At 38.1% G+C, this 50,483-nt stretch carries 38 protein-coding genes (1 of these 38 only partly in view); 6 read left to right on the top strand and 32 right to left on the bottom strand.

Annotation, left to right across the window (positions count from 1 at the left end):
* Positions 1-927 precede the first annotated feature (927 nt).
* On the top strand, positions 928-4,185 hold the full coding sequence (locus tag EO244_RS14005; RefSeq protein ID WP_129255316.1) for a S41 family peptidase: 3,258 nt from the start codon (positions 928-930) through the stop codon (positions 4,183-4,185).
* A gap of 138 nt (positions 4,186-4,323) precedes the next feature.
* Here EO244_RS14005 and EO244_RS14000 read toward each other — a convergent pair whose 3' ends face one another.
* From EO244_RS14000 to fbp, 9 genes are all read right to left on the bottom strand, one after another.
* Positions 4,324-4,902, bottom strand: a complete 579-nt coding sequence (locus tag EO244_RS14000; RefSeq protein ID WP_129255315.1) for a PhnA domain-containing protein — start codon at positions 4,900-4,902, stop codon at positions 4,324-4,326.
* A gap of 255 nt (positions 4,903-5,157) precedes the next feature.
* On the bottom strand, positions 5,158-7,281 hold the full coding sequence (locus EO244_RS13995) for a peptidylprolyl isomerase (protein WP_129255314.1): 2,124 nt from the start codon (positions 7,279-7,281) through the stop codon (positions 5,158-5,160).
* 274 nt (positions 7,282-7,555) lie between these two features.
* On the bottom strand, positions 7,556-8,815 hold the full coding sequence (locus EO244_RS13990; RefSeq protein WP_129255313.1) for a hemolysin family protein: 1,260 nt from the start codon (positions 8,813-8,815) through the stop codon (positions 7,556-7,558).
* Positions 8,815-9,021, bottom strand: coding sequence for a hypothetical protein (locus EO244_RS13985; RefSeq protein ID WP_129255312.1), 207 nt, complete (start codon positions 9,019-9,021; stop codon positions 8,815-8,817). The genes EO244_RS13990 and EO244_RS13985 overlap by 1 nt, the downstream gene beginning before the upstream one ends.
* A 149-nt stretch (positions 9,022-9,170) precedes the next feature.
* Positions 9,171-9,752 (bottom strand): LPS export ABC transporter periplasmic protein LptC, encoded by a 582-nt coding sequence (gene lptC / locus EO244_RS13980; protein ID WP_129255311.1) that lies wholly within the window; start codon positions 9,750-9,752, stop codon positions 9,171-9,173.
* Between the two features lie 4 nt (positions 9,753-9,756).
* Positions 9,757-11,088: a tetratricopeptide repeat protein gene (locus tag EO244_RS13975; protein ID WP_129255310.1), complete on the bottom strand. Its 1,332-nt coding sequence runs from the start codon at positions 11,086-11,088 to the stop codon at positions 9,757-9,759.
* A 227-nt stretch (positions 11,089-11,315) separates the two neighbouring features.
* Complete coding sequence (locus tag EO244_RS13970; RefSeq protein ID WP_129255309.1) at positions 11,316-12,044, bottom strand: type III pantothenate kinase; 729 nt, start codon at positions 12,042-12,044, stop codon at positions 11,316-11,318.
* A gap of 8 nt (positions 12,045-12,052) precedes the next feature.
* Entirely contained in the window at positions 12,053-15,412 is a 3,360-nt protein-coding gene (gene mfd / locus EO244_RS13965) for a transcription-repair coupling factor (RefSeq protein ID WP_129255308.1), read from the bottom strand.
* A gap of 150 nt (positions 15,413-15,562) precedes the next feature.
* Complete coding sequence (fbp, locus tag EO244_RS13960; RefSeq protein WP_129255307.1) at positions 15,563-16,585, bottom strand: class 1 fructose-bisphosphatase; 1,023 nt, start codon at positions 16,583-16,585, stop codon at positions 15,563-15,565.
* A 282-nt stretch (positions 16,586-16,867) separates the two neighbouring features.
* Between fbp and EO244_RS13955 the strand changes: the two genes are divergently transcribed.
* A complete protein-coding gene (locus EO244_RS13955; protein WP_129255306.1) occupies positions 16,868-18,133 on the top strand; it encodes an aspartate kinase in 1,266 nt (421 codons plus the stop codon).
* 44 nt (positions 18,134-18,177) lie between these two features.
* On the opposite strand, the gene EO244_RS13950 is transcribed toward EO244_RS13955, so the two are convergent.
* The 23 genes from EO244_RS13950 to EO244_RS13840 all read right to left on the bottom strand — a co-directional run bounded on the left by EO244_RS13950 (position 18,178) and on the right by EO244_RS13840 (position 46,939).
* Positions 18,178-18,798: a YceI family protein gene (locus EO244_RS13950; RefSeq protein ID WP_129255305.1), complete on the bottom strand. Its 621-nt coding sequence runs from the start codon at positions 18,796-18,798 to the stop codon at positions 18,178-18,180.
* Between the two features lie 86 nt (positions 18,799-18,884).
* Positions 18,885-19,451 carry a Crp/Fnr family transcriptional regulator gene (locus EO244_RS13945; RefSeq protein WP_129255304.1) on the bottom strand — a complete coding sequence of 189 codons (567 nt, stop codon included), beginning with the start codon at positions 19,449-19,451 and terminating at the stop codon, positions 18,885-18,887.
* 29 nt (positions 19,452-19,480) lie between these two features.
* A complete protein-coding gene (locus EO244_RS13940; RefSeq protein ID WP_129255303.1) occupies positions 19,481-21,235 on the bottom strand; it encodes a prenyltransferase/squalene oxidase repeat-containing protein in 1,755 nt (584 codons plus the stop codon).
* Between the two features lie 13 nt (positions 21,236-21,248).
* Positions 21,249-22,220, bottom strand: coding sequence for a prenyltransferase/squalene oxidase repeat-containing protein (locus EO244_RS13935; protein WP_129255302.1), 972 nt, complete (start codon positions 22,218-22,220; stop codon positions 21,249-21,251).
* Positions 22,220-23,821 carry a polyprenyl synthetase family protein gene (locus tag EO244_RS13930; RefSeq protein WP_129255301.1) on the bottom strand — a complete coding sequence of 534 codons (1,602 nt, stop codon included), beginning with the start codon at positions 23,819-23,821 and terminating at the stop codon, positions 22,220-22,222. Before EO244_RS13930 ends, EO244_RS13935 begins: the two co-directional genes overlap by 1 nt.
* An 81-nt stretch (positions 23,822-23,902) precedes the next feature.
* On the bottom strand, positions 23,903-25,096 hold the full coding sequence (locus EO244_RS13925; RefSeq protein WP_129255300.1) for a radical SAM protein: 1,194 nt from the start codon (positions 25,094-25,096) through the stop codon (positions 23,903-23,905).
* Positions 25,097-25,111: 15 nt separating this feature from the next.
* The gene (locus EO244_RS13920; protein WP_129255299.1) at positions 25,112-25,954 is read right to left on the bottom strand and encodes an ATP-binding protein; all 843 of its coding nucleotides are present in this window, start codon (positions 25,952-25,954) and stop codon (positions 25,112-25,114) included.
* 66 nt (positions 25,955-26,020) lie between these two features.
* Positions 26,021-27,235, bottom strand: a complete 1,215-nt coding sequence (locus tag EO244_RS13915) for an outer membrane protein assembly factor BamB family protein (protein ID WP_129255298.1) — start codon at positions 27,233-27,235, stop codon at positions 26,021-26,023.
* Positions 27,236-27,297: 62 nt separating this feature from the next.
* A complete protein-coding gene (locus tag EO244_RS13910; protein WP_129255297.1) occupies positions 27,298-30,582 on the bottom strand; it encodes an ABC transporter permease in 3,285 nt (1,094 codons plus the stop codon).
* A 12-nt stretch (positions 30,583-30,594) separates the two neighbouring features.
* Positions 30,595-31,272 carry an ABC transporter ATP-binding protein gene (locus tag EO244_RS13905; protein WP_164977504.1) on the bottom strand — a complete coding sequence of 226 codons (678 nt, stop codon included), beginning with the start codon at positions 31,270-31,272 and terminating at the stop codon, positions 30,595-30,597.
* Positions 31,273-31,288: 16 nt separating this feature from the next.
* Positions 31,289-32,395 carry a beta-alanine-activating enzyme beta-propeller domain-containing protein gene (locus EO244_RS13900; RefSeq protein ID WP_129255295.1) on the bottom strand — a complete coding sequence of 369 codons (1,107 nt, stop codon included), beginning with the start codon at positions 32,393-32,395 and terminating at the stop codon, positions 31,289-31,291.
* Between the two features lie 92 nt (positions 32,396-32,487).
* Positions 32,488-33,999 (bottom strand): 2Fe-2S iron-sulfur cluster-binding protein, encoded by a 1,512-nt coding sequence (locus EO244_RS13895; protein ID WP_129255294.1) that lies wholly within the window; start codon positions 33,997-33,999, stop codon positions 32,488-32,490.
* Between the two features lie 42 nt (positions 34,000-34,041).
* The gene (locus EO244_RS13890) at positions 34,042-36,387 is read right to left on the bottom strand and encodes an NAD(P)H-dependent oxidoreductase subunit E (RefSeq protein ID WP_129255293.1); all 2,346 of its coding nucleotides are present in this window, start codon (positions 36,385-36,387) and stop codon (positions 34,042-34,044) included.
* A gap of 28 nt (positions 36,388-36,415) precedes the next feature.
* Positions 36,416-38,293, bottom strand: a complete 1,878-nt coding sequence (locus EO244_RS13885; protein WP_129255292.1) for a PQQ-binding-like beta-propeller repeat protein — start codon at positions 38,291-38,293, stop codon at positions 36,416-36,418.
* 32 nt (positions 38,294-38,325) lie between these two features.
* Positions 38,326-39,627 (bottom strand): 4Fe-4S binding protein, encoded by a 1,302-nt coding sequence (locus tag EO244_RS13880; RefSeq protein WP_129255291.1) that lies wholly within the window; start codon positions 39,625-39,627, stop codon positions 38,326-38,328.
* A gap of 30 nt (positions 39,628-39,657) precedes the next feature.
* Positions 39,658-40,230 carry a 4Fe-4S dicluster domain-containing protein gene (locus tag EO244_RS13875; protein WP_129255290.1) on the bottom strand — a complete coding sequence of 191 codons (573 nt, stop codon included), beginning with the start codon at positions 40,228-40,230 and terminating at the stop codon, positions 39,658-39,660.
* Positions 40,231-40,241: 11 nt separating this feature from the next.
* Positions 40,242-40,448 (bottom strand): hypothetical protein, encoded by a 207-nt coding sequence (locus EO244_RS13870; RefSeq protein WP_129255289.1) that lies wholly within the window; start codon positions 40,446-40,448, stop codon positions 40,242-40,244.
* A gap of 53 nt (positions 40,449-40,501) precedes the next feature.
* Positions 40,502-41,467: an NHL repeat-containing protein gene (locus EO244_RS13865; protein ID WP_129255288.1), complete on the bottom strand. Its 966-nt coding sequence runs from the start codon at positions 41,465-41,467 to the stop codon at positions 40,502-40,504.
* Between the two features lie 25 nt (positions 41,468-41,492).
* Positions 41,493-42,920 (bottom strand): outer membrane protein assembly factor BamB family protein, encoded by a 1,428-nt coding sequence (locus EO244_RS13860; RefSeq protein WP_129255287.1) that lies wholly within the window; start codon positions 42,918-42,920, stop codon positions 41,493-41,495.
* 11 nt (positions 42,921-42,931) lie between these two features.
* The gene (locus tag EO244_RS13855; protein WP_129255286.1) at positions 42,932-44,179 is read right to left on the bottom strand and encodes an outer membrane protein assembly factor BamB family protein; all 1,248 of its coding nucleotides are present in this window, start codon (positions 44,177-44,179) and stop codon (positions 42,932-42,934) included.
* Between the two features lie 205 nt (positions 44,180-44,384).
* Positions 44,385-45,590 (bottom strand): outer membrane protein assembly factor BamB family protein, encoded by a 1,206-nt coding sequence (locus EO244_RS13850; protein ID WP_129255285.1) that lies wholly within the window; start codon positions 45,588-45,590, stop codon positions 44,385-44,387.
* Positions 45,591-45,819: 229 nt separating this feature from the next.
* Entirely contained in the window at positions 45,820-46,461 is a 642-nt protein-coding gene (locus EO244_RS13845; RefSeq protein ID WP_129255284.1) for a class I SAM-dependent methyltransferase, read from the bottom strand.
* 40 nt (positions 46,462-46,501) lie between these two features.
* Positions 46,502-46,939 carry a hypothetical protein gene (locus EO244_RS13840; protein WP_129255283.1) on the bottom strand — a complete coding sequence of 146 codons (438 nt, stop codon included), beginning with the start codon at positions 46,937-46,939 and terminating at the stop codon, positions 46,502-46,504.
* 325 nt (positions 46,940-47,264) lie between these two features.
* On the opposite strand from EO244_RS13840, the gene EO244_RS13835 reads away from it, so the two are divergent.
* The 4 genes in view from EO244_RS13835 to EO244_RS13820 are tightly spaced (at most 49 nt apart) and all read left to right on the top strand, a layout consistent with a single transcriptional unit that may run on beyond the window.
* On the top strand, positions 47,265-47,723 hold the full coding sequence (locus EO244_RS13835) for a division/cell wall cluster transcriptional repressor MraZ (RefSeq protein ID WP_129255282.1): 459 nt from the start codon (positions 47,265-47,267) through the stop codon (positions 47,721-47,723).
* Positions 47,724-47,772: 49 nt separating this feature from the next.
* A complete protein-coding gene (gene rsmH, locus EO244_RS13830; RefSeq protein WP_129255281.1) occupies positions 47,773-48,678 on the top strand; it encodes a 16S rRNA (cytosine(1402)-N(4))-methyltransferase RsmH in 906 nt (301 codons plus the stop codon).
* A 21-nt stretch (positions 48,679-48,699) separates the two neighbouring features.
* Positions 48,700-49,080 (top strand): FtsL-like putative cell division protein, encoded by a 381-nt coding sequence (locus EO244_RS13825; RefSeq protein WP_129255280.1) that lies wholly within the window; start codon positions 48,700-48,702, stop codon positions 49,078-49,080.
* Between the two features lie 3 nt (positions 49,081-49,083).
* A protein-coding gene (locus tag EO244_RS13820; protein ID WP_129255279.1) for a penicillin-binding protein crosses the window boundary here: on the top strand, positions 49,084-50,483 show its 5' portion. Its footprint extends 718 nt past the window's final position; 1,400 of the gene's 2,118 nt are visible here — the first part of the coding sequence; the start codon lies at positions 49,084-49,086; the stop codon falls past the right edge of the window.

The following is a 50,483-nucleotide window of genomic DNA, read 5'->3' as shown; positions in this document are numbered from 1 at the left end:
GCCAGGATCAAACTCTTCGTTGTATAAAAAACTTATAGTTAATCTGCTCGTGGATAATATCTAAGTTATTTCGTAAATCTAATTGACAAGGTTATTATTCTTGTATTTACCTAACTTTATTCTACTTCCAATATTTTCAAAGAACTTGCGTTCAAAATTTCTTCTCTGTTTTGATGCCGATTACAGCGTCAAAGCGGGTGCAAAGATAACAACTTTTAGTTTTTAAAACCAAATAAAAATTGAAGTTTTTTTTTAGAAAATTTATTTCCGTTTTTACCTCAGATTTTCATCGTCACCCTGCCAAATTTTTTAAGAACTCTTTCGCTATGAAAGCGGCTGCAAATATAAGAAACTTAATTCTAATTCTGCAAATCTTTTTTCGTTTATTTTTTAACTTATTTTATCGGGACAACCCAATGTTTACAAGCTCTACAAACGTTTCAATGACCTGCGCCTCTCTCTTAAAGCGAGTGCAAATATAGACCTTTTTATTTCAACTTTCCTAATCCAAATTAACTGTTTTTTCTATTTAACTACTAAAACACTGATAATGTGATATAAAAATTTTAATAAAATTAAGAATTCAAATTTAAAATGATGATTTACCCTATTCACTTACTCAAATAAGGCTAAACTCTTTTTAAAACAAACATCCAAATCGAATTACAATACGTACTACATCTTAATATATAACTCGTTTATCGAAAAACTATAGACACAGGTATAAAAAATAATATATTAGCCGACAAGACACCTGAACTACAACTATATAAAATCACCTCTTCAGAATATGGCAAAATCTATCGACAAAATAATGACTACTCTATTTGATAATTTTTCTTTTGTCGATAGCTTTGCCAAACGAGGAATACATCAACCATTCCAGACACCAGAAAACCAACAAAACCTTTAACACTCAAAAAGACCATGATTTTAAAAAAATTAATGATTGGAGCCGGCTTATTACTACTAAGCGCTAGTAGTTGGGCTCAAACAAATCCATTATGGATGCGATACCCGAGCATCTCTCCTGATGGAAAAACTATTGCATTCAATTATATGGGCGACATATATAAGGTAGATGCAAAAGGTGGTGAAGCAACACGTTTAACTTCAAATCCTGCCTACGATTACAATGCAATTTGGTCACCTGATGGGAAACAGCTTGCATTTGCTTCAGAAAGAAATGGGAATTTCGACATCTTCCTAATGCCGATTGATGGTGGAACTCCCAAACGTTTGACTACAAATTCGGCAAAAGAAGTTCCAACATCGTTTACTCCTGATGGCAAATCGGTGCTATTTACTGCAGCAATTGCTGACAACTATAAAAACGCCATGTTTCCCAAGGGATATCTGACTGAGTTATATGCTGTATCAATAGAGGGAGGACGTCCTCAACAAATATTAACGACTCCGGCCGAAGATGCTCGTTACAATAAGGACATGACACAACTGATATACACGGATAAAAAAGCGGGAGAGAATACCTGGAGAAAACATCACACATCATCAGTAGCCCGCGACATACGTAAATTCGACACCAAAACAGGAAAACACAGTTTCCTTAGTACATTCGAAGGAGAAGATCGTCAACCTGTCTACAACAATGATGAATCTGCAATTTATTACTTAAGTGAAAAATCGGGTTCTTTTAATATCTGGAAAATGGATGCCAATAGTGGAGCCAACAAAACCCAAATCACAACATACAGCAAAAATCCTGTTCGCTTTTTATCAGTAAGTTCAAACAACACATTGTGTTTTGGTTTCCGAGGTGAAATTTACACTCAAACAGGCAAAAACGAAGCTAAGAAACTAGATATAAACATTAGAACAGACCACACTGCCTACGAAGATGAGTTCCTAAAAAAATCATCAGGAGCAACCGAAATGTCTGTTTCTCCTGACGGGAAAGAAGTTGCTTTTATTGTTCGCGGAGAAGTTTTTGTAACATCAGTTGAGTATGCAACAACAAAACGTATCACCAACACGCCTGAACAAGAGCGCAGTGTGAGTTTTAGTCCTGATGGTAAAAGTTTGATTTACGCCAGTGAACGTAACGGAAGCTGGAACCTGTATCGTACTAAAATCAAAAATGAAACTGAAATTGACTTCACCCATTCTACACTTTTAGAAGAAGATGAAATTCTTGCGAATAAAGATGAAACTTTTCGTCCTGTTTTTTCTCCTGATGGAAAAGAAGTTGCCTATTTGGCAAACAGAACGGAACTACAGGTTATCAACTTAAAAAGCAAAAAAATCAGAACCATATTGGAAGGAAAATGGAACTATTCTTATACCGACGAAGACTTGTATTTTGAATGGTCACCGGATGGCAAATGGTTTTTGATGGACTACAATGCTAAAACACGTTGGCCAAATTCTGATATCGGCTTGATAGATGCACAAGGCAATAAAACCATAACTGATTTAACCAACTCGGGATATATTGACGGCAATGCCAAATGGGTTATGGGTGGTAAAGCTATGATTTGGTTTTCTGATCGGTTTGGCATGCGCAACCACGCAAGCTGGGGCTCTCAAAACGATGTATTTGCCATGTTCTTTACTCAGGAAGCTTTCGACAAATTCAACATGAGCAAAGAAGAAGCTGAGCTACAAGAGGCGCTTGACAAAGAGAAAGAAGAAGCTAAAGCCGACAAAAAGGACAATAAGAAAGATAAAAAGAAGAATACGGATGAAAAAAAGCTTAAAGATATTGAGATTGATCTAAACAATTACGAAGATCGTATCGCTCGTTTAACGATTAACTCATCGAATCTTTCTGAAGCCGTAATGACGCCTAAAGGCGATAAACTCTATTATTTAAGTAAGTTCGAAGATGGTTACGACCTTTGGGTACATGATTTTAAAGAAGATGAAACCAAGAAAGTTTTAAAGCTCTCCGGTTCAAGTTCTGATATGAGTATTACTAAGGACGGAAAATATATCTTTTTACGTTCCGGAAGTCGATTAATGCGTATTGAGACAGCTGGAAACAAGCGTAAAAACATCAACTACCAAGCCGAAATGAACCTGAATGAGGATGCCGAAAGAGACTATCTGTTCGAGCATGCCTGGAGACAAACCAAAGAAAAGTTTTACCGTATAGATATGCATGGTGTAGATTGGGATGCCTACAAGTTGGAATACAAGCGATTCCTTCCATACATCAACAATTCATACGATTTTGCCGAATTACTGAGTGAACTTTTAGGTGAGTTAAATGCCTCTCACACCGGAGCTGGTGCATGGACAAGCTATCCCAACGGCGACAAAACTGCGAATCTTGGTGTTTTCTTCGACGACAACTACAAGGGCAAAGGTTTAAGAATAGCTGAGATTGTTGACAAATCGCCTCTTAAAAAAGCAAAATCAAAAGCGAGTACTACTTGTATTATAGAAAAGATTGATGGGGTTGAAATTACCGAAGGAATGGATTACTACCCTCTTTTAAATCACAAAAGCGGCAAAAACACCTTGTTAAGTTTCTATAATCCTGCAACAAAAAAACGTTGGGACGAAGTGATTAAGCCAATCTCAAAAAGAAAATTCGATGATCTGCTATACGAGCGCTGGATTAAGCAGCGCAGAGCTGAAACTGAGATGGTATCAAACGGGCGCATAGGCTATGTTCACATAAAAGGCATGAATGATGATAGCTTCAGAACACTTTACTCAGAGGTAATGGGGCGCTATAACAATATGGAAGCTATTGTAATTGACACACGCTATAATGGTGGCGGACATATGCACGAAGATATCGAAGTCCTGTTCAGCGGAAAGAAGTACTTAACCCAATTACCACGTGGACAAAAAATTGGCGAACAGCCTCGTAAAAGATGGAAAAAACCATCTATCATGTTAGTGAGTGAAGGCAACTACTCGAATGCACACGGTACGCCATGGGTTTACAAAACAATGGGACTAGGCAAACTCGTTGGAACTGCAGTAGCCGGAACCATGACTTCGGTTTGGTGGGAAAGCCTTATGAATGGTAATATGTATTTTGGTATCCCCCAAATTGGTTACGTTGACTCAGAAGGCGATTTCCTTGAAAACAAACAATTGGAACCAGACTACAAAGTGCTTTACGATTACGATGTGGTTAGCCAGGGAAAAGATCAACAACTAAGAAAAGCCGTTGAAATTCTACTTGATGAACTCGACCAGAAGAAATAAAAATATGAGATAACCCTCATGACAATAGAATGCCGTAAATATTTTTTATTTGCGGCATTTTTTATCTGCTCCTAAAATAAGGAATAAAAAAGCGAGACAGTTCCCCATCTCGCTTTCATTATATCAAATCTGATCAGCTTAAGCTTTCTTCACATACTGTGTCAGAATTACAATCAGCTGACCATTTACACGTCCTTCGATTTGTTCAGCATTATCATGTACCAATGAAATATTACGAACATGAGTACCTCGTTTAGCAGTAAAACCGCCACCTTTCACATTTAAATCTTTAATCAGCACAACTGAATCTCCCGATTCCAAAAGCGCACCATTACTATCAAGGTGTTTAACTTTATCTTCTTCATTTTCGCCTTCACCTGTAGCCTGAGCCCATGCCATTGTATCTTCATCCAAATAAAGCATATCAAGCAAATCCTGAGGCCAGCCTTCAGAACGTAAACGATTCAACATACGCCATGCCATCACCTGCACTGCAGGCACCTCACTCCACATACTATCGTTTAAACATCTCCAATGATTCACATCTACCTTTTCAGGATTATCCAATTGCTCTGAACAAGTTGAACAAAGTAACAAACACTTATCACTTCCCTCCTTCGTTGCAGGTGGCACCTCGTAAACATTCAAATCATTAATAGCTCCACACAGTTCACAAACCGAACCACTTCTTGCTTGCAATTCTTTAATAACACTCATATTTATATTCTGAATTAAATTTCAATTATAATTTTACAACACTGTCAATACGACCTTACTTTCAATCAACCAGCCAAACATTCAGCTTAATACGACAAAAATAAGCATTCTTATCGACTTATTGTATCCTTCAATCTTTACCTATTCCCAATCGATTCGTATTCTTTAGGATAAAAAAAGCGAGAAGGTTTCCCAACTCGCTTTTATATAGTATCTGAAAGAGATGAACAAAATCATCACTTTACAATTTATCTACTAATAGAATTTGTAACGCTTATCAACAATATCTGCATTTTCTCTAAGAACTTGCATTGACTGATAATTTGTACGGTATTGGTAATTTTGATTCATACGAGATTTAAAGACATCGATCGCATCTTGCGTAAGTGCATCTTCTTTAACATCGTTTACAAGAATCATATAAACACCTTGATTTCCTTTTATAGGAGCAGAAAGCATACCTTTTTCAATGTTACTTGCATTAGCAATCACATTAGGCTCAATACCTGCACCAGGAATCTGGAAAGATTGGAAAGTCACATCAGCAGCATTCTTTACTTCTAAGTTTTCTTTCTGAGCAACAGATAATAAAGACTGTGCCCCTTTAGCATTCTTAGACATAGAAGCAATTATCATTTCTGCTTTTTTGTTCTTTCTAACTTCTCTTTCAACAGTAGCCTGTACATCAGTTACAGAAGCATAACCTTCTTCTTTAATATTTGAAAGAATAGCAACTACGAATTTGTCACCAAACTCAAACACTGCTGAATTATCATTATTTAAAAGAATCGTTTCCATATTGTCCGTATTGTATGCAACACGAATCAATTCTCTTGAACTTTCAAGACCAGGAATCAATTTGGTATCCTTCTTAAGATTTGCAACACGATGAGTTAAGTTCTGCTCAGAAATTGCCTTGAAGAAAGAAGCTCTATCCTGGTTTTCACCAGCAAATTTACGAGCTGCTGAATAAGCTGCCTGGAAAGTTTTCTGACTCGCTTCAACCTTACGATCTAAAATAGCAACCTGTACTTTTTTAACAGCCTTACTTAATCCAACAACTTGAATCAGGTGAGCACCAAACTGAGTTTTCACAATCTTCACTTCATTTTTCTTAGAAGAGAATGCAGCGTCGTTAAATGCAGGAACCATACGACCTTGAGTAAACCAACCCAAATCGCCACCGTTAACAGCAGATCCCTGATCATCAGAATTTGTTTTAGCCAATTCAGCAAAATCAGCACCTTTATCCAATAATAGCTTCAAACTGTCAGCTTTAGCTTCAGCAGCTTTGAAATCACCTTGTACAGGACGAATTAAAATATGACGAGCTTTTACAGAATCAGCCATCATTTTAATATCTGATATTTTTGCTAATTTGTATGCGTCTTTTTCATCATAAGGTCCAAAAACATCACCTTTTTTACCAGAAAACATAAACGCATCAAGGGCTTTGTTTGAGTTTTCACCCTCAGCAAAATAATACGAATTGAATTTTGTATCTGAATTTAACTCCAAAAATTGAGCAACATTTTCTTCAGCTGTAAAATCAGCTTTCATATCAGCGATCCACTTCTCTGTGTATTTGAAGTCATCAGTTGAAGGCTCAATATTGAAAAGCACGTAATCAATCTTTCTTGACTCACTTTGCTTAAACAGCTCTTTGTGATCGTTGTAATATGCTTTAATCTCTTCAGCAGTTACATTAACAGTGGAGTCCGAAATTGAGTTATAGCTTTTAACAACATAATCAAAGTTCACTTTTTTAGAGCCATTCGCAGCCATATTCTTAGCGTAAGCAGTCGGAATATAAAGACCTTTAGCAATCAAAGCATTATACTTAGTCAATGTTCGTTGAGCAATCAAAGACTCCTCAATATTCAACCAATAAGCTTTTTGAGGTGTTCCATCAGGAGCAGCAATTAGTTGCTTAAGTGTTTTTACAACATTGTCTTTATCGAACTGACCATTCTCCCCTGTAAATAGTTGACGAATAGTTGGATCAATATTTTTACCTTGAACCATATCGAACAACTCCTGAGAAGTTAAGCTAATTCCTAACTCATCGTACTCACGATTCATTACGATCTCTTGAACCATTTGTTGCCAAACCTGTTCTCTGATCTTATCCATTTGGTCAGCAGGAATTGAATTCTGCCCACTCATTAATTTAGTCACTTCAAGATTATGGTTGAATCTGTTTTGGAAATCACGAATATTTACAGATTCCCCTGCAATTTCAGCCATCTCATTTCGTGAGTTTGTCAAAAGAGAACCACCTGATTTTAAGGCATCACCGGCTATAAATGCCAACAAGGCTCCACCAATGATAATTCCTATAAAAACTCCGCGGTTTCTTATTTTCTGTAATGTTGCCATCTAAAAAGATTTAATTATTCTTAAAATAGGCTACGAATATACAAAAAAATGAACAAGAACAAGGCTTTTATCTAAAGAGCTTTTCGGCTTTTTATCGATAAATATCGAACCAATTAACAATTGACAAAGAAGATGAAAAAACACTCGGGATAACCTTTTGAAAATGAAAAGATTTAAACCAACATCAAGTGTAAAGCACAGCCAAAGCTATTGCCTGAAATCCACCTTAACATCAGTCAAAATTATAGTTAGGATTAAGAAAAGGATGACAAAATTAAGACAGAACAGTCAATTTCACCTTTTTGATACGTGTCTTGGAAACTTCAACAATTTGAATTCTGAATTCTTTAATTCGAATAATTTCATTGTTATTTGGAATACTACCATGATTGAAAATGATGAATCCATTTAGTGTTTCAAAATCATCCGAGACAGGGAGTCCTATTTTGTATTTATCATTCAAATAATCAATTTCAATTCTTCCGGAAAAAATAAATTCGGTTTCACTCAACTGTTCTTCAACCAAATCAACACTATCATGCTCGTCCTCTATCTCACCAAATATCTCCTCCATAATATCCTCTATGGTTACCATACCTGAGGTCCCTCCAAATTCGTCAACAACAACTGCCACACTTTTTTGTTCACGGGTAAAAAGATTCAAAAGCTTATGAGCAGCCATTGTTTCGGGCACAATTATAACACGGCTCAAGGCAGCTTTTATACTTTGGGGTTTTCTAAATAGTACGGACGAATGCACATAGCCAATAATATTATCAATTGAATCTTTATAGATCATGATACGGGAATAACCTGTTTCGATAAAACGCTGGGTCAGGGCTTCAATATCGCCCCCAATATCCATAGCCTCAATTTCAGTTCGGGGCACAAAGCATTCACGCAACTTCACATTCGAAAAGTCCAAAGCATTTCTAAAAAGTTTCATATTGTGTTCATCTTCTTCCAAAACCGATTGTGCATCCTGCCCCTCTTGCACCAGATGATCCAAATCGACTTTTCCAAATGCGTGAGATGCAACTTCATCCGAAATATCTGTTTTTAAAACCCGGCTAATGATATTCTTCGAAAACACCATCGTTACAACTGTTATAGGATAAAAGATGACATAAAAAAACATCACAGGAACAGCAAACAGGTTCAGAGATAAATTGGGATTTAATCTAAAAAGTGTTTTAGGTAAAAACTCTGCTGTAAAAAGAATCAAAAGCGTTGAGAAGATTGTTTGAATCGCCATAATCAACAATTCAGAATCAAGCCAAAGAGCAATGGTAGGCTCAAGAATCTTTGCCATCATGATACCATAAATAACCAAAGCAATATTGTTTCCAACCAACATTGTTGAAATATAATGTCCCGGATGATTTGTAAAAATATTGATGATGCGTGAAGGCAGCGTATTTTTACTTTTATCAAGTTCCATTCTCAACTTATTGGCTGCAACAAAGGCAATTTCCATACCCGAGAAAAATGCAGAAAGAGCCAACATGGCTAGAATTATAAAAAGCTCATTCATTAGTCTCTATCTTGATTTATACCTTCTCTTGTTTTTCGTAGATAGCGGCGAGAACCATACATTAAAGAGGCAAGCATGGCGATAACATACAACATGATGTTCTCTTTGAAACCCAAATTATAAGTTCTAACAATAGCAAACAGGATGCTAATAATGGCAACAAGCAACCAAATTATTTCTAAAACGAACGGTAATTTTTGCTTCATCTTCTTTTTTTAACTTTTAGATATTCCTTTATCTGTCGTGCATTAGGACATTTAAAGATGGAGATTTTGATCAAGAATAAAAACCTATAAACAAAAAAAAATTACCTGTATTTCAACACAAGTAATTTTCACAAGCTACAAATGAGCCTTTATTGCTTCATATTTTTGTCTTCGAGAAATACTTCACCGCTAACCCGGCTCAATGAAATGTGATTTAACTTATCATCAGCCGTGAAACTATTGCCTTCCAACATTTGTCCATCTTTTTTAGTGATTCGAACGTACTGATCAGAATAGATCTTTTGATTCTTCTGATCCCAATACATAAGTTCGGTGTTTATGGTTTTACCATCATCACTAACGGCAACAACATCGTTTCGAAGTTCCCAAATCATATCTTTAACGATATTTTTGGCATAATTGGATTTAATTGTCCATGCCTGAGAACCATCTTTATTATAGGAAATAACATTCCCTCCTTTTGGAAACTCATTATACTCTTCTTCCTCGTTTTTGATTTGCAAAAATTCAATTGCAAACGCTTTATATTGAATTCGAGTTGAATCTGTAAAAATGAATTCTACATTTTCACCATAAATTTCCGGACGGGTTTCTTCAGCAGTTATACTCTTAACTTCTTTAATACTGTTTTCACAAGACAAAAGCATTGTCACCCCAAATAGGGCAACAATGCTTTTATATATGAATTCTATTTGAATTGTCTTTTTCAACTGATTATTCGTTTAGTCTAATCTTAGTTGTTTCATTAATCCAATCACCTACTGTATAAGTTTCACCTTCTTTAAGACCTTGCATAAATGCTTCTTCCTTAGCTGGGAAATACTTTGAATAAGTCTGGATTAATTTATTAGCTTCTTCAGCACATTCAGAATCTACGCTTTTCGCTTTCATGAACTTGTCAACAGCAACCCAATATACTGCTTGCTTCTCGTGCATTTTACCAGGAAATTCTTTACTTCCTGCTGCATAACACTTACCAATTAGCAAGTAAGGCTGTCCCCAATTTGGCTTATTTTTAATAGCCGCTAGTGCATTCTTTTTAGACTCAACAAGATTGTGCTCCATAAGCAGAATACTTGCCAATTTGAAATGAAGATCAGCTTTAACTTCTGCGTCTTCCTCTAAAGCAATTGACTTAGTAAGATATTCCTTACTCTTAGAAAATTGTTTTTTCTTAATGAACATTTTAGCCAGGTTGTGAGCTGCATCAGCACTAGGCTCAAGCTTATATTTTTGCTCAGCTACCTTAGCATATAAAGCACCATCTTCACATTCCTGACGGTTCAACATTCTCATAATCTTGTTGATCAAAACCATATCATCAGGATTTGCCTCGAATTTTGGTGTGAAAATATTGCTTAAAGTTTCACAATCAGCTACACCTGCAGCAAAGAAATCATTTTCAACATTTGCAATCGCTGCCTTAATATTTGTCGCTTTAGTAGGATACTTATCCATTTGGCTTTTCAAAAGATCCATAAATGACAAGTAATCATCGATTACTAATTCAGGAGACAATTCACCAGCTTTAACCAAAAGCTTTCCAGCTTCCATAGTCTTATTAACAACTGCAGCCTCAGATTCAACACCCTGAATCTCAATAGACTTCTTCATGATGTCGTAAGCTTCTCTGATCTTGCCCTTTTCTTTCTGACCGTAAGTGAACAAGTCACCACCTTTACGTCCCAAAATCCATCCTGTAGGGTATTTTTTGTTCGTTCCGTAATACTTAATTCTTTGATCGTAAACCATCATCAAAGTATCAATATATTTAGGGTTTTTAGTCGCAACAAACATACCACGCATGATATCCACACCCTTCGAATAAGTTGATCGTTGAAATTTAGGTGCATTATTAAAGACATATCTCCAACCTGGAAGAGCGTCTTTATAATTCTTTTGCTTCACCATTTCACTATATAGTGAGGCATTTAAAACTGTTTTTGCACTATCTAAGCCATACTTCGACTCTTTGGTCTGAGCATTCACTCCGAACATTGTCGATAGCATAAGGACAGCTGTAAGGATTGTAAGTCTAGTTTTCATGATACTCTATTTTATAATCTAGTTAGTTATTTGTGTCAACAGAAGACCTTAAATTTTTTAAATATAATTAATCTCAGGGCAAACCATATACCATTCTCCGCAACTATTAGTTAAAAAAGCTTAACGAAAAAAAGATGAAAGTCAGCCTTGTGGATCTCAAAATTCTGACAAGTGCAAAACTATAAATAAATTAACAAGCAACAAAGCGATCCAGAATAATCTCGATATTAGGATTTATTATAATTAAGGATAGCATTTAAACCATACAACAAAAGTGACCTGTCACAGAAAGTTACATGCTTTAATTTTGAATGAATAAATTCAGAATCACCTCCTGTTAAAAAGATTTTTGCTTCCGAGTGTTTTTGCTTTAACTGATTTATATAACTGTCAATCTCAAACAGAAGACTATTTTGAACTCCCGAGATAATAGCCTGTGATGTATTCTTACCTAATAATGCATAGGTCTCCGATTTTTCCAACAAGGGCAATTTCTTCGTAAATGTATGTAATGCTTTAAATCTCATAGCCAAACCGGGTGATATTGTACCTCCCAAATATTGATTCTCTGCGCTAACAAAATCAAAAGTGATTGCAGTTCCCGCATCAATTACCAATAAATTTGCATTAGGCGAAAGCGCATTGGCACCAACACATGCTGCTAAACGGTCATAACCTAATGTCTCTTTGGACTCGTACAAATTTTCAAGCGGTGTTAGTGTGTTCTGATCAAAGAAAATTAAGTTGTCGACCTCTGACTCCAACGACTTAAGAAAAGCATCAGGCCTCCCTTGCACCGAAGATACAATAGCGGCATCTAAATCTGGATATTTCTCTTGCCAGACTTTAATCAAATCCAGATCTGAAATGTGCGACTCACAAAACTCAAGCATCTCTTTACCATTAAAGATTGCGTATTTTGTTTGCGTATTTCCTATGTCGATTATTAAATTCATCTCTTTTTTTATAAAGATACAGGTTCTGAAAACTTCTCCAATACTTCAGTTGCATGTTTAATACTCTTCACATTTTCAAAGCTTAAACTTAATCGATGCCTTGCTTCTTTCATTTTACAAGGTATTCTTTGAGACTGCACAAAAGCCAATACTCTTGAAAACTGTGGCGATTGATAATAGGCCGATTGATGATCGTTTACAAAATACAGAACCATCTTCTTCGACTTTAAAATTAACTTCTCTATTCCCAAATCTAAAGCATACCATCTTAAACGAACCACATTAAGTAATTCGATAGATGCTTCAGGAATCTCACCAAAACGGTCTTTTAAGTGTATTGCAAACTTTTCGATTTCCTCTTCAGTTTGTAAATTATCCAACTCCCTGTACAAACGAATTCGTTCAGAAATACTTTCAATATAAGTCTCCGGGAATAAAATCTCCAAATCCGTATCAATCTGACAGTCCGTTATAAATCGTTTAAATTCTTCTTCTTCCTTACTCTTTTCTTCAGCAAAAACATCCTTGAATTCCGTTTCCTTAAGCTCCAGCATAGCTTCATTTAATATTCGCTGATAGGTTTCATATCCAATATCAGAAATAAAACCACTTTGTTCACCGCCCAAAAGATTCCCGGCACCACGAATATCCAAATCCTGCATGGCAATATTAAACCCGCTTCCCAACTCCGAAAAACTTTCAATTGCATTCAGACGCTGGCGTGCTTCCTGTGTCATCGACTCCATAGGTGGTGTCAACAAATAACAAAAAGCTTTTTTATTTGATCGGCCAACCCGACCCCGCAATTGATGTAATTCACTTAAGCCAAAATTCTGTCCGTTATTAATGATAATGGTATTCGCATTCGGAATATCAAGCCCCGATTCAATTATCGTTGTTGCAATCAACACGTCGTAATCACCCCGAATGAATTCCAGCATAATCTTCTCCAACTTTGGTCCATCCATTTGCCCATGGGCAACAACTGTCGAAATTCCCGGTACAGTACGGTGCAACATGGCTTCAATCTCATGAATATTCTGTACCCTGTTGTGAATAAAAAAGACTTGTCCATTTCGTTCTACCTCATAGGTAATCGCCTCACGAATAATATCTTCGTTGAAATTGTGAATTTCAGTTACAATAGGGTATCGGTTAGGAGGTGGTGTGTTGATAATCGATAAATCACGAGCTCCCATCAACGAAAACTGGAGGGTACGCGGAATAGGAGTCGCCGTTAAAGTTAAGGTATCCACATTAACCTTCATCTGTTTCAATTTCTCTTTTACAGAAACACCAAATTTTTGCTCCTCATCAACAATCAAAAGCCCCATATCCTTGAACCGAACATCCTTACCAATGATGCGATGCGTTCCGATTAGAATATCGATCTGACCAGCAGCCAGATCTTTCAAAATTTCTTTTTGATCTTTTGCCTTTCGCATTCGCGAGATATAATCAATACGACAAGGAAAATCCTTAAGCCGATCGCTAAAGGTTTTATAGTGCTGAAAAGCCAAAATGGTTGTCGGAACAAGAATAGCAACTTGCTTATTATCGGCCACAGCCTTAAACGCCGCACGTACTGCAATCTCGGTTTTCCCAAAACCTACGTCACCACAAACCAATCGGTCCATTGGGGTTGGCGATTCCATGCCCTCTTTAACCGATTGCGTTGCCTTAACCTGATCTGGCGTGTCCTCATAGATAAACGAAGCCTCAAGTTCCTGCTGCATATAACTATCCGGACTGAATTGAAACCCACGTTCAGATTTTCGCTTTGAATACAAAAGAATCAGATCCTTGGCTATGTCCTTAATCTTAGTCTTTGTTTTATCTTTTAGCTTTTGCCAGGCTCCCGTACCCAACTTATATATCTTAGGAGCGCTGCCATCCTTACCTTTGTACTTCGAAATTTTATGTAGCGAATGTAAACTCACATAAAGAATATCATCATCCTTATAAACCAAACGAATCACTTCTTGTGATTTCCCATTGGTTTCGATACGCTGTAAGCCACCAAAACGACCAATACCATGATCTGAATGAACGATAAAATCGCCCGGATGAAGTCGATTGATTTCCTTTAAAGTAACCGTTTCATTAGCCTTGTGAACTGTTTCATTCTTTAAACGAAACTTATGGTGCCTGTCAAAAATCTGATGATCGGTATAACAAGCAATTCGAAGATCAGAATCAGAAAAGCCCTGGTGTAAAGTTCGGTTCACATCGGTAAAAATAACCTCAATACCCTTATCCTCAAATATATTATGAATCCGTTCTATCTGCTTGGGATTATCAGAGAAAATATAATTTTCAAGGGCTTTCGCATTATTATTAAGCAATTCCTGACCAAGAAGATCAAAATTCTTATTAAAAGCTGGCTGTGGACTCTGGTTAAACTCGATAATGTTTTCTGCCGGAAAATAAAATTTCTGTCCAAATTCCAAACCTTTATAAGCATTAATCTGATCGATAAAATCAGCTCCCTGAATTAGATAATCCTGAATTGCAATTCGATCCTCACCAAACTCAACATAGGCTTTCTTCTCAACCGTTTTTTCAAAAATCGAATTGATTCTATCAGCGATAAAAGCAACATTTTTAATCCAGCAAATCGAGTTTTTGGGTAAAAATTTTAAAAATGAAATACGTGCCTCATCATTCAAATCTTCCTGAATATTAGGGATGATATCAGCTGTATTCAACTTCTCTTTTGATAATTGATTTTCCACATCAAACAAGCGAATTGAATCCACTTCCTCTCCAAAAAAGTCAATTCGATAGGGAAATTCATCAGAGAAAGAAAAAATATCGATAATAGAACCACGAATGGAATATTGACCCGGACCTACTACAAAATCAGACCTTTCGAATTTATAATCAACCAGAACCTCTTCGATAAACTCAGGTGACAATTTTTCACCAACACTTATTTTAAGCGTATTTTCTTCCAATTGCTCCGGACTAATCACCTTTTCAGCAATTGCCTCGGGAAATGTTACAATATAACTTGGATTCTGATTCGAAAGCAAGCGATTTAAAACCTCGGCACGAAGAATAATATTTGAATTATCAGTGCTTTCGTATTGTGCCGAACGCTTGAATGAGGAAGGAAAATATAAAACCTGCTCTTCATCAAGCAACGTACACAAGTCATTATAAAAATACGCAGCTTCTTCCTTATCATTCAAAACAAAAACCTGAGCCTTTTTTTCGTTTGGCAATGAAGCAGCTAAAATAGCCAATGCTGAACCTTGCAAACCCTTTAAATGGATCTTAGTTTGAGATTCCTGATCTAAAAATTTCTGAATAGAATAACGAGCCGGATGCTCATTAAATAAGTTTATAATTTGATCTAATTCCAATTTTTCTCCTTTTTGTAATGCCCACAAATTTAGGGAAATTGTTTGGGAATAGATAATTGTAGCTTTCCTTAAGAAATTTGAATTCGCCAAAAGCAAAAAAGCAGAACCTCTATCGGCTCTGCTTTCCTAATTTTTTGATCTAACAATCGCTTATATATTATTAAAAAAATCCAAAAAATCTTCGGCTTTTTTCACCATTGCTGATGATCCGGTGTAGAAAGGTACACGTTGATGAATGGAGTCTGGCTTAATTTTTAAAATACGCTCAACACCATTGGTTGCCTTTCCTCCAGCTTGTTCGGCAATAAAAGCAATTGGATTGCATTCGTAAAGCAAACGTAGTTTGCCATTACTATTTGCACTAGTATTAGGATAGATAAAAATCCCCCCCTTAAGTAAGTTTCGATGAAAATCGGCTACCAATGATCCAATATATCGGGATGTATAAGGTCGATTGGTTTTGGGATCTTTTTCCTGACAATACTTGATGTATTTTTTCACGCCTGCGGGTAAGTTGATATAATTTCCCTCGTTAATGGAATAGATACTCCCATTTTTTGGTGTCTTAATATTAGGATGCGACAAACAGAATTCTCCAATTGAAGGATCAAGCGTAAATCCGTTGACACCATTTCCCGTTGTATAAACCAACATGGTTGAAGATCCATAAATCACATAACCTGCAGCAACCTGCTTTGTTCCTTCTTGTAAGAAATCTTCCTTGGTTGGCAGTTCCCCTTTTTTACTTACACGCTGATAAATAGAAAAGATTGTTCCGATAGAAACATTAACATCAATATTTGAAGACCCATCCAGAGGATCCATGCAAAAAACATACTTTGCATTTCGTCCCATTGCATCATCAAAAATAATGATATCTTCGTTCTCTTCAGAGGCAATAGCAGCACACTCACCACTCGCTCTAAGAGCATTTATAAAATGAGTATCTGCAAAAACATCCAGTTTTTGTTGATCTTCACCCTGTACATTTTGATCTCCATGGGCTCCTAAAACATCAACTAAACCCGCTTTATTAACAGCACGGTTTACAATCTTGGAAGCAATTCCAATGTGGTGAAGCAGTCGTGATAACTCTCCTGAAGCATTTGGATAATCAGCTTGACGCTGAATAATAAACTGATTCAGGGTTTGAACATTGTTGTGTTCGGTCATTTTGTTTGGCTTTTAATACGTTTGGTTTTGTTTGGTGGGATAAAGTTAGCTTTTTTTATTGAACCTCCTAAAGCTTATTTCAAACGTGTGCAAGGAACTTTTGTGTTAAAAAAACAGAACAGAAGCAGCTCTCTTCAGTTTATTTGTTAATTTCAACTACTGATCTATTTTATGATTTATGGAATCGTTTATATTCCTGACATTAAGATAAGATCTCAAACTAATTTTCAAGACCAATAAGTCAGATATCGGCTCTTATTATAGAATTAAACAATAAAACGAATGGATGTTTTTAAATTCGGAGGAGCTTCAGTAAATTCTGCTGAAGGCGTTATGAATTTTTTCAAGATTGTACAATCTTATAAAAATGAAAGCTTAATTGTGGTTTCAGCCATGGGAAAAACCACCAATGCCCTGGAAGAAATAGTCGACAATTTTTTCAACAAAAAAAATGATCTGGTTTTAAAACAATTTAATGAACTTAAAACCTACCATCTCGATATTATAAATACCTTGTTTGCAAAAACAGAAACAGCTTCAGTATCCAAAGTTGAAAAACTTTTCGATGAGCTTAGTGCTTATCTGCAAAAGCCGGCTTCGCTCAATTATGAATTCGAATACGATCAGATAGTCGCTTATGGCGAACTTCTATCCACAAAAATCATATCTGAATATTTAAAATACAAGGGCGTAAATAACCATTGGGTTGATATCAGAAGGTATTTAAAAACCAACGATACATTCGGTGAAGCCAAAATTGACTGGGAACTTTCGCGTCAACTGCTGCCCCATGCTTTTACATTTCAAGATACCTTTATCTATATCACACAAGGTTTTATTGGTGGAACGTCATCGAATTTAACCACAACACTGGGGCGCGAAGGCTCTGATTACACCGCCGCCATTCTCGCTAATATATTAGATGCCCGGCAAGTTTCAATATGGAAAGATGTCCCCGGTGTGATGAATGCTGACCCCAAATGGATACCTGAAGCCAAACAACTGAAACGGATCTCTTATCAGGAGGCTATTGAACTTGCTTTTTTTGGGGCAAAGGTTATTCATCCCAAAACCATTCAGCCCTTACGGGAGAAGAATATCCCGATGTATGTAAAATCGTTCATCAATTATTTTGATCAGGGAACTTTAGTGAGTGAAACCTCTATTGAAAAAACAGGTAAAATCCCCATATTTATTCAAAAAGAAAAACAACGTTTGATTTCAATTCGTCCCAAAGATTATTCATTTATTATTGAAGAAAATCTCGGACCCATTTTCTCACTTATTGCAAAGTATCGCTTAAAGGTAAATTTAACTCAGAATTCTGCCATTAGTTTTTCACTTTGTGTCGATAACAATAAAAAAATCGACAAATTAATTGAGGCTCTCAATGTCGATTACGAGGTCAGATATAACGACAATTTGGAGTTGATCACAATTCGTCATTACGACACAAATTCAATTCTTCAGATGACGGAAGGCCGCAGCATCCTATTGGAACAAAAAAGCAGAGATACAGCTCAATTTGTGCTCGAATGCAACGCATAGAAAAAAAGGGAAAAGATTATTAATCTTTTCCCTTTTTTTACGGCTCAATTCACTCTTGAAACCAGTTGAAATTTAATTTCAAACTTATCGTGAATCATATTGTCACCTAAATCATCAAAAAAAGAACCAGAGCCATACTTAATATCCCATTTGGTCCTATCTACAGATAGTGATGCATCAACCCAAAGTTCATTATCTTTCCAATCTATTTTTGCAGGAAAACTGATTTCTTGGCTAATTCCTTTGATACTCAAAATCCCTTTAACAGTATAATTGGCTTCATCAGATTTGGCATTCTGAATTTTAATAAACTGAGTTGTTTTAAAATTTGACTCCGGAAATTTTTCAGTTGAAAAAAAATCATCCGATTTTAAATGTCCGATCAATTTCTTGTTCCATTCCTCATTACTAAGATCAGTACAAACAATCGAAGACATATCAATATTAATGTTTGCACTGACAAACTTTTCACCATTTAAAACAATCTCACCATTCTTAAGCGAGATTTCACCTGTATGTTTGCCTGAAACTTTCTTCCCAGTCCAATAAACCTTACTTTCTTTTGCCTGAACTTTGAACGCGGTTACATTCTTAACCGGTAGTTTTGCATCAACTTTATTAATGAGCATGAAGCCCATTAATATAAAAAATCCTATTTTTTTCATATCTCTGTATTTTAATGTTTCAACACTGCAAACATACGAGACCACATTAGCGAAAAAAATAAACTAGTTTAATAAATTCAGACCTTTTATTTCTTTTTAGCTCTTTTTGCCATAATCTGACTCAAAAAGACAGGCGTAACTCCCAAATAAGACGAAATATGGTATTGCGGAAGTCGTTTTACCAAATCAGGATATTCAGCAATTAGTTCTTCATAATTCTCTTCGGCTGTTTTCGATAAAATGGATATGAAGCGTTTTTGTAAAAAAATATAGGACCGTTTTAATGTTTCTGTAATTTTTGAGAAATTATCCGTTAATTTTCTAAACTGATCGTCATCAATCGAAAGAACACGGCTGTCTTCAATAGCTTCTAAAAAGAAGGAGGTTGGCAATGGAGTAGAAAGGTCCCCGATCACCTGATTTTCTCTGGCAAACAAAATATTGAATTCCTTTCCCGAAGGATCGATAATATACAAACGCAATAAACCTTTTTCAACAATATAGTGCCTGGTATTCGCATCGCCGCTGGAAAATAAAAGCTGTTTTTTCTTGAAGCTTTCATATTTTGATGAGTCTTTGATAAACACTTTTTCATCAAGTGAAAGCTTACGTTCAAAAATTCTTTCGTAATACTCAAATAAGATATTTTCCATCTTTAAATCCCTCAATTTATCAGTTTTTTTTAATCCAGCTCTTTCAGAGCCGAACAAGCAAATACCAATGGGTACATATCTTCGTAATACCAAAGTGAGGCAAAATAAAGGCCAATAGGTGTTGCTTTTATCTCATCTAAATTTTCCGGAATAATCTGCATCAAGCATTCTGCGGCTCTATGTGCAAGGCTCTCCTTACCACAAGCAGCCATCGCTCTTAATGCCAAAGAGGTTTCTTCAATACTCGGTGGTAAATCTTTATCTCCTCCCCAACCACCATGGTGGTGTTGAGTCATTGATAAAAAACGAACCGCCTTTTCAATCATCGTATTGAGGCCTTCATAACCGGATTTCTGCAGTTCAGCAAGTCCATATAAAACAATAGAAGTCCCGTAAACCGGATTCTGGTGATGTTCTCCAAGTTCATTTCCAAACCATAGGGGTTGAAAAGAACCATCCTGCAATTGTGTTTTCTTCAAATAGCTGACGGCTTTTTTCAGACTCCTGTTAATTTTCTTTTGAAACTTCTTATCAAATTCATCTCTCCAAATCACAAAAGCTTTAATGGCATGAGCTGAAATATCAGGGCAAGAACAATCAAAAGGTAATTTTCCCCATCCCTTGCAAAAAGTAGGAAAACCTCCATCTTTGTTTTGTAAACTGATTAACCAACTGATACCATTACGGGCAGCCTCTAAAACTAGCCCTTTATCCTTGCTTAATCGGTGTAAAGCAATAAGAGCTCCGGAAGTATCATCCGTATCGGGAACGCCACCTTGCAAATTAGTCCATGCCCAACCTCCGGGTTTTGTTCGGGTAAAAGGATGTATCTTTTTATATTGTTGCTCCAATAAATTCGCCTGCATATCCGATTGACTGTCAATCAAACTCAGAGAAGCATCACTCAAAGCATTTAAAGACAAGCTACTCACCCATGTTGAAAGATTCGTATCAATTGGCCAACTGCCATCTTCACGAATTGAGTGACTCAAGAACTGAGCTGCTTTTTCTGAAACATCTAAATCTTGATAATCAGCATGAACCATGCTCATCAAAACAAAAGCCGTTAAAGGTGTTGCCTCAAGAAATCCGCCATTATCAGGCTGTTTAGCCTTAAGTACATCTAAAACTCGTTTTCGGCAGATAGCTCTAACCGCACGTCTGAACATGTTCTTTTTCGAATGTTGACTTTTCACAAGACCAATGGCAATCAATGCAGGAATAGCATAACTCACCACCGAAAGTCTAAGCCAACGAAACAAACGATGTGGAAAAATAGCCAAATGATAAGGCAATTGAGGAACCAAAGTCCATCCATTTTCTCCCAATCGACCCGATATGGCACACATAGCCAGTATAGGTACAGAAAAGGTTTGATCACTTTTATAATGATCCAGTATGGCTTGACTAAGCTTTTCCGGCTCTAAGCTTCCCACTCGTCTTTTCAACCAGGCTTCTGCATCACGAATCGTTTCCAGAAATTTCTCATCCTTCTCGACAATAGAGAAAGTTGCCCAAGTTATCAATGTTGTACTCAGATTACTCTGACTTCTGATGGTATCACCCCAAGCGCCATCGGCATTGCGATTAGCAACCAGCCAATTTAGACCCTGGGTTATTTGTTGCTGATATTTTTGTTTATCGTATTTCCATAAAGCAAAAACGGCAAGCGAAGTTGACAGAGCACTACTTGACAATCGCCCTGTCCACAGGTTGTTTTCATTTCTTAACGAAAGGATTTTTTGTTCTAAGTTCTGAAAAAGTTGTTTCCTTTTTTCAATCATAAAGTCACTCGAATTAGATTAGTATCCCAATACCCAAAAGAGCATAATATGTATACTCAACATCACATGTCATATCGGCGATACTTCCAAAAAAGCCTCCTGACTCATCCCAATGCAAATTAATAAAATCGATAGATTTTTCAGACAGATTTTGTAAATTCTCTCCAGCCATATAAAGAGCTAATAATCCTGTACTTGTAGAAAGCAGATCTGCAATAGGCAAATCCGAAGCAGCCTTAAACCCGCCCCGAGACGTGTAATTCTGCTTTAAATAGAACATAGAACCATCAAAATTATGATTCTGATTACTTGTCATAATTAAACCGGCTGCAGTTGCCGAAGTCACACCCGTTTTTGAAGCACTATCATTGGCAAATGAAGCATCATCACACTTTAAAGTATAAAGTTGATTTGTGATTCGGTTTAAAACAGATTCTTCTTCATTTAAATCCTGAAAAAGCGTCCAAACAAGAAATGAAGCATAAACTGTCGCCTGTTCAGCCTGTTTTTTATTGTGATTATAAGCTCCATCTTTAGATTTGTAAGTTTCAATCAACTCAAACAAAACCGAACAATCTTTTTTCACCTTTTTTATCAAACCTTTCATCAGAATCTTTCCGAAGAAACCATCAACATTCCTAACATCAGGTTTAAACCCAAACTTTCGTTTTTGCTGAATGACTTGCAGCAATAGATAAGATCGAATGTAGCAAACCGCATGTACCAAATCCAAAACAGACCCATCCTGAAAGGATTCTAAAAATTTGAATTCTTTCTCAATATCCAGTTCAATATCATAGACAAAAGCCAAAGTGTAAGCAAAAACAGAATAATACAGATCAGGTTTTCCTGCTCTATCTTTAAAGCCACCGGAGTCACATTTTTGAGAACTAACAAAAGATCTGATCTCACGCAAAGCCTCATCACTTAACAAATCCTTTGCTTTTAAAAGAGCTTTTAGTATCTCCTGATTACAGTTTTTCATCAGTTCAGGATTTTATTCAAGAGACGAGTCAATAATATTTTTAGGGATGGGCTTTTCAGTTCTACAATACTGCTTAGGGCTTTTAACTTATAATTCTCAAGCATTTGCTCAGCCTCCTTTATACCTTCACGAATTTCAGTTTGCTTCCAAATTTCTTTTTTGCTGAAGTCATTACCATTCTGAAAATCCTTAAACCAAGCCTTCATTTTTTCGGGATGTTCCCGGTTAATAATAGCTGTTACCAATGAAGGCTGAATCGTATTAAAAGCATTATCGATATTCTCCAGATTAAAATCGTCCAAATCATCTTTAATCTGATAAGCAATTCCCAGTGCAGAACTGTAAGTTGTCAAAACTTGCATCACGTCGTCCCCGGCATCTGAAATAATCGCACCAAACTGCAAAGCGACTTCAAAAGCTGGTGAGGTTTTCAAACTAAAAATTTTCAAAATATCCTCAACAGATAAAAGAGCTTTATTTTTTCGCCACAGGAGTTCTTCGCCTTGCCCTATTGCTAAATCGCGATGACCATACGAAGCAATTTTTAATAATTTCCGAATATGCTTCGCGCCTGACTCTGCAATAAACTGATAACCAAAACCCAAAATTAAATCCCCCACATTTATCGCAACAGGCGTATCGTATTGCCTGTGAAGAGTGGGTTGATCGTAACGTTCATGATCTTCATCAACAATATCATCGTGAACCAATGAAGCCTTATGAAAGCACTCAATAGAGACGGCCAGTTTCTGAATGCAATCATCCATTACAGCTTCTGATCCCATCAGTGCTTTGTATACGGCAAGCATAATCAGAGGTCGCCAGCGTTTTCCACCTTGTGCTAACCAATCAATTGCAATTTGAGAACTTTCATCCTCCCCATCAATAAGGAGTGCAAGCTGATCTTTTTCAAACCACGAATTTATATCCGACCTCAGGCTATCAATATTGATCCAACCATACCAATTGCTTTCTTTGCGAATTGGCAAAATTTCGTCAAGCCATAACTTATCTACCTTCGAGTTCTTACAATCGTTATTATACAATGGGATTGCCATTGAAGGAACGGCTTCTTTTACAGCCAAGGGAAACGATTTCTCGAAAGAATGCAAACAGCCTACGCCTATCACACATTCAACCTTGCCCGATCCCAAAAGCGTACTGACCGTTGTTGTCCCTTCACTAACAAGTGTATGATACCCCAATTCATCAGCCTGAGTTGTAATCTCAGCAATGTCACACTTACCACACTGTTCGCAGAGCAAACCCAATTCGTCGAATTGAGCCGGACATTCTGTCGCATGAGCAATGCATTTGGGAAGTAATAATATGCGGCGGTTAAAGGGAATACCGGAAACAATATCACGCCACGAATGATTGTTGATCATGACTGCCAAAAGCTTTTGATATAAGAAAAGCTCGGGATGTTTTTTAATCAATTCCCCTGAATGAAAAATCACCTCTTCCTCTTGTAAAGGAGGAATAAGTTCCCTTTCAGCCGTATAATCACAAATTAAATCGCGAATTTGTTTTAGTTTTTCAGGCGATTGAGGCAAACTGTTTCCTAATCCTCCTGAAGGATTATTATCTTTTAATATCATTTCACAAATGGCTAAATGGTTCAAATATTATAAACGTCTCCTCTCTTCAATCTCGCATTATTGCATCTACATCTTATAAATCTACCCGTAGGCTCCAAATCCAAAAAAGGAATATTTCTTGGCAAACCGATACACAAAACTTTTTTCCGGAATTTCCTTACCGGGGATATGATGCCCCGCACATGGGCGCATTTGGCTTAACTCCTGAAAACTCGCATTCCTGTTAGACGAATCATAAGCACCAGAGTCTTTTAATATTGTGTTTAAATATTCCGGATCGTCAAGTAAAATACAGCCCTGGGTTTTGTTACTGATTCGAGTCCGCATATTTCTAATAAAATCAGAATCCTCAATCACCCGATCCAAATCTTTTCCATTCCCAATATTTTCTTTAGCAAACTGAATGGGTGGACAAAATTCGATATCACCAAAAGGATTAATATGATGACTCAAACCAATGGCTCCGGGACATAATGCCTTTCCTTTTTCATCCCAATAGGTGTCGATAATCATCAGTGGAGCCTTAAGCCGAATATCAACCATAAACTGTCTCAGTTCCAAAATTTCTTCTTCAGAAAGTGCTAATTCTGTTGTTGGCCGTGCTCCCACAGGTCGGTAAATATAGTACCACAGATAATGAACCCCTTTTTCGATACAAGCATTCACAAAATCCTCACTGACCAATTCCTTAAAATTCGATTTGCAAACCGAAGTCGCAACTCCAGTAAAGAGCTTATTATTCACAGAAGCTTCGATGCCTTTCATCGTTCGGCCGAAAACATCATTGGCCCCCCGGCGAACATCACTTACATCTTTCAAACCTTCAACACTTATCAAAGGCGAAACATTGCCCAAACGTCTCATACGCTGAGCATATTCGTCGGACAATAAGGTTCCGTTTGTAAAAAGCTGAAAATAGCAATCAGAATGCTTCTCTATCACATCAAACAAATGGGGATACATCAAAGGTTCACCGCCCAAAAGTCCGAAGAAATACGATCCCTTTTTCTTTCCCGATTCAATCACATTATTGAGGGTTTCAACATCCATTCCTTTGGATTTATTATTGATACTCACCCAACAGCCCTGACAATTCAGGTTGCAATTATCGGTTAATGAAATCATTAAAAAAGCAGGAAATAACTCACCCTTCTTCAATAGTTTCTTATGTTTTGCCACAGTGCGCATCCCCTTCCAACCCAGGTTGTAAGCAATCTTCCAAAGTAATCGAAAGTCCACCTGGCGCATTATTCTATTTCCTAACTTTAAAATCATATTCAAGTTCTCTTATTAGCAGCAACAATTTCTATCCGAATCTGCATCTTTACATGCACAGTCCGACTCGGTTTCAGTTTTACAATTACAGTCACAATCGCAAGCCTTATCTTGTGGTTCTTCTTTGGTACTACAGATTTTTCGTTCTTCCTCAGCCATTTTCAATTGCTCCTTTTTCAAAAGAGACACTTTAAAATTATTGCGGCGAGCACTTAAAACCGAATACACATCGTCGTTCTGAATTTGCTCCAAAACATTATCTCCTGATAACATCTCACCTTCTCCACCATCGATAGGACTTTCAGCATGTTTGGGGAAAATAATCGCATTTTGCGGACAAACACGAGCACAAGCCGGACACATATCCTTACAATTAGCCGAAGCTGATACCACAACCGATCCATCATCTTCAACAGAATACACACTGAAAAGACAAAAGTTTAGGCATTTTCTGCAACCATTACAACGCTCGTAATCTATAACAGGATACCAGGGTTTCCAGGAATCTGAATATTTTATTTTTAAGGCTTTTGAATTATCCGTTTTTACCGTTTCAACAAGCTTATTGCCATCCTCATCATCGATATGATAATAGGTCGTTTTATTCTCTTGCGATTTCTTTCCGCTGTTATCAATTAGATTTTGCATGGCACGAGACTGACAACCAAAAACAAGCGCATCTTCAGCAGTAAACAAATCCTCTAAAGCTTCAGGTGTTTTGAGTACACTTCCGCAAAGATCTTCGATATAGGTGTAGCCAATATTCTTCTCCTCAAGACTTTGAATCAATCTTTCTACAGATTTCTTCTCAATCTTACCATCTTTCTCACATCCACAAATAAATATTTTCTTAGTCATATTTTTAGATTTGAATCATTAGAAACAAGCTGTGAGATTTAGAAACTCACAGCTTACAAATCACCTCTATCCTTGAGTTTTTATATCGTATGCCAATAATGCGTTACCATGACGGATGTATAAAACACCATTATGAATTACAGGTTGGGCAAAGTGCTCTTTGGTTCCTTTAGTCACTTTAAAAGAACTAACAATTTCCATTTTAGGCTCAGTCTTTACTAAAGCCACTTTTCCTTGTTCGTTATAACAATATAAGAGTCCATTGGCAGCAATAGTCGCTCCGCGACCAAATTTCAAACTGTCAACCATCTCACCCGAATTGGTATCAATCGCTTTCCACTGCTTTTTACGATGACCTGAAGCAAAAATTTTATCCTTAATTTTTACAGCACCTCCCATGATATTATCCAGCTTCATGTTTCGCCACACTTCTGTAATCTGACTTCCGTCCTTCGAGATTTGAAGTTTTACAGTGCCATTACCACAGCCGGCAACATAATACAAACAGCCATTCTCGTAAATCGGCGTATTTCCATGAATATCACAAAGCGTATCCTGCATATGAGACCATACCAATTCACCTGTCTGAGCTTCCAGACCGAAAAGAGCATTATCAGAGAAAGTTACCAAAACATGACGAGTTGGAAATTTTAAAACAATCGGCGAACAATAGGCTGGTATTTCTCCAAAAGCCTTATTGGTCCACTTGGTTTCACCTGTAAAACGATCTAAGGCAACAATATTCTCCTCGTCTCCACCCGGAGCACAGTATACCAAATCGCCATCAATTTCAAGAGATTGAGAATAACCAAATCGGGTATTCTTTCCCTTAAATTTCTCAATCATATTCAAACCCCATTTTTTTTCACCCGTTTTGGTATCAATACAAGCGATATCGCCCATACTTGATGCAACATAAACCAAATCATCTACAACTGTTGGTGCCGAACGAGATCCAATAAAATTTTTCATCCAATCGGTTCCAAACTCTGTCTTCCAAAGCATTCTCCCTTCCATATCAAAGGCCATCAAATAGGCCAAACTATCAATCTCACCATTCACAAAAAGTTTGTCATCAGAAATCACCGGCGAACCATATCCATTTCCAACTCCCTCGAATTCCCATCGCAAAGCAGGTCCATTCTCGGGCCATTCGGTTAATAAATTAGGCTCATCGTAAATTCCGGTTCGATTTTCACCTCGCCATTGGCTAACTTCTTTCTTTTTCGAGGTACATGAGAAAAACAGTACCAAACAGATTAACAAGCTTAAATTTTTCATTTTTCTTACGGTTAGTTTATTGATTTTGGTCGGTTATTCTTTGAACTATATATGGTGTATTTTTATTCATTTTTCAAACTCTCAATCAGGTTCTGTTTCATAGCCAATTTTGCCGGAATATAAATCGATATCAAAGCAAAAAACAGAATAGCTAGTGTCACCTGTAAAACAAAAGCTACCGGCATACTAAAAGCATCGGAAAACAAGCAAGGTAACATGCCTACCAAAGCAGCTAAAGCACCACTCAATAAGCCGACAACTAATAAAAATAAGTTCTCAATCATTACCAATCTGAAAATGCTTTTTTGTTCAAAACCCAATGCTTTTAATAAGGCCAATTCCTGTCTCCGCTCGAGCATGTTTCTAAGCAAAACGATTCCCAAACCAAGGGTTCCAATCATTACACCAAGAGCCCCCAACAACATAAACATATTCAAATAGGTATTTTCTACAGAATAGAAAGCTGCCAAACGCTCGCTTGCTTTTTGAACCTGAGGTCCATAATCCAGCAATTGGTCTTCAATCATCTGAATCCCCTCTTTATTTATGCCATCAACCAGAATCAACTTCGATCCGCTTACCGATGGGTAATGTGATTGAAAGTTTTGATCTGAAATCAGGATATTGCCTTGGAAGATGGAATTGTTCAATCCGCCTATCAAAAGCAGCTTCATTGTCTTTCCAAATTCATCCTTATACTGAAGTGTATCCCCAACAGCTTTTTTAAGTCCCCAAACAATCACCGTTTGGTCAGCATAGGCAGGGATCACATCCGGACCAAAATCTTGATTCAAAGCTAACCAGGGATGATTCGGATTAACAGCTTTGTGTAAAGTTGCAAATGAGAAAGCCGATCGCTTATCAAACTGGCCAATCTTAAAGCCCAGAACTCGTGGACGTTGCACCTGATTCAAATTTAAACACGAGGCATCGTCACCATCCAGACTTCGGAATTGCACAAAATCAGCAGTAGTCATCAGAGAATCTTCTGCCAAACCAAGCTTCTCTTTTCCCTCATCAGTATTGATATCATTCAAAACGGGCAAGCTCGTCTCAATCCAATAGTTATAGGCTCCCGTTCCCGACTGAGGAGAATCTTCGGTGTCAACAAAGGTTTTACGATTGGCTCCGGTAATCATCACCGAGAAACAACCCAAAGCAAGTAAAACAATTGTGCTGAGACTTCGCCCTTTATTTCGGGCGGCATTCTTAATGGCCAACTCCACTAAAGACGGAACGGATGTTCTGTTTTGCTCATCATTTAAAATCAAGAAATAATAAAAAGCGGCAAAACAAGCGATCATCAACAAACCACCCGATGACATCAACAATTCAGCATTGAGAATATCAGAACTGACAAAAGCGTAAACTGCAATTAAAAGTGAAATGATAAAAGCAAAGCCTGCAGACAAAAGTGACAAACTTTTCTTCTTTTTTAAATTAGAGCCTGGATTTGTATTTTGGATCAACCCGACCACAGACTTTCTCAAATGTCTGCGACTCACCCAGTAAACAGATAACAAGGCGATGAGCATTCCGATTACAGCACCGACTATTAGGGTTTGAACCTGAACATTTAACTGAATCATATTGGTACGAACCACATCCTGCCAAACAGAATTCAGTCCCCAAATGATAGCCTGATTGTAGGCTATTCCTATTAAACTCCCTAAAATGCCACCAAAAATTATTGTCGGTAAAGATTCAAAAAAACGGATCTTTAAAATTTTTCGGTCATTAAAACCCAGTCCCTTTAAGATACCCGTTTCCTGATTTCTATTTTCCAGGTTTAAGGCATAAATCAATAAAGTAAGTAAAATACCGGCAGCAATAATAAAGAAGCTCAGACTTAGAAAAAGTTCTCCGAAATCAACCATATTATTAGCAGCATTTTCGCCCTGATTGCGAACAGAGATAAAAGTCAAGTTCAACATTGAGGGATGCAAACGCTTCAGAATTTCCTTCTTCAAAAGAGGCAAAGTCAACGCATCCTTATGAAAACGAAAAGCAGTGTATTGCCCATACTTATTACTCCACATGTTCAAGGCACTCGACATGCCAATCATGGCCTTAGGTGTTCCTTTATATTTTTTCCAATAAGCCTCATCTTTATCGCGAATTCGGCTAAAATCGATAGGAATACCCGCTTCCCAATCGTTACAGCTTCCTGCATTCGATAAGCCCGGGAATGAAGGCATCATCGCCTGATCCAACTTCTTTGTCTTTTCAGAAAATATGCCCGATACCAAAAAATCCCTACTCTCTTCCTCCAGAGAACGCAATGGACCAATCACGAAATAATCCAACTTCAGACTATCTCCAATTTTCAGGCTAAGATCTCTGGCCAACCACGAACTAATATGAATCCGATCAGTCCGGATATCTGAAAACATATCCTCGTTCTCAATTGCCGTCACAAATGAATAGGGTGTTTTTCCTGTTTTCGATTCCAGACTATTTACAAAATAAGTGATCAAAGCATCCTTTGGCAAAGCCATTTTCTGAATTTCATTGGCAATCGGTTCATCAATAAAAATACGATCAGAACTCAGCTCAAAAACCGATTGATCCTTCAATTCTTTGAGTTGTAAACCTGCATCAGCAAGCTGCCATTTTTTAGCCAAACTTTCATTCAAACTTATCTCAGTAAGATCACTGTTTCCCCGACCACTTGCCAGCAATAAATTGACTTTGCCCTCCAATTCCATCTCTTGTGCAAGAAATGCTCTCGACATGAAAATATTATAAGGGGCCACTTGGTTACTCCTCAAACTAAAACGTCCGAGTTGTTTATCATCAAGTATGGTTTTTACACTTAAGCGCAGAGCTAATGATTGATCCTCATCAGAAACGAAGGGAGCATTTACCGGAACCAAATTAGCCTTTTCAACCCGCAGTAAAAATTCATTTCCCGGAACCAGTCCCAGTTTCTCTGCCAGATTTTCACTTATTGCGACTTCATCCTTTTTCAAATTGGGCAGAACCTTTTCTGAAAAACCTGAAAATGCTTGATCGATGCCATAAACCTGCACGCCATTAGCCCTTTTTTGTGATTCGGACTCAATAGCCAGGCCTTTTACACTTAAAACAGGCTCGACTTTAATCCCCATATCTATGGCAATATCTTTGGCCAATTCGGCACGAACAAATCGATCACCCGTTGGCATGGCAAATTCAATTTCGCCCAATCGCATATTCAGCAATTGGTGCAAACTATATTTTACGGAATCGCCAATAATCAGAGCCCCGGTTAAAACAGCAGTACTGATAAGTGTTCCTAATAAAACAGCCAAATGCTGTTTCTTGAAAAACCAAAGACTTCTTAATATGTATCGATATAAATTCATCTTCAAAATTCGCTATTCCTTGATTTTACCATTTTCAATACGACAAATACGTTTCATATGCTCTGCCAAATCCTGTGAATGGGTCACCACAACCATCGTCACGCCTTGCTCTTCGTTGATCCGAACAAACAGTTTTGCGAGTTGATCAGCACTCGCTTTATCCAGCGAGCCAGTTGGTTCATCGGCTAAAAGCAATTTAGGCTCATGAATTAAGGCTCTCACAACTGCTGCACGCTGACATTCCCCGCCTGACATTTGCCCCGGTCGTTGATGAATCTGGTTCGATAAACCTACAAAATCCAATAAGTGCAATGCTCTTTTTTCAGCCTCTTTTTTCACAGCTCTATCCTTTTCGGGCAGATAGGGTAACAAAACGTTTTCCAGCAAACTCAACTGAGGTAACAAATGATGAGCTTGAAATACAAATCCAATCTTCTTATTACGAAACTGTGCCAACTGATTTGAATTGTAGGATGAAATTTCTTCATCATCGAATTTCACGGTCCCCGAATTAGGAAGATCAAGCGAACTCATCACATTAAGCAAGGTGCTCTTGCCCGAACCTGAAGGTCCTAAAATGGCAATCCGATCTCCCTTAGTAATTTCAAGAGAAAGCTCATCCAAAACCAATCTTCGAATATTCGATTCGGTTGTTTCGTAATATTTTGTGATTTTATCGAGTTTTAACATCCGTCCTAATATTAAATTATTTCTTTCCAAAAGCATAAATTCGGCCATCCATGGCCGTCACCACAATCATATCTTCGATCACAGCCGGAGTTGATACAATCGCTCGTCCAATTTCATAAGACCATATTTGGGCTCCGGTATTCAAATTCAATTGATAAATTCGGCCATCACCTGAAGCAATCAAAACTGACTTTTTAGTGATCACGGGTGAGCCTTCAATTTTACCCTTGGTTTTAAATTGCCAAATGAGATCACCTGTTTTCTTATTGTAGCAATACACCATTCTATTCGTTGCACCAATGATCACTTTGTCTTTGTTGACAGATGGCGAACCCAAAAAGGAAATCCCCCCTTCTTTCTGCCAGAGTATTTTCCCTGCCTTCAGATCAGCACAATAAAACAACCCATCGTAATTACCAAAGTAAGCCATTTGCCCGTCAAGAGCCGTTGACGAAGCAATATAAGAACCCGCATTCAGCGTATCTTTTACCTGTCCTGTTTTCACATCAACCTGATGAATAAAACCATCGCAACCACCAAACACGGCAATCTCTCCATCACAAGCAGGAGCTCCGTTGATGTAATTGTTCGATTCATATTTCCAAAGCCCTTCGCCGGTTCTGGCATCCACACAGTGCAGGAAATAGTCGTAACTACCAAAAAGTATTCGTTTCTTCTTTTCAGCCGAAGAATAGAACCAAGATGCCGATCCTGATATTTGCCCATCAGTTGAGTATTTCCATTTCGACTCACCTGAACTGGCATTCAAACAAAAGAATTTTCCCTCTAATGAACCGATGTAAATATTCCCATCCAAATATAAAGGAGCAGCTTCGATCGAAGTCTTGGCATCGAATGTCCATTTCAATTTACCATCCCTCGAAATGGCATATAGCTTCCCATCATTTGATCCTACATAAACAGTCCCATTGCTTATGATGGGGGATGATTTAATAGCATCTCCCGTTTTATAGGTCCAAAGTAATTGAAGTACCTTGGGAATTTCAACATTTGTATAGCCCGTCAACTCCGAGTTCCCACGAAAAGCCAACCAGTTCGATTGATTTTGAGCAGAGCCTCCAATGCTGATAAAAATGAGTATAATGAATATTAGTTGTTTCATATATTAAAAAAAATCGTTTCGACTCCGCTCAACGAACGGCTTTTTCAACATGATCTTAATATCTAAATCCGTACCCTGTGCGGGGCTCAAAGTTACTTCAAAGCTAAAGCACCTGTAGGGCAAGCCTCAGCGCATTGTTGTGCCGTTAGTGTTAAAGCCTGGTTTATACTCTGATTGAAAGGAACTGCCATTTCCACATCGAAACCTCTTCCAATAAAAGTCACCCCTGTTAATTCATTATTTTTCTGAGCAATCTCAACGCACAAGCCGCATTTAATACACTTCTCAGGTTCGTAAACAAGACTCTCGTGATTGAAATGCTTTTTGAGAGATTCTCTGTCTCCCAATAAAAATTTTCGACGATCAGCCTGATAGATTTCTGCACAATCCCGAAGCTTACAATTGTCACGCTTTCTGCAATCGCAATGCAGACAACGCGAAGCTTCAGCTATAGCATCTGTCCTGTTTTTTATGTCCTTGCGCATTCCTTCATGCGACTCCTTCAGATATTCCAAAGCCTCAGGCTGGCGCAAAACACCAAAACGAGAATTAAACGTTCTCTTTATGGTTTCAACCTCTTGTCCCCTCAAATACAAATTAGCAGAATGGGCCGCTTCTTTTCCCTGAGCCAAAGCTTTCACAGCCATTTTTTGTAAACGAAGCAAGCTTCCACAAGCAAAAACTCCCGACAAACTGGTTTTATAAGCCTCTTTCTCCCCAGCAAAATCGAGATTCAACTTACTTATTTCATCTGAAGAATTTCCTGTTGCCAAAATCACCGCGTCATATTCCTGACAAATACCCGTAAAATTATCTGAAGATACCGGGCTATCTAAATTTATCTCTAAGCCTAGTTTCTTAAGAATCTCTATTTCTGAGGCCAAAACCTCCTTAGGCATTTCTCCGGTAGCGATTGCAGTCTGCAAACTTCCTCCCACAACAGATTTACTTTCGAAAAGACGACAGACATGTCCTTCCTTCAGAATATGAAGACAAGCTGCTAAACCAGCAACTCCTGAGCCAATAACAGCAACTTTTTTTCCACTTGATGGTTTCACTTCAGGCAAATAACTGTTTTCTGATTCTTCAGCCACAGTTCGCTTCAAAATGCAAATCGAAACTGCTTCATCCATATCTTTTCTGCGACAAACTTTTTCGCAAGGCGCTGAACAGATATGTCCTAAAATATGCGGCAAGGCTATTTCCTCTTTCACAATCCGAATCGCCTCATCGAATTTCCCTTCAGCAATAAATCGATTCATTTTAGGAATATCCATAAAGGCAGGGCAAGCCACACGACAAGGGGCTTCACAATCACCAACATGATCACTCAACAAGAGCTCCACTGCCTCTTTTCTGGCATCAAATACCTCCGCATCCTCGCTCGCCAATTCCATTCCCTCTACAACTTTTGTTGCACAGGATGGCATCATCTTTCCCGATTTGATATCCTTCACCATACACACTATGCAAGTGGGATGATTCGAACAACCATCCAAATAACACATCGAAGGAATATGTATCCCAACAGACTCTGCGGCATTTAAAACCGTAGTTCCCGCTGGAACCTCTATATCTTTATTGTCAATTTTTAGTTTTACCATAATCGATATCTATCAGATTACTGATTTTAAATTGAACATTTTTTAGCGTACAACGACTGCATCAACCGGACAAATTTGTCTGCAAATGTCACATTTAATGCAAATCTCGTTATCAACCTCGTGCAGTTCGTAAGGTTTTGCTTTAATAGCATCCACCGGACAACGTTGGGCACACTTGGTACAACCCGTACATTCATCCTTGATTTCATAAGTAATCAAATGCTCACATTTCCCCGAAGGACATGTCCCATTAATATGGGCTTCATATTCGTGTCTGAAATATTTTAAGGTCGATAAAACAGGATTTGGCGCCGTTTGGCCCAAACCACAAATACTTCCCTTCTTCGTATTGATTGCCAATTTCTCAAGCAAATCCAGGTCTTCCAATTTACCCTTTCCAGCTTTTATCTTCTCCAGAATTTCAAGCATCCGACGCGTCCCAATTCTACAAAAAGTACATCGTCCACAAGATTCATCCTGAGTAAAAGACAAAAAATAATGCGCAATATCCACCATACAATCCGATTCGTCCAGAACAATCAGACCACCCGATCCCATCATGGCACCTACTTCTTTTAAGGAATCAAAATCAATCGTAGTATCTGCCATAGAGGCAGGAATACAACCACCCGAAGGTCCACCAATTTGAACTGCTTTAAATGCTTTTCCACCAGCAATTCCACCTCCAATTTCTTCAACAATCTGGCGAATGCTTATTCCCATGGGCACCTCTATCAGTCCCCCTCTTTTAATTTTACCAGCCAAGGCAAACACCTTGGTTCCCTTACTTTTCTCAGTTCCAATCTCACTGAACTTAGCTGATCCGTTTCTGAGAATCCAGGGAACAAGAGAAAGAGTTTCGGTATTGTTTATGAGTGTGGGGTGGCTCCAAAGTCCTTTTTCAGCCGGATAAGGTGGCCGCAGTTGTGGAATTCCCCTTTTTCCTTCAATGGAAGCAATCAAAGCTGTTTCTTCTCCACAAACAAAAGCACCAGCCCCTTCGAAAATTTCCATATCGAACGAAAAAGTTGTACTCAATATGTTTTCACCAAGAATTCCCTTCTCTCTGCATATCTTAATCCCTTCACGAATTCGCTCGACGGCTAAAGGGTATTCTGCACGAATGTATAAACGTCCTTCACTTGCACCCACAGCATAAGCGGCGATGATAATCCCTTCAATCACTCTAAAAGGGTAAGATTCCAAAAGCATTCTGTCCATAAAAGCTCCCGGATCACCCTCATCGCCATTGCAAATGATATATTTTTTATCGGCTTGAGCCTTCTGTACCAAACTCCATTTTATGGCAGATGGAAAACCAGCACCCCCTCGTCCTTTCAAACCACTCGCCTCAATCTCATCTATAATTTGATCAGGAGTCAATTCTTTCAAACATTTTTTCAGAGCTGAAAAACCTGCCTTACTTTTATACTCATCAAAATCGGATGGCTTTATCAGGCCTCTAAATTCTGTCGCAATATTCACTTGTCCTTTCAGAAACTCAGCTATAGGCGTCTTTTCTTCATTAGCTCGATACCTACCCGCTGTTTGAGGCATATCGCTGAAAGTTAAGTTCTCAGCATAATTGTAAAATCGACTTTTAAATCGACTCAAAAATCCTTTAGACTGAAAATGCTTTTGAATAATATCCCCAACATCTTCAGATTTTAATTTTGTATAAAAAACAGCTTCCTCTCCCGGTTTGTGAATTTCCATCATGGGAACCTGATTACAAACACCAACACAACCGACTTGTTTCACATCGACATTTATGCCACTACTGTCCAGAGTTTCCTCCAAAGCTTCTTTCACTCCGGAACTACCGCTGGCAATACAACATGACCCCAATCCAATTCGAATTTCACCCTGAGGCAAACCTTTTTCTGAAAGTGTTCTTACTTTCTCTTCTTCCTGATTATCGACTTTGGATAAAAAATCCTCAAGAACATCCTTAACCGTTCCTGTTTCAACATGACCATAAGTCACATCGTCTATCTGAACCACAGGAGCCAAAGTACAACAGCCCAAACAGGCTACTTCTTCCAAAGTGAAATTTTTATCAGTATCTGTATCTTCGCCGTCAGGCAAGCTTAGTTCTCTTCGGAAAGCATCGTAAACCTGGCCAGCCCCCTTTACATGGCAAGCCGTACCCACACATACACGAACAACATGCTCGCCTACTGGCCGATGACGGAATTGCGAATAGAAGGTTGAAATCCCAGCTATCTGAGCTTGAGTAATCTCAGTGATTTCACAAACACGTTTTAAAGCCTCTTCCGGTAAATAATTCAACTCAGACTGAATTGCTTGCAAAATAGGAATCACCTTCTCGGGTGACTTCCCTTTCTGTTCAACTATTCTGTCAACTATATCGATTATCTTATTCATTGTTTCTTTTTCAAGTAATCGGAATCTGTTACTTCCCTATGCAATAAAGATTCTTGCCAGCTCGGATATAAACATGTCCATCAGAGAAAGCTGGTGTTGAATCTGTCTTTTCTCCTATATTTGATGTTGCAATGGAAACAAATTCCTTATCCGCCTTGAAAATATGCATGCTTCCAGATCTATCCAATAAATATATTTTACCCTCAACCAAAATAGGAGACGCGTAAAAACCTTTGTCAAACTCATGTTCCCAATACAATTCTCCGGATAAGGCATCGTAGCAAGCCACTGCACCATATGAAGTCACGACAAACAGATATTTGTCCGTTGCCAGAGGACTGGGAACATCAGACAGATAATCGTATGCTTCCCAAAGTATTTCCGGTTTATCACCCGTTTTGATCGCAACCAAACTAGCATATTCATTAAGCGCAAACACAATTCCATTAGCATAAGCTACAGATGGCCCCACTTCACCAGTGATACAATCCAACTTCCACAGCTCTTCACCTGTCAAGGCATCGTAAGAAGCCACACAAGGATCAGCAGCTAACAAAACCTCTGCTCGATCGCCATTTTTAACCACAACCGGAGATGCCCACGAGACTTTCACTTTTCTGGCTGTACTCCAAATTTCATCACCTGTTTTAGTCGAAAGGGCCATTATTTTTCCACCCTTCTTGTGATCATACTGAACAATCAGTTTATCTTCGAAAACAACCAATGAAGACGAATGCCCGTAATGATTATCAGGTAGTCCCAAATTTTTACTCCAAACGGGTTTCCCATTCATATCAAGAGCAATCAGATCACCATTAGAAAAAATAGCAAAAACAGATTTTCTATCGGTACTTAAGCTTGATGCAGCATGTCCGGTATCAGGGGTAACATCGGGAATCTTCTCGGGTGAACCAGGAATATGATCAATTTTTGCTGTCCACATTAATTTTCCAGATTGTGTATTGAAGCAGTACACTTCTCTTTGATTCGCATCAGCTCCAGATAAAAAAAGTTTATCTCCCCAAATAACAGGTGAATTATAAGCATGCAAAGCTGTTGTCACTTTCCACTTGATATTCTTTCCGCTGGCGCCATCCCACTCTGTGGGTATATTTTTGTGATAAGCAATCCCATTTCCTCCAGGTCCTCTGAAAGAGGGGAAATTTGCCATCATCTCTTGGCTGGGGTATTGGCCTGTATATTTTTTAGCTTCGATCGCCTTTTCAACAGGCTTCGGTTTTGACGGCTCTTCAAGAGTTTGGCTATCAGCTATTTTAGCTACAACCTCCTTCCCCTCAACACTCTCAACAACTGCATCTTTCTCTATTTCTTTAGGCTTCTCAGCTGGCACATCAGATACGGCTTCATTGGAAGATTCAATTTCGACCTTTGCAATTTTCGCTGCATCGGTAAACCGTGTTCCCAAGTCTTTGTGAGTCACAAAAGCCAATATCAAAGTCACGACAACCAAAACAGAACCGCCCAAACTAATCCACTTTCTGGCATTTTTCTGATACTTAATTATATTTTGAGTCTTCTCTTTATCAACTTCAGGCAGTGTTTTTTTGCCCATCCCGATAATTTGCAAAGCAATAATCATGATAATAAGAGAGAACATCAACAGGTAAGCTCCGGTTCTCACCTCCCATTGGTTGGTAAAAAAAGCTTTGCGAACCAATAAATCCATCTCCCTGATTTGCTCACGTAATTGGATATCATTAGGGTTGTTATTTAATCGTTCTACCAGAGAGTTAATTACTTCCGTATTGACAGGATCAACCTTGTTAATTTGCATATAGTTAACAATCACCATAACACAAATTAAAATAGCAAAAACACCCGACACAATGGCAACTCCCCGCCACAGAGGAAGATTGATTGTTTTATTTGAAAATTTTGTATTCATATTCTTATCTAATTCCTAAATCAAATGAAAGATTATTTCTCAACCGGACAATATTTTAAACATCGGGCACAGCTCACACATTCTCCCTTATCAGGTGTGTAATCCTCACGATATTTAAATACCGATAAGCTTGATAAGGTCAGTCCGAAAACCAAACCTAAAAAGGCACCCAAAATCCAGGCTCCTATATAAAACTGCTCAATAATAATTGCCGCCTGCGAATACAATTCTGTAAGGGGAGTTCCGGCAGATTTAAAGGCTTCAATTTCAACAGAAGGCAACATCACATCAGGTTTAAACGACATGAGTTCATTTGCCAATCGCACTTTAGGATTCACCTTAGCCAAATTCTCATGAAAGTTTGAAAGTGTCCAACCACCTAAAACCATAAGCAATGGAATAATCAAACTCAAGCTTATAAATCTTTTTGTTGCTGATTGTCTGTCTTCCATCACCTTAACCGGAACGGGCTTATTTATGGCTCCCAATGGGCAAGAATCTTCACAAAGTCTGCACTGAATACATTTATTAGGCGTTATAGTCAGATGATGTTTCGAAAAACGACTCATCCAATTCAGAAGTACGCCATAAGGGCAAAAGAACCGACAATAAGGACGGGCAACATAAATACTTAACAGAAGGAAAATGGCTCCGATAGCGAACATGAAAAAAGTGGCATCAAATCGGTAAATCCCTACAAAAGGATCGTATCTGCAAATGATAAAATCAGTTGCTGTTGCAGCATATAAAACCGACAAACCTAAATAGATATAGGGTATTAAACCTAAAACTTTTTGCAACCATCGTTTCATTGTTACCGGACGCAATAAAAGCACATCCTGAATGGCTCCTAATGGACAAACACCAGCACAAAAGGTTCTTCCGAAAAATAAGGTGTAAACAAGTGGAATAACAAAAAATGCCAAAGCAGATATCGGGATACTGTACTCTGGTTGAAAAAGTGCCAATGTCACATTTTGCAAGGATCCAACCGAACAAATACAGCCTTCACGAAAAAAACCAAAATATAAAATTGAAAATACCGATACAGCCAGAACGCCTCGTCTTGATCGCTTCTTTAAAATCAGCCAGGATATTAATGATAAAGCCACAATAAGCACTAGAACATCGAAAATAGCGAAAAAATCAGAACGCGCTTCAGGCATTGAAGTTACTGGTTGGGTGTAACCGGACTCAAATTCCGGTTTGGGAAATCGCTGTTGTTGTGCAAAAAGTGGAAAACCTGAAGTCAAGAATAAAATAAACATTGACAGAATAGCGACAAGCTTCTTTATATTCCAGGTTCGTGATATGTATTTTAAAATTTCTGACATTTAGAAATCTATTTAAGATTTTGAATTGGGTTAGCCTTTCTTTTCTTTTTTGAAGCCTGAAAATTTATAGGGCTCATCTGCTGGCACGCGCGAAAAAGCTCCCGAAGGACAATCCCGTGCAATGGCACACTGGTTGCAATTCACACACAAATTATGACTTACCTGCAATTGAAGCGAACCATTTCCAAAAGCCCCACAACCTTTCACACATTTGCCACAACCAATACACAAGTCCTCGATTATCTCGTATTCAAAAAATGGATCTTCAACATACTTTCGTTTAATCGCGCCGGTAGGACATAGTTGGTTTTCAGCTCCTGTGGTAATAGTCTTCACATTAGGTCGCAAATAGCCACCACACAAATCGCAATACCCACACATGTCGTACACATGAATACATTTCACTGCCGATGGGGTCATCACACAAGAGGTGGCACAGCGCCCGCATTGTGTACACTTTGTCGTGTCAATTTGCCAAAGCGTATTCCCGGATACCGTTTTATGGGCTAAAACACCAGTCACACCAACTAAAGTGGCTCCTGCCGCAAACCGGAAACAGGTGTTTATAAACTCTCTTCTATCTTTTTTTCCTTTATTATCCATTCTTCTACAAATTATTGTATCGAATTTTTCTTCTTAAAGTCAATCCCATCAGGCAAAGCACAGGTTTTAACCTTTTTGCAATTACGACAAACAAAATCGAAGTCACAGGTCTCTCTTTCTGAGTTTAGATTTCGATAAATCATCGTCCCTGAAAAAATAGCCAATGCACTTAAAATTGTTCCTCTGCCAATTTGATGCAAAAAACGTCTTCTATCCATTTTCTTATATTTTGACTCGACTAATACCGAGTTAATTTATCTCTAAAACAGCTTTATTCCTTGAGTTCAAAAACACGAACCATCTTACGCGACGGATCCAAAACAATAATTCTATCCTGAGAATCAACTGCCAAATCCAAACCTTTTGTGCCCTCATCGAATTGATTAGGTGCAGCAACTACCGATTTAAAATCACCGGATGGGAGATGTATTTTTATTCTCTCTAGCCCTTTTTCACTGGTCACAAATGAACCATCCGACAGCATGGCTATATGACTGGGATTGCAACAACCTCCAAAGCCATCAAGCTGCATAGAAGTTCGCTCCCATGTCGAAATCAAATCCCCGTCATTATTATAGGCCTCAAAGGCATGTCGCCCCGGATTCACAACCCAAAGTTCACCTTGACGTCCCAACAAAAGATCAAAGTACGGACTTGGAATCACAAAGCCACGAATCCCTTTTTCAAGGTTTTTAGCCCCAATAAGATTGATTTTTTCACCTTCGATAGTGTACTGATGAACGATTTTCTGTCCGGCATCGGCAATATAAACCCGTCCATTTTTTTCAGCCAAACTACTGATATAAGCTCTCACACCTTTAATCTGAAAACTATTATTCAGGCTGCCATCCGGTCTGCGGACATCAATTCTGTTCCCAACTCCCAAAAGAATATTTCCCGACTCGGAAACACACAGCGCGTGAGCATCCCCTCGAACTTTCATACTCGATTGCAATTTCCCTTGCGAATCAAAGATCCAGAGCTTATCATTTCCACTTACATAAATTTGGTCTGCAGTATCCACAGCGACTCCATAAACTGATTCCGAATTAATGGCAAAATTTAAAGACTCTCTATAGGTAATTAAAGTTGGATCAACCTTTCTCAATTCCTTCAGATCATATTCATAAATGTTCTTTTGAAGATTTGGCTTTTTTAAGAACAAATCACCCGCAATTAATGCCACTAAAAGCAAAAGAATTACGACGGAAAATATTAATGTTAGCTTGTTCTTCATAGTCTCATATTTTCAAAGTCTAATCTTAATTTGCACGCAAATCAACACAAAGCATGTGTTTCGAATCTCGCATCAGCAATCGTCCATCGGTTATAACCATAGGCCCCCAGGCATCGTGCCCGTCAAGAATTTTCACCTTATCCAAAATTTCAAATCTCTCAGTTGAAGCTTTGGCAATCGTTAATTCCCCATCATCTTTCAGGATAAAAAACTTGCCATCAGCCACTAAATAAGGACCTAATCCAAAACGATCGGTCTTTCCACTGGTCCATAATATTTTGGTACAGTCATTCGGATCACAACAGACAAACTGATTTCGCATAGCACCGGCATCTTTCGGAAGTATGGTAAACATCCGACCTTTATATAAAAGTGGTGTCTGTTGTTCGGATGCCATCCCATCCTTAGGTTTGTATTGCTGAAGGGTTTCTACCTGATAAGTTTCACCCGTTTTTTTCACTTGAAAGAGTGCAGCTCCTGCCCCATATCCGGCAGTCATAAAGAATTTACCATCATCATAAATCAGTGGAGACGGCGCAACAACAGAGGGTGAAAAGTCTTTTGTTTTCCAAAGGATTTGTCCTAAATCATCGCCTTGGGCTGATACGCCACAAATGCCACCAACTGCAGCATAAACCCACATCTTTTTTCCATCCAAAACCATTGGCATCACCGAAGAATGAGACATTTTCCATCCATCCGGATTTGGCGTTTCCCATAGCACTTTACCTGTAGCACAATCAATACCCATTAATAAAGCCTTACCTCCGGGAGCAATTATGGCAACATTATTATCAATCACAGGACACTGACCTGTATACCAAAAAGGAACCTCAGATTGATAATCCTTCACTAAATCGAGTCCCCACAAAAAGTCTCCTGTTTCCGAATTTACACACATCACATGACAACGCGGCCCCATACTCACAATATACTTATCGTTAATTGCAGGAATGGTTCTCGACATGCCATGGTTTCTTTTCACATGAACTTTATAGGATCGTTTCCAGATTTCCTCTCCTGTTTCCAACGAAAAACAACGCAAGGCATCTGCTTTTTTCACCTCATCGTAATCAAGCAAATACACCTTTCCATTGTAAACAACAGGTGCCGCATGCCCTTCACCCAAATCATGTTGCCACATGATCTTAGGTTCAGGTCCAATTTTATCGACAAGTTTGATTTTCTCTTTTGATATATTATCTGAATCAGCTCCCCTAAACTGAGTCCATTTCCCCTTTAAATTTGAAGTGTATTCAGTGTACAATTTGAATTTCTCTCCAATTTTCACCTCATCCACAGCCTCGCTTCCAGCCTCAGGACGATTGTCCAAGCCAGGAACACTTGCTTTGAAATCCTGAACCGGATCGTAACGCAACCAAATAATAAATATGGAAATCGCGACACCAACAGTCAAAAACAGAAAAAGAATATTTAGGGATTTTTTGCTCATTACTTCTCAGACTATGCTTTTATATTATAAGCCATTAAGGCATCTTCGTGACGGACATACATCACACCATCTTTAATCACCAAATGCGACCAATTGGGCCCTTTCCCTAAAGGTACTTTAAAGGAACTGATCACTTTAAAACCATCAGGACTTGCTTTTGAAAGAGCGATATTGCCACCTTTTTCGTCATAGCAATACAACAAACCCTCAGCTGAAATAATAGAACCTTTATTCTCCCATTCTGTCTCATACATTGGCTTACCGGTTTCCCATTCTAGACAAACCCATTTTCCCATTCGATTGTGTATCCAGTTAGAACCGTATATATAATCACCTAAACGAACGGCACCACCATGATGCACATCCATTAAAGAATCAACATATGCCAATTTCACCGAAGAGGCATCTTCACTCAAATTCAGCATAACAGACTTGTGATCATAGCCATTAGTCACAAATATTTTCCCCTTGTAATAAAGTGGTGTATTTGTCTGGATGTTTGCTTTCCATTCTCCACCCGCATATGCTGCATAGTCGAAAGTCCAAAGCATTTCACCATTTTCAGGATTCACCCCTATAATATGATTCTCTGTTACGGTTACAATCAAATTCTTACCATTGCGCTCAACCAGCAGTGGAGAAACATAGGCAGGTTTATCTTTCAAACTTTTAGATTCCCAAACCGTTTCTCCCGTATTCTTATTCAAAGCGATCATCGTCGTTTTTTCACCACAAGGGGTATAAAAAACCAAATCCTTATATAAAAGAAGAGATTCTGCGATTCCCCACTCGCCATATGTTCCTTCAAATTTTTCACTGGCTTTTACCTGCCAGAAAATCTCTCCTGTCAGAGCATTTACACAAGCCAAATCGCCTTTCCCACTTGAAAGATAAATTCGGTCATTTTCAATAGTTGGCGTACATCGACTATCCGGGAAGGTACTATCCCAACAACGACCATAAGGAACCTCCCACTTTATTTGTCCTTTTATATCAACAGCCAACAAAACATCCATGGAATCCTTAATTCCCGTCAAATAAACAAGATCGCCAACCACAGCAACCGAAGAATATCCCTTGGGAATATCTGTTAAAGACCAAAGCATTTGAGGCCCTTCTTTAGGCCACTCTTTTAACAAACCTGTTTCATTATAAACACCGGTTCGATTCGGGCCCCGCCATTCACTTTTTTGTTTTGGAGAGTTACATTGAGTAAAAATTGTAATCGCGGCAAAGCCTAAAAAAAGCAGTCGTTTCATTTTTATTTTTTTATTTTCTTAATTATCAGAATGAACTATTAATTTTCTGGGAACAGGTCTTTCAAACCTATTAATTCTATCAGTTAATTAAACAAACAATAAGCTCGTTAACATTTGATTAACAAGATTTAATCATTAATTAATCTAAAGAAGAATAGTATTAAGATTGAGTCTTATTAAGATCATTTTCAAACTCGATTTAAGCTTAAATTTCATACACCATAAAAGCATTTCCATGACGCACATATAGCCTATTCTTATGAATGACCAAATGTGCCCAATGCTGTTTACTTCCGTATGGCACGCGAAACGAACTCACTTTATTAAAAGCCCCATCTTTCACATCAACTAATCCAATCTCTCCGTTATCGCCGTAACAATACAACATGCCATCAGCATAAATCACATTTCCCTTTGCCAAAGCCTTTGAAGAATAAATTTCTTGTCCTGTTTTCCAATCCAGACAAAACCACTGACGATTGGTATGACCTGAGCCATAAATTTTCCCATCAAGTAAAACAGCGCCACCCATCTGACTATCCAAAGATGCATTTCTCCAGACTTCCTTTACCGAGCGACCATCAGCTGATAATTGCAGCATAACTCCGCCTTTGCCATATCCACTAAAGCAAAACAACATACCATCCTGATAAAGCGGCGTATTGGGATGAATACTGTATTGATTTTTATGCTCAAAACGCCACATCATCTCACCGTTTTGTGTATCAATTCCAACAATTGAGTTAGCAGTATGAGTGACCATCAAAGAGCGATTTGCTAATTTTACAAACAAAGGCGAGCAATATGCCGATGTTTCGCCATTTGCTTTTGTTTTCCAGATCAAATCGCCTGTCTTTTTATTCAATGCGATAATATTAACCTCTTCACCGCCAGGCGTACAAAAGATCTTATCCCCTTCAATCAGAAGATTCTCAGTCATTCCAAAACGAAGGTTTCTACCTCCGTATTCAGTCAACATGTTTTTAGACCATATTATTTCACCTGAATTTGCCGACAATGCGACCAATTCACCATGACCACTCATGATATAGAGCATCCCATGATCAAGTAAGGGAGTCCCTCTCACGCCATCATAATTTTCCAACCATTCTTTTGCGTAATTTGTTTTCCACAACTGCTTACCAGAATAATCAAAGGCTATAACAAACCCCTGTTCTCCATCAACGCCAGCTGTATAAATCCGTGTATCAGTCACAGTTGCTGAAGCATGTCCGTCACCTAAATCATCATAATGCCATAACAATTTTGGACCAGTCGCAGGCCACTTTTTCAACAGGTTTTTCGCTGGATATTTCCCATCTCGGTTCGGTCCGCGCCACTGCGATTCCTCCTGAGCATAAGACTGAAAAACAAACAAAAAACTAAAAATCAATAAAAACAGGGATTTCATATTCAAAGGTTTAGATTCAAAACTGAGCTTAACAATTTCACGATTCTAAAGATAAGGTCTATTCATGTTAAATATCAATGATATTTATACTCAATTAGAAATCCATTATAGGTCTAAATAAAAACAAGAAAACACCTTACCCTCAGCTAAAATAAGTCTTGAAAACAGAAACTAAAAAGGCTTGCTGATAAACACCAGCAAGCCTTCAAGTTTAAATCGATTTATTTAATTAAGACGACTTCGTAATAATTACAATATCAGAGTCAATAAATTCCAGTTTTGCTCCCCAGCGAACGGCAAGAAACTCAAAGCTTTTCTTTGAAAACAAACACACATGCGTGGTATCACGCTTATAATACCATTGTGGGAAATCCTCATCCGCAGGTACCATCTGAGTTTTTATTGCAAGTACTCCTCCAGGATTCAACAAATTAAATAAACGATCGAGTTCCATTTTGGGATCATGAAAATGCTCAACAACCTCCGAAGCTGTAATAAAATCGTATTTTTTTTGAAAAATCCCTGAATCAGGAGCATAAAACACATCATAAATGTCCATCTCAAAACCGCACTTTTCAAACAACAGGGACAAAGCCGGACCTGGTCCACAACCAAAATCCAAACCGCATGCCCTAGAATGAACACGATCCAAGACCGGATCCATCAATCGTTTCAGATACTTCTGATAAACCAAGTCATCAATCGAATTCTGATGCTTATCATACATCTCTTTTTCAATCAGATCAGAATGAAAAAACGTTTTTGGAACAAAAACAACATGACAAATAGAACAAAGAAAATACTCTCGGGATTCCCCCTCATGATAGAGAGATGTCTCCCCGGAATGGCATAATGAACAAATATTTCCCATAATTTCTATTTAACCGGACTTAACAACCAAGTCTCAAGTTCTAGTTCGCTTTAAACAATTTAACTTGCCTAAAGCCCAAAACAAACAGTGCAACAACTTTTAGAACTTCCATCACAACGTAAGTCATATGGACAGAGCTTTTCTCCGGCTTCATACCTTGCATAATTAATTGTGCATGCTCATTCAACTCTGGCAGCAAATAGCCGGATTGTGCTACAATAAAGGTAAAAATCAACACTCCAGTCACTACAATAAGCTTATCGGTATATTCATAAAAAAGAACGACCAGTAAAAAAACAGAGAACACTCTCTCGACGCCATTCAAAGCCCCAAAAACATGTCGCCCTACATCAAGTGCTGTAGGCAAATCCAAACTCTCTGCCCGAAACTTCACCCAAGCTTCCATAAAGCTGATAGACAATATAAAACCTACCCAAATAAAACTCACTACAAACCCATACTTTACCAGTTTTTTCATACTTATATTTTTATATTTTTGCAGTATTCAAGAGCAGAAAACTGCCAAACCTTATTTTTATTGAGTAAAAATAACAAAAAGACGCTTTAATCTTCTTCTCTGATAAATTAATGACAAAATGAATTTTCAAACGGGTATCAAAACAAGTCGGAAGCCCCGTCTGCCAAAGAAACTAAATTGTAGAAAACCAAACCCATAGCATTACTAAACACACCTTAAAAGTGTTTCAAATAAAAAGTTTTCAACAAATGCAGTAAAGTGGGTAGAAGTGGTTGAAAGTGGTAAGGAAATTTCTTACTTTTACAAATGAAAACCAATTTTGTCAATGTTAACATTTATAGGTGATTATCCATGCAAACTAGACGCAAAGGGACGAGTCCTGCTCCCCTCTGCTTTTCGAAAGTTGCTTACAGCTTCTTCCGAAGACAGATTTGTTATGCGAAAAAATCTATATGAAGATTGTTTGGACCTTTTCCCGATATCGGAATGGAACAAACAATTAACAATGATTCGGAGCCAATTAAATCCATTCAATCGCAAACATGCGACTTTCTTAAGAGAGTTTTTTAGAGGAACTGCCGAAGTTCAAATCGATGGTAACGGACGCATCCTTATCCCTAAAAAGTTTTTTGCAGACACCAATCTTTCCGATGGGCTAACCCTTGTTGGCCAAGATGGTAAAATTGAAATCTGGGATTCAAAACAATACGAAGACTCCGGAATGAACCTAAAGGAGTTCAACCAATTGGCAAATGACATTTTTGGAAGCAATATGGCTGAATAAGCCAAGACCAATTAGAATATATTTTCAAATTTTGTAATAATCATATAACATGACATCATATCACGTACCTGTACTTTTAAACGAAAGCATCGAAGCTTTAGACATTAAACCCGACGGGATATATGTCGACTTAACCTTTGGAGGCGGCGGGCACTCTCGTGAAATCATAAAACACCTCACTACAGGGAAACTGATTGGTTTCGATCAGGATGTTGACGCCGAAAGAAACATCATCGACGACGAAAGATTCATCTTTATTCGTCACAATTTCAGATATTTCAAAAACTTCCTGAAATACATCGGCTACGAAAAGGTTGATGGGATTCTTGCGGACTTAGGCGTCTCGTCACATGAATTTGATGTGGCCGAACGAGGATTTTCATTCCGATTTGACGGGGATCTGGATATGAGAATGAATCAAAGTGCCGAATTCAATGCCGCTGACCTTCTCAACACCTATTCCTCAGACGAATTATTCAGAGTGTTCAAGTATTATGGTGAGGTTAAAAATCCGGGCAAACTCGTGCGATTAATTATAGCGCACCGTGCGGATAACGAATTCAAAACCATACAACAACTGAAAGAAGTCATCATGCCTTGTACGCCAAAATTCAAGGAACACAGATACTGGGCCCAGGTTTTCCAAGCCTTACGTATCGAAGTCAATGCTGAGATGGACGTTTTAAAGGATATGCTAAACCAGATTCCTGAAGTTCTTAAACCAAACGGCAGACTGGCCGTCATCACTTACCATTCCCTGGAAGACAGGCTGGTGAAAAATTTCATCAGAGATGGCAAATTTGCCGGAGGAGCAGAAAAAGATTTTTATGGCAAAACCAATGCACCACTCGAAGCTGTGAATCGGAAAGTTATTCTACCAAGCGAAGAAGAACTGGAACTTAATAACAGATCGAGAAGTGCCAAGCTGAGAATTGCACAACCCAGAACAAAATAAAACCGTTCAAAGCGAAAAACAATGTTTGGATTCAAGCGAAAATATAACGATTTCATTAGCCCAAAAGAAGAAATTAAAGAGACACCTTCGGGATCCTTTAAAGATATTCTTTCAGGTAGTGTCTTGTCTAAAGATGTGGTTGTACACCACCTCCCATTCATTCTTTTCATTGCAATATTGGGCATTTATTATATCAGTAACCGATATCAATCAGAAAGAGTCTATAGGGAAATGATTGGCCTTGAAAAAGAACTCAAAGAACTTCGTTTTGAATACATCACAACAGCATCCGATTTGATGTATATGAGTAAACAATCAGAGGTAGTCAAACGAGTAGAAAAAGAGGGTCTGGATTTAATTGAATCTACAGAGCCTCCAATAAAAATCTATTTAGAAAAGTAAACTGTGCAAATAAAGAACGATATCATGTGGCGAGTGGGCGTCTGTTACACTCTAATTTTACTCTTCGCATTCTGTGTGGTTGGGCGAGTTGTCTACCTGCAGGTTTTCGAAGGAGAAAAATGGAGAGGACGTGCACAATCCATCAGCAAAAAAGATATTACTGTTTATGCAAACAGAGGCGACATTTGTGCAGAAGATGGTCGCCTTTTAGCCAGTTCCATACCCTATTACGAACTGAGAATGGACTTTCAGGCTCCCGGACTAACTGATGTTGTTTTTAAAAAGAACGTCGATTCTTTAGCACTTTGCTTATCCAAATTTTTTGGAGACAAAAGCAAGTCAGCTTATCACAGAATGCTATGGGATGCCAAGTTCCACTCCAAAAAGAACCGCTACGTACTCATTAACAACAAAAAAATAAATTATAACGAACTCAAACAAATCAAAACATTCCCTCTTTTCAGACTATCTCCCAACAAAGGGGGATTAATTTGTTCGCAAGAAAACAAAAGAGTTCAGCCGCATATCAATTTAGCCACCCGAACCATAGGTTATCTAAATAAAGGGAATGGAAATGAACTTATAGGTAAAGTTGGGCTTGAAGGTTTATTTGAAAATGAACTCAAAGGGATTAATGGCATTTCCATGATGCAAAAAATGTCTGGCAAATGGCTTCCTGTCAATCAGGCTGACCCTAAGGATGGAAACGACATCATAACCACAATAGACGTCAATTTTCAAGATGTTGCTCAATCTGCCCTTCTGCAGCAATTGCAAGCATATCATGCTGACCATGGCTCTGCTATCCTTATGGAAGTTGAAACCGGTGCAATAAAAGCCATTGCAAACCTGGGGTTGAATCAGAAAACAAATACCTACGAGGAAATTTACAATTATGCCATTGGTGAAGCCACTGAACCGGGTTCTACTTTCAAGTTAGCCTCTATGATGGCTCTACTTGAGGATGGCTATGTTCAACCAGACGACTCTATTGATACAGGTAATGGTGTGCATCGTTTCTATAACGATAAAATGCGCGACTCTCATATAGGCGGCTATGGAAAAATAACGGTTCAAGAGGCCTTTGAAAAATCTTCAAATGTTGGGGTTTCAAAATTAGTCAATCAATATTATAAGGATAAACCCCGTAATTTTATCAATCGATTATATGAGTTTCGATTAAATAAACCCCTTGATTTGGACATCAAAGGTGAAGGTATACCAAAAATCAAATACCCGGGCGAAGAAGGATGGTCTGGGATTTCACTTCCATGGATGTCTATTGGCTACGAGGTACAACAAACACCTTTGCAAACTCTAAGTTTATACAATGCCATTGCTAATAATGGAAAAATGATGAAACCCATGTTCGTCCACAAAATTAAATATCATGGGAAAGTCTT

It is taken from the genome of Ancylomarina salipaludis (assembly GCF_004122035.1).
Classification (GTDB): domain Bacteria; phylum Bacteroidota; class Bacteroidia; order Bacteroidales; family Marinifilaceae; genus Ancylomarina; species Ancylomarina salipaludis.
This window is presented reverse-complemented; position numbering and strand designations above follow the sequence as displayed.

Excerpts from the sequence above, each read along its gene's own strand:
- EO244_RS14005 (WP_129255316.1), top strand. The coding sequence starts at position 928 with ATGATTTTAAAAAAATTAATGATTGGAGCCGGCTTATTACTACTAAGC.
- EO244_RS14000 (WP_129255315.1), bottom strand. The coding sequence starts at position 4,902 with ATGAGTGTTATTAAAGAATTGCAAGCAAGAAGTGGTTCGGTTTGTGAA.
- EO244_RS13995 (WP_129255314.1), bottom strand. The coding sequence starts at position 7,281 with ATGGCAACATTACAGAAAATAAGAAACCGCGGAGTTTTTATAGGAATT.
- EO244_RS13990 (WP_129255313.1), bottom strand. The coding sequence starts at position 8,815 with ATGAATGAGCTTTTTATAATTCTAGCCATGTTGGCTCTTTCTGCATTT.
- EO244_RS13985 (WP_129255312.1), bottom strand. The coding sequence starts at position 9,021 with ATGAAGCAAAAATTACCGTTCGTTTTAGAAATAATTTGGTTGCTTGTT.
- EO244_RS13975 (WP_129255310.1), bottom strand. The coding sequence starts at position 11,088 with ATGAAAACTAGACTTACAATCCTTACAGCTGTCCTTATGCTATCGACA.
- EO244_RS13970 (WP_129255309.1), bottom strand. The coding sequence starts at position 12,044 with ATGAATTTAATAATCGACATAGGAAATACGCAAACAAAATACGCAATC.
- fbp (WP_129255307.1), bottom strand. The coding sequence starts at position 16,585 with ATGACCGAACACAACAATGTTCAAACCCTGAATCAGTTTATTATTCAG.
- EO244_RS13955 (WP_129255306.1), top strand. The coding sequence starts at position 16,868 with ATGGATGTTTTTAAATTCGGAGGAGCTTCAGTAAATTCTGCTGAAGGC.
- EO244_RS13950 (WP_129255305.1), bottom strand. The coding sequence starts at position 18,798 with ATGAAAAAAATAGGATTTTTTATATTAATGGGCTTCATGCTCATTAAT.
- EO244_RS13945 (WP_129255304.1), bottom strand. The coding sequence starts at position 19,451 with ATGGAAAATATCTTATTTGAGTATTACGAAAGAATTTTTGAACGTAAG.
- EO244_RS13940 (WP_129255303.1), bottom strand. The coding sequence starts at position 21,235 with ATGATTGAAAAAAGGAAACAACTTTTTCAGAACTTAGAACAAAAAATC.
- EO244_RS13935 (WP_129255302.1), bottom strand. The coding sequence starts at position 22,220 with ATGAAAAACTGTAATCAGGAGATACTAAAAGCTCTTTTAAAAGCAAAG.
- EO244_RS13930 (WP_129255301.1), bottom strand. The coding sequence starts at position 23,821 with ATGATATTAAAAGATAATAATCCTTCAGGAGGATTAGGAAACAGTTTG.
- EO244_RS13925 (WP_129255300.1), bottom strand. The coding sequence starts at position 25,096 with ATGATTTTAAAGTTAGGAAATAGAATAATGCGCCAGGTGGACTTTCGA.
- EO244_RS13920 (WP_129255299.1), bottom strand. The coding sequence starts at position 25,954 with ATGACTAAGAAAATATTTATTTGTGGATGTGAGAAAGATGGTAAGATT.
- EO244_RS13915 (WP_129255298.1), bottom strand. The coding sequence starts at position 27,235 with ATGAAAAATTTAAGCTTGTTAATCTGTTTGGTACTGTTTTTCTCATGT.
- EO244_RS13910 (WP_129255297.1), bottom strand. The coding sequence starts at position 30,582 with ATGAATTTATATCGATACATATTAAGAAGTCTTTGGTTTTTCAAGAAA.
- EO244_RS13905 (WP_164977504.1), bottom strand. The coding sequence starts at position 31,272 with ATGTTAAAACTCGATAAAATCACAAAATATTACGAAACAACCGAATCG.
- EO244_RS13900 (WP_129255295.1), bottom strand. The coding sequence starts at position 32,395 with ATGAAACAACTAATATTCATTATACTCATTTTTATCAGCATTGGAGGC.
- EO244_RS13895 (WP_129255294.1), bottom strand. The coding sequence starts at position 33,999 with ATGGTAAAACTAAAAATTGACAATAAAGATATAGAGGTTCCAGCGGGA.
- EO244_RS13890 (WP_129255293.1), bottom strand. The coding sequence starts at position 36,387 with ATGAATAAGATAATCGATATAGTTGACAGAATAGTTGAACAGAAAGGG.
- EO244_RS13885 (WP_129255292.1), bottom strand. The coding sequence starts at position 38,293 with ATGAATACAAAATTTTCAAATAAAACAATCAATCTTCCTCTGTGGCGG.
- EO244_RS13880 (WP_129255291.1), bottom strand. The coding sequence starts at position 39,627 with ATGTCAGAAATTTTAAAATACATATCACGAACCTGGAATATAAAGAAG.
- EO244_RS13875 (WP_129255290.1), bottom strand. The coding sequence starts at position 40,230 with ATGGATAATAAAGGAAAAAAAGATAGAAGAGAGTTTATAAACACCTGT.
- EO244_RS13870 (WP_129255289.1), bottom strand. The coding sequence starts at position 40,448 with ATGGATAGAAGACGTTTTTTGCATCAAATTGGCAGAGGAACAATTTTA.
- EO244_RS13865 (WP_129255288.1), bottom strand. The coding sequence starts at position 41,467 with ATGAAGAACAAGCTAACATTAATATTTTCCGTCGTAATTCTTTTGCTT.
- EO244_RS13860 (WP_129255287.1), bottom strand. The coding sequence starts at position 42,920 with ATGAGCAAAAAATCCCTAAATATTCTTTTTCTGTTTTTGACTGTTGGT.
- EO244_RS13855 (WP_129255286.1), bottom strand. The coding sequence starts at position 44,179 with ATGAAACGACTGCTTTTTTTAGGCTTTGCCGCGATTACAATTTTTACT.
- EO244_RS13850 (WP_129255285.1), bottom strand. The coding sequence starts at position 45,590 with ATGAAATCCCTGTTTTTATTGATTTTTAGTTTTTTGTTTGTTTTTCAG.
- EO244_RS13845 (WP_129255284.1), bottom strand. The coding sequence starts at position 46,461 with ATGGGAAATATTTGTTCATTATGCCATTCCGGGGAGACATCTCTCTAT.
- EO244_RS13840 (WP_129255283.1), bottom strand. The coding sequence starts at position 46,939 with ATGAAAAAACTGGTAAAGTATGGGTTTGTAGTGAGTTTTATTTGGGTA.
- EO244_RS13835 (WP_129255282.1), top strand. The coding sequence starts at position 47,265 with ATGTTAACATTTATAGGTGATTATCCATGCAAACTAGACGCAAAGGGA.
- rsmH (WP_129255281.1), top strand. The coding sequence starts at position 47,773 with ATGACATCATATCACGTACCTGTACTTTTAAACGAAAGCATCGAAGCT.
- EO244_RS13825 (WP_129255280.1), top strand. The coding sequence starts at position 48,700 with ATGTTTGGATTCAAGCGAAAATATAACGATTTCATTAGCCCAAAAGAA.